The organism is Halorhabdus sp. CBA1104, assembly GCF_009690625.1.
Taxonomy (GTDB): Archaea; Halobacteriota; Halobacteria; order Halobacteriales; family Haloarculaceae; genus Halorhabdus.
Map to the genome: position 1 here is coordinate 2,529,375 of NZ_CP033878.1, position 55,118 is coordinate 2,584,492.

At 63.6% G+C, this 55,118-nt stretch carries 57 protein-coding genes, 2 tRNA genes, 1 other RNA gene and 1 pseudogene (2 of these 61 cut by a window edge); 30 read left to right on the top strand and 31 right to left on the bottom strand.

Annotated elements, in window-relative coordinates; all coding sequences use genetic code 11:
- Positions 1 to 264: the 3' portion of a PAS domain-containing protein gene (locus Hrd1104_RS12505; RefSeq protein ID WP_154553074.1), read on the top strand. 1,422 nt of this gene lie to the left of the window's left edge; the window shows 264 of its 1,686 coding nt (coding positions 1,423–1,686); its start codon lies beyond the left edge, outside the window; it ends in the stop codon at positions 262 to 264.
- A gap of 5 nt (positions 265 to 269) precedes the next feature.
- Here Hrd1104_RS12505 and ilvA read toward each other — a convergent pair whose 3' ends face one another.
- A complete protein-coding gene (gene ilvA / locus Hrd1104_RS12510) occupies positions 270 to 1,481 on the bottom strand; it encodes a threonine ammonia-lyase (protein WP_154553075.1) in 1,212 nt (403 codons plus the stop codon).
- Between the two features lie 169 nt (positions 1,482 to 1,650).
- On the bottom strand, positions 1,651 to 2,028 hold the full coding sequence (locus Hrd1104_RS13185) for a hypothetical protein (RefSeq protein WP_195837596.1): 378 nt from the start codon (positions 2,026 to 2,028) through the stop codon (positions 1,651 to 1,653).
- A 126-nt stretch (positions 2,029 to 2,154) separates the two neighbouring features.
- Between Hrd1104_RS13185 and Hrd1104_RS12520 the strand changes: the two genes are divergently transcribed.
- Positions 2,155 to 2,871, top strand: a complete 717-nt coding sequence (locus Hrd1104_RS12520; RefSeq protein WP_154553076.1) for a hypothetical protein — start codon at positions 2,155 to 2,157, stop codon at positions 2,869 to 2,871.
- 41 nt (positions 2,872 to 2,912) lie between these two features.
- Here Hrd1104_RS12520 and citZ read toward each other — a convergent pair whose 3' ends face one another.
- The gene (gene citZ, locus Hrd1104_RS12525) at positions 2,913 to 4,052 is read right to left on the bottom strand and encodes a citrate synthase (protein ID WP_154553077.1); all 1,140 of its coding nucleotides are present in this window, start codon (positions 4,050 to 4,052) and stop codon (positions 2,913 to 2,915) included.
- Positions 4,053 to 4,264: 212 nt separating this feature from the next.
- Here citZ and Hrd1104_RS12530 point away from each other — a divergent pair, with 212 nt between their 5' ends.
- Positions 4,265 to 5,482 (top strand): potassium channel family protein, encoded by a 1,218-nt coding sequence (locus tag Hrd1104_RS12530; RefSeq protein ID WP_154553078.1) that lies wholly within the window; start codon positions 4,265 to 4,267, stop codon positions 5,480 to 5,482.
- A 27-nt stretch (positions 5,483 to 5,509) separates the two neighbouring features.
- On the opposite strand, the gene Hrd1104_RS12535 is transcribed toward Hrd1104_RS12530, so the two are convergent.
- On the bottom strand, positions 5,510 to 5,779 hold the full coding sequence (locus tag Hrd1104_RS12535) for a hypothetical protein (RefSeq protein WP_154553079.1): 270 nt from the start codon (positions 5,777 to 5,779) through the stop codon (positions 5,510 to 5,512).
- Between the two features lie 165 nt (positions 5,780 to 5,944).
- Here Hrd1104_RS12535 and Hrd1104_RS12540 point away from each other — a divergent pair, with 165 nt between their 5' ends.
- The 5 genes from Hrd1104_RS12540 (at position 5,945) to Hrd1104_RS12555 (ending at position 10,888) form a co-directional block, all read left to right on the top strand.
- The gene (locus tag Hrd1104_RS12540; protein WP_154553080.1) at positions 5,945 to 6,901 is read left to right on the top strand and encodes a succinylglutamate desuccinylase/aspartoacylase family protein; all 957 of its coding nucleotides are present in this window, start codon (positions 5,945 to 5,947) and stop codon (positions 6,899 to 6,901) included.
- 273 nt (positions 6,902 to 7,174) lie between these two features.
- Entirely contained in the window at positions 7,175 to 7,600 is a 426-nt protein-coding gene (locus Hrd1104_RS13415; protein ID WP_229770490.1) for a hypothetical protein, read from the top strand.
- A gap of 140 nt (positions 7,601 to 7,740) precedes the next feature.
- Positions 7,741 to 8,277, top strand: a complete 537-nt coding sequence (locus Hrd1104_RS13420) for a DoxX family protein (RefSeq protein ID WP_229770579.1) — start codon at positions 7,741 to 7,743, stop codon at positions 8,275 to 8,277.
- Between the two features lie 44 nt (positions 8,278 to 8,321).
- A complete protein-coding gene (locus tag Hrd1104_RS12550) occupies positions 8,322 to 9,395 on the top strand; it encodes a threonine synthase (protein WP_154553081.1) in 1,074 nt (357 codons plus the stop codon).
- 95 nt (positions 9,396 to 9,490) lie between these two features.
- Positions 9,491 to 10,888, top strand: coding sequence for a signal recognition particle protein Srp54 (locus Hrd1104_RS12555; protein ID WP_154553082.1), 1,398 nt, complete (start codon positions 9,491 to 9,493; stop codon positions 10,886 to 10,888).
- 162 nt (positions 10,889 to 11,050) lie between these two features.
- Here Hrd1104_RS12555 and Hrd1104_RS12560 read toward each other — a convergent pair whose 3' ends face one another.
- From Hrd1104_RS12560 to Hrd1104_RS12575, 4 genes are read right to left on the bottom strand one after another with little or no spacing between them, the layout of a single operon-like run.
- A complete protein-coding gene (locus tag Hrd1104_RS12560) occupies positions 11,051 to 11,752 on the bottom strand; it encodes a DUF1641 domain-containing protein (protein ID WP_154553083.1) in 702 nt (233 codons plus the stop codon).
- 10 nt (positions 11,753 to 11,762) lie between these two features.
- The gene (locus Hrd1104_RS12565; RefSeq protein WP_154553084.1) at positions 11,763 to 12,902 is read right to left on the bottom strand and encodes an NAD(P)/FAD-dependent oxidoreductase; all 1,140 of its coding nucleotides are present in this window, start codon (positions 12,900 to 12,902) and stop codon (positions 11,763 to 11,765) included.
- Entirely contained in the window at positions 12,899 to 13,138 is a 240-nt protein-coding gene (locus Hrd1104_RS12570; RefSeq protein ID WP_154553085.1) for a sulfurtransferase TusA family protein, read from the bottom strand. The genes Hrd1104_RS12565 and Hrd1104_RS12570 overlap by 4 nt, the downstream gene beginning before the upstream one ends.
- 10 nt (positions 13,139 to 13,148) lie before the next feature.
- Positions 13,149 to 13,550 (bottom strand): hypothetical protein, encoded by a 402-nt coding sequence (locus tag Hrd1104_RS12575; protein ID WP_154553086.1) that lies wholly within the window; start codon positions 13,548 to 13,550, stop codon positions 13,149 to 13,151.
- Positions 13,551 to 13,714: 164 nt separating this feature from the next.
- Here Hrd1104_RS12575 and Hrd1104_RS12580 point away from each other — a divergent pair.
- A pseudogene (locus tag Hrd1104_RS12580) lies at positions 13,715 to 14,275 on the top strand (magnesium transporter); the annotation flags it as partial.
- A gap of 13 nt (positions 14,276 to 14,288) precedes the next feature.
- Positions 14,289 to 14,849 (top strand): magnesium transporter, encoded by a 561-nt coding sequence (locus Hrd1104_RS12585; protein ID WP_154553087.1) that lies wholly within the window; start codon positions 14,289 to 14,291, stop codon positions 14,847 to 14,849.
- A 4-nt stretch (positions 14,850 to 14,853) separates the two neighbouring features.
- Here the strand turns inward: Hrd1104_RS12585 and Hrd1104_RS12590 are convergent, their stop codons facing one another.
- From Hrd1104_RS12590 to Hrd1104_RS12600, 3 genes are read right to left on the bottom strand one after another with little or no spacing between them, the layout of a single operon-like run.
- Positions 14,854 to 15,468 (bottom strand): HAD family hydrolase, encoded by a 615-nt coding sequence (locus Hrd1104_RS12590; RefSeq protein WP_154553088.1) that lies wholly within the window; start codon positions 15,466 to 15,468, stop codon positions 14,854 to 14,856.
- Positions 15,469 to 15,486: 18 nt separating this feature from the next.
- On the bottom strand, positions 15,487 to 15,906 hold the full coding sequence (locus Hrd1104_RS12595; RefSeq protein ID WP_154553089.1) for an RNA-binding domain-containing protein: 420 nt from the start codon (positions 15,904 to 15,906) through the stop codon (positions 15,487 to 15,489).
- Positions 15,903 to 16,493, bottom strand: coding sequence for an AAA family ATPase (locus tag Hrd1104_RS12600; RefSeq protein WP_154553090.1), 591 nt, complete (start codon positions 16,491 to 16,493; stop codon positions 15,903 to 15,905). Before Hrd1104_RS12600 ends, Hrd1104_RS12595 begins: the two co-directional genes overlap by 4 nt.
- A gap of 469 nt (positions 16,494 to 16,962) precedes the next feature.
- On the opposite strand from Hrd1104_RS12600, the gene Hrd1104_RS12605 reads away from it, so the two are divergent.
- A complete protein-coding gene (locus Hrd1104_RS12605) occupies positions 16,963 to 17,691 on the top strand; it encodes a hypothetical protein (RefSeq protein ID WP_154553091.1) in 729 nt (242 codons plus the stop codon).
- Positions 17,688 to 18,980, top strand: coding sequence for a hypothetical protein (locus Hrd1104_RS12610; protein ID WP_154553092.1), 1,293 nt, complete (start codon positions 17,688 to 17,690; stop codon positions 18,978 to 18,980). Before Hrd1104_RS12605 ends, Hrd1104_RS12610 begins: the two co-directional genes overlap by 4 nt.
- 271 nt (positions 18,981 to 19,251) lie before the next feature.
- Here the strand turns inward: Hrd1104_RS12610 and Hrd1104_RS12615 are convergent, their stop codons facing one another.
- On the bottom strand, positions 19,252 to 20,115 hold the full coding sequence (locus tag Hrd1104_RS12615; RefSeq protein WP_154553093.1) for a sulfurtransferase: 864 nt from the start codon (positions 20,113 to 20,115) through the stop codon (positions 19,252 to 19,254).
- A 263-nt stretch (positions 20,116 to 20,378) separates the two neighbouring features.
- Between Hrd1104_RS12615 and Hrd1104_RS12620 the strand changes: the two genes are divergently transcribed.
- Complete coding sequence (locus tag Hrd1104_RS12620) at positions 20,379 to 21,155, top strand: sulfurtransferase (protein ID WP_154553094.1); 777 nt, start codon at positions 20,379 to 20,381, stop codon at positions 21,153 to 21,155.
- A 29-nt stretch (positions 21,156 to 21,184) separates the two neighbouring features.
- On the opposite strand, the gene Hrd1104_RS12625 is transcribed toward Hrd1104_RS12620, so the two are convergent.
- Positions 21,185 to 22,183, bottom strand: a complete 999-nt coding sequence (locus tag Hrd1104_RS12625; RefSeq protein WP_154553095.1) for an AI-2E family transporter — start codon at positions 22,181 to 22,183, stop codon at positions 21,185 to 21,187.
- A gap of 262 nt (positions 22,184 to 22,445) precedes the next feature.
- Here Hrd1104_RS12625 and Hrd1104_RS12630 point away from each other — a divergent pair, with 262 nt between their 5' ends.
- Genes Hrd1104_RS12630 through Hrd1104_RS12655 form a run of 6 tightly spaced genes read left to right on the top strand, consistent with a single transcriptional unit; the run spans position 22,446 to position 29,278 of the window.
- Positions 22,446 to 23,018, top strand: coding sequence for an NAD(P)H-dependent oxidoreductase subunit E (locus tag Hrd1104_RS12630; protein WP_154553096.1), 573 nt, complete (start codon positions 22,446 to 22,448; stop codon positions 23,016 to 23,018).
- 2 nt (positions 23,019 to 23,020) lie between these two features.
- Positions 23,021 to 24,910 carry an NADH-ubiquinone oxidoreductase-F iron-sulfur binding region domain-containing protein gene (locus tag Hrd1104_RS12635; RefSeq protein WP_154553097.1) on the top strand — a complete coding sequence of 630 codons (1,890 nt, stop codon included), beginning with the start codon at positions 23,021 to 23,023 and terminating at the stop codon, positions 24,908 to 24,910.
- Between the two features lie 4 nt (positions 24,911 to 24,914).
- Positions 24,915 to 26,765, top strand: coding sequence for a 2Fe-2S iron-sulfur cluster-binding protein (locus Hrd1104_RS12640; RefSeq protein WP_154553098.1), 1,851 nt, complete (start codon positions 24,915 to 24,917; stop codon positions 26,763 to 26,765).
- A complete protein-coding gene (locus tag Hrd1104_RS12645) occupies positions 26,762 to 27,334 on the top strand; it encodes an NADH:ubiquinone oxidoreductase (protein WP_154553099.1) in 573 nt (190 codons plus the stop codon). The genes Hrd1104_RS12640 and Hrd1104_RS12645 overlap by 4 nt, the downstream gene beginning before the upstream one ends.
- Before the next feature lie 11 nt (positions 27,335 to 27,345).
- Complete coding sequence (locus Hrd1104_RS12650) at positions 27,346 to 28,764, top strand: Ni/Fe hydrogenase subunit alpha (RefSeq protein ID WP_154553100.1); 1,419 nt, start codon at positions 27,346 to 27,348, stop codon at positions 28,762 to 28,764.
- 28 nt (positions 28,765 to 28,792) lie between these two features.
- On the top strand, positions 28,793 to 29,278 hold the full coding sequence (locus Hrd1104_RS12655; protein ID WP_154553101.1) for a hydrogenase maturation protease: 486 nt from the start codon (positions 28,793 to 28,795) through the stop codon (positions 29,276 to 29,278).
- Positions 29,279 to 29,469: 191 nt separating this feature from the next.
- Here the strand turns inward: Hrd1104_RS12655 and Hrd1104_RS12660 are convergent, their stop codons facing one another.
- The 9 genes from Hrd1104_RS12660 to Hrd1104_RS12700 all read right to left on the bottom strand — a co-directional run bounded on the left by Hrd1104_RS12660 (position 29,470) and on the right by Hrd1104_RS12700 (position 36,003).
- Positions 29,470 to 30,006 (bottom strand): Rrf2 family transcriptional regulator, encoded by a 537-nt coding sequence (locus Hrd1104_RS12660; RefSeq protein WP_154553102.1) that lies wholly within the window; start codon positions 30,004 to 30,006, stop codon positions 29,470 to 29,472.
- A 60-nt stretch (positions 30,007 to 30,066) separates the two neighbouring features.
- The gene (locus Hrd1104_RS12665) at positions 30,067 to 31,077 is read right to left on the bottom strand and encodes an NAD-dependent epimerase/dehydratase family protein (RefSeq protein ID WP_154553103.1); all 1,011 of its coding nucleotides are present in this window, start codon (positions 31,075 to 31,077) and stop codon (positions 30,067 to 30,069) included.
- A 131-nt stretch (positions 31,078 to 31,208) separates the two neighbouring features.
- An RNA gene (gene rnpB, locus Hrd1104_RS12670) (RNase P RNA component) lies at positions 31,209 to 31,632 on the bottom strand.
- Positions 31,633 to 31,698: 66 nt separating this feature from the next.
- The gene (locus Hrd1104_RS12675; RefSeq protein WP_154553104.1) at positions 31,699 to 32,340 is read right to left on the bottom strand and encodes a thioredoxin family protein; all 642 of its coding nucleotides are present in this window, start codon (positions 32,338 to 32,340) and stop codon (positions 31,699 to 31,701) included.
- A gap of 1,010 nt (positions 32,341 to 33,350) precedes the next feature.
- Positions 33,351 to 33,635, bottom strand: a complete 285-nt coding sequence (locus tag Hrd1104_RS12680; protein WP_154553105.1) for a type II toxin-antitoxin system RelE/ParE family toxin — start codon at positions 33,633 to 33,635, stop codon at positions 33,351 to 33,353.
- Positions 33,628 to 33,909 carry a ribbon-helix-helix domain-containing protein gene (locus Hrd1104_RS12685; protein ID WP_154553106.1) on the bottom strand — a complete coding sequence of 94 codons (282 nt, stop codon included), beginning with the start codon at positions 33,907 to 33,909 and terminating at the stop codon, positions 33,628 to 33,630. Before Hrd1104_RS12685 ends, Hrd1104_RS12680 begins: the two co-directional genes overlap by 8 nt.
- A gap of 356 nt (positions 33,910 to 34,265) precedes the next feature.
- Positions 34,266 to 34,337, bottom strand: a tRNA-Thr gene (locus Hrd1104_RS12690).
- A gap of 45 nt (positions 34,338 to 34,382) precedes the next feature.
- A complete protein-coding gene (locus tag Hrd1104_RS12695; protein WP_154553107.1) occupies positions 34,383 to 35,072 on the bottom strand; it encodes a hypothetical protein in 690 nt (229 codons plus the stop codon).
- A 103-nt stretch (positions 35,073 to 35,175) separates the two neighbouring features.
- Positions 35,176 to 36,003 (bottom strand): NAD+ synthase, encoded by an 828-nt coding sequence (locus Hrd1104_RS12700; protein WP_154553108.1) that lies wholly within the window; start codon positions 36,001 to 36,003, stop codon positions 35,176 to 35,178.
- 237 nt (positions 36,004 to 36,240) lie between these two features.
- Between Hrd1104_RS12700 and Hrd1104_RS12705 the strand changes: the two genes are divergently transcribed.
- Positions 36,241 to 36,311: transfer RNA gene (locus Hrd1104_RS12705), tRNA-Gly, on the top strand.
- 569 nt (positions 36,312 to 36,880) lie between these two features.
- Here the strand turns inward: Hrd1104_RS12705 and Hrd1104_RS12710 are convergent.
- From Hrd1104_RS12710 to Hrd1104_RS12720, 3 genes are all read right to left on the bottom strand, one after another.
- Complete coding sequence (locus tag Hrd1104_RS12710) at positions 36,881 to 37,648, bottom strand: helical backbone metal receptor (protein WP_154553109.1); 768 nt, start codon at positions 37,646 to 37,648, stop codon at positions 36,881 to 36,883.
- A gap of 100 nt (positions 37,649 to 37,748) precedes the next feature.
- Positions 37,749 to 38,204 carry a universal stress protein gene (locus Hrd1104_RS12715; RefSeq protein ID WP_154553110.1) on the bottom strand — a complete coding sequence of 152 codons (456 nt, stop codon included), beginning with the start codon at positions 38,202 to 38,204 and terminating at the stop codon, positions 37,749 to 37,751.
- An 84-nt stretch (positions 38,205 to 38,288) separates the two neighbouring features.
- Positions 38,289 to 39,611, bottom strand: a complete 1,323-nt coding sequence (locus Hrd1104_RS12720) for a hypothetical protein (RefSeq protein WP_154553111.1) — start codon at positions 39,609 to 39,611, stop codon at positions 38,289 to 38,291.
- 96 nt (positions 39,612 to 39,707) lie between these two features.
- Between Hrd1104_RS12720 and Hrd1104_RS12725 the strand changes: the two genes are divergently transcribed.
- From Hrd1104_RS12725 to rdgB, 9 genes are all read left to right on the top strand, one after another.
- Complete coding sequence (locus Hrd1104_RS12725; protein WP_154553112.1) at positions 39,708 to 40,418, top strand: ABC transporter ATP-binding protein; 711 nt, start codon at positions 39,708 to 39,710, stop codon at positions 40,416 to 40,418.
- Positions 40,418 to 41,659: an ABC transporter permease gene (locus Hrd1104_RS12730; protein WP_154553113.1), complete on the top strand. Its 1,242-nt coding sequence runs from the start codon at positions 40,418 to 40,420 to the stop codon at positions 41,657 to 41,659. The genes Hrd1104_RS12725 and Hrd1104_RS12730 overlap by 1 nt, the downstream gene beginning before the upstream one ends.
- 62 nt (positions 41,660 to 41,721) lie before the next feature.
- Positions 41,722 to 42,732, top strand: a complete 1,011-nt coding sequence (locus Hrd1104_RS12735; protein WP_154553114.1) for an AAA family ATPase — start codon at positions 41,722 to 41,724, stop codon at positions 42,730 to 42,732.
- A gap of 137 nt (positions 42,733 to 42,869) precedes the next feature.
- Complete coding sequence (locus Hrd1104_RS12740; protein WP_154553115.1) at positions 42,870 to 43,181, top strand: 30S ribosomal protein S24e; 312 nt, start codon at positions 42,870 to 42,872, stop codon at positions 43,179 to 43,181.
- A 1-nt stretch (position 43,182) separates the two neighbouring features.
- Positions 43,183 to 43,317, top strand: coding sequence for a 30S ribosomal protein S27ae (locus tag Hrd1104_RS12745; protein ID WP_154553116.1), 135 nt, complete (start codon positions 43,183 to 43,185; stop codon positions 43,315 to 43,317).
- Positions 43,318 to 43,440: 123 nt separating this feature from the next.
- A complete protein-coding gene (locus tag Hrd1104_RS12750; protein ID WP_154553117.1) occupies positions 43,441 to 45,150 on the top strand; it encodes a bifunctional N(6)-L-threonylcarbamoyladenine synthase/serine/threonine protein kinase in 1,710 nt (569 codons plus the stop codon).
- Between the two features lie 97 nt (positions 45,151 to 45,247).
- Complete coding sequence (locus Hrd1104_RS12755) at positions 45,248 to 45,496, top strand: hypothetical protein (RefSeq protein ID WP_154553118.1); 249 nt, start codon at positions 45,248 to 45,250, stop codon at positions 45,494 to 45,496.
- A 52-nt stretch (positions 45,497 to 45,548) separates the two neighbouring features.
- The gene (locus tag Hrd1104_RS12760) at positions 45,549 to 45,833 is read left to right on the top strand and encodes a DUF5808 domain-containing protein (protein ID WP_154553119.1); all 285 of its coding nucleotides are present in this window, start codon (positions 45,549 to 45,551) and stop codon (positions 45,831 to 45,833) included.
- Between the two features lie 41 nt (positions 45,834 to 45,874).
- Entirely contained in the window at positions 45,875 to 46,438 is a 564-nt protein-coding gene (rdgB, locus tag Hrd1104_RS12765) for an RdgB/HAM1 family non-canonical purine NTP pyrophosphatase (protein WP_154553120.1), read from the top strand.
- 118 nt (positions 46,439 to 46,556) lie between these two features.
- On the opposite strand, the gene Hrd1104_RS12770 is transcribed toward rdgB, so the two are convergent.
- The 6 genes from Hrd1104_RS12770 to Hrd1104_RS12795 form a co-directional block, all read right to left on the bottom strand.
- Entirely contained in the window at positions 46,557 to 47,834 is a 1,278-nt protein-coding gene (locus Hrd1104_RS12770; RefSeq protein WP_154553121.1) for an adenosylhomocysteinase, read from the bottom strand.
- Positions 47,835 to 47,906: 72 nt separating this feature from the next.
- Positions 47,907 to 48,815, bottom strand: coding sequence for a hypothetical protein (locus Hrd1104_RS12775; RefSeq protein WP_154553122.1), 909 nt, complete (start codon positions 48,813 to 48,815; stop codon positions 47,907 to 47,909).
- A gap of 169 nt (positions 48,816 to 48,984) precedes the next feature.
- A complete protein-coding gene (locus Hrd1104_RS12780; RefSeq protein WP_154553123.1) occupies positions 48,985 to 50,274 on the bottom strand; it encodes an amidohydrolase in 1,290 nt (429 codons plus the stop codon).
- Between the two features lie 118 nt (positions 50,275 to 50,392).
- Positions 50,393 to 50,551, bottom strand: a complete 159-nt coding sequence (locus Hrd1104_RS12785; protein WP_154553124.1) for a ribbon-helix-helix protein, CopG family — start codon at positions 50,549 to 50,551, stop codon at positions 50,393 to 50,395.
- Positions 50,552 to 50,616: 65 nt separating this feature from the next.
- Positions 50,617 to 52,263, bottom strand: a complete 1,647-nt coding sequence (locus Hrd1104_RS12790; protein WP_154553125.1) for an ATP-binding protein — start codon at positions 52,261 to 52,263, stop codon at positions 50,617 to 50,619.
- A gap of 212 nt (positions 52,264 to 52,475) precedes the next feature.
- The gene (locus tag Hrd1104_RS12795; protein ID WP_154553126.1) at positions 52,476 to 53,510 is read right to left on the bottom strand and encodes a radical SAM protein; all 1,035 of its coding nucleotides are present in this window, start codon (positions 53,508 to 53,510) and stop codon (positions 52,476 to 52,478) included.
- A 154-nt stretch (positions 53,511 to 53,664) separates the two neighbouring features.
- Between Hrd1104_RS12795 and Hrd1104_RS12800 the strand changes: the two genes are divergently transcribed.
- Positions 53,665 to 55,118, top strand: partial view of a VWA domain-containing protein gene (locus Hrd1104_RS12800; RefSeq protein ID WP_154553127.1) — the 5' portion only. The gene runs 235 nt beyond the window's last position; only the first 1,454 of its 1,689 coding nucleotides appear in the window; its start codon is at positions 53,665 to 53,667; the stop codon falls past the right edge of the window.

A 55,118-nucleotide genomic window follows, 5' to 3' on the forward strand; every position in this document is an offset into this window, starting at 1 on the left:
GGGTATTCGATAGCGGAGATCGACAACACCATCGACGCCTGGGAACAGCGTGTCAATCCGGAAGATCTCCCCGACGTCGCGGCCGCCTTGGACGCTCATCTGGCCGGTGAGACCGACCGCTACGAGAGTGAACATCGCATGCGAACGGCCGGCGGGGCCTGGAAGTGGGTCCAGGACATCGGTCGGGTGACTCGCCGCGACGAGGACGGCGACCCGCTCCGTGCTGTCGGGGTGCACATCGACGTCGACGATCGCGTCGGGTGAGCCTCTCAGACCAACACGTCGACCGCGTACCCGTTCTCGCGAAGTGTCCCGAGCAGCGTTTCGACGTGCTCCGGGCCGCGCGTTTCGATGTCGAGATCGACGACCGTATCGTCCATCGCGATGTCACGCGAGGCGCGGTCGTGCTCGATGGCGTAGATGTTGCCTTGCTGGGCGGAGATGATTTCGACGAGATCCTCCAAGGCCCCGGGGTGATCCTCGAGGACGGTCCGGATCCGGAGGTACCGGCCCGTCTCGATCAACCCGCGCATGATCATCGTCGTCAGGACGTTCAGGTCGACGTTCCCACCGGACAACACCGGGACGATCGTCTCGCCGGCCTCGTATTCGAAGGCGTTCTCGAACAGGGCAGCGACGGGCACCGCCCCGCCGCCTTCGACGAGTGTCTTCGTTCGCTCTAGCAGCTTCGTCACCGCGACGGCGATCGCCGAGTCCGGGACGGTGACCACCTCGTCGACCCGCCGTTGGATCACCTCGAACGTTCGCTCGCCGACCTTCCGGGTCGCGATGCCGTCCGCGATCGTGTCGACGCCCTCGCGCTCGACGATCTCGCCCGCTGCCAGCGACTGCGGGAGGCTGGCCGCACCCTCGGCCTGGACGCCGATGACGCGGACGTCCTCTGAGAGGCCTTTCAGCGCGGTCGCGACGCCGCTGATCAGTCCCCCGCCGCCGACCGCGACGACCACCGTGTCCACCTCGGGACAGTCTTCTTCGATCTCCAGGCCGAGAGTTCCCTGGCCGGCCATCACCATCTCGTCGTCGAAGGCAGGGACGTACGTTCGATCTTCTGCGTCGGCGATCTCGTGGGCGTGTTCGGCTGCCGCGTCGTAGTCCTCGCCGTGGAGGACGACGTTGCCCCCGTAGCTGCGGGTGGCTTTGACTTTCGCGACGGGTGCACGCTCGGGCATGACGATCGTCGAATCGACCCCCATCTGGCTGGCTGCGAGTGCAACACCTTGGGCGTGGTTGCCGGCGCTGGCCGCGACGACACCGGCGTCTTGCTGGGCTTCGGTGAGTGTCGCGATCCGGTTGGTCGCGCCACGGATCTTGAACGAGCCGGTCCGCTGGACGGTCTCGTATTTCAAGTGTACGTCCGCGCCCGTCATCTCGGAAAACGAGTACGACCGCTCTAGGGGCGTGTGTCTGGCTGTCCGGGTGACCCGATCGCGGGCCGCCAGGACGTCCTCGCGGGTGAGCATATCTGCACTTCCGACTGGACGCCAGTAAGGGTAGGGGAAGAGAGCGTGTGACTGCACTCGAAGCGGGTGGTGGAGAGTACTTAAATCTCGTGGTAGCGTGATGGGCGTAAAATCGCAGGACTCAAAGCGGTTAGAGGAGCAGTCTGACGGGTGACCGACGGACGTCCGGTTACTTAAATAGAATCTCCGGCGGTCGTACCGAGACAGCGATCATCCGCTCGGCGTCGGCCTCGACCGTGACTGTCTCGTTGAAGCGGACAGTCGACTCGTTGGTGACAGAAACACGCAGTGTGTGAGACTCGTCGTCGTTGTTGGTGAGGACGACTGGGGCATCGTCACCATCCAGGATCGTCGTGGGTTCGCTCGTCGTCGTTGCCGTCTCCGTTGTAGCTGGGGTCGCTGTCGGGGCTGCTGTCGTCGGCGTCGCGGTCGGCGTTGCGGTTGTAGTGGCGGTTGGCGTTTGGGTCGTCGGCGCACTCGTCGTCGCACAGCCTGCTATCGCGACGATACCGACGACCACAAGCAGGGGGACAAGGCGGCTCGACATACCGATCACTGGCCATCAATGTGGTATATGTTTTTGGGCGAACGGGAATCGTCGAGCGCATCGATAACACAAACCGGCCTTTGAGTCTTCTGAAAGCACTTTTCGGTGGCCGCGGTACGGACGCCCATGAACCGACGAACGTTCCTGGCACTGTGTGGAACGGGGGGCCTCGGCACTGCCGGCTGCTTGTCCACGGCGCGCGACGACGGTCACTCGCCAAGCGAGACCCGACAGCAGCCTGGAACGACAGCGGCGTCCCCGACCGGCACCGACTCCAATGGCCCCGACGAAACCGCGACACCGACGAAGGAAGACATCGAGACGAGCACCCGGACTGGGACCGAAACGACGCAGACGTCACCCGTCACCGTCGAGTACGACGTTCGAGCCGGCGACGTTCCCGATACCGTGCAATCTCTCGACGTGACTCTCCAGGTGGTTTTCCTCAGCGACGCTGGGGAGATGACGGCCTGTTTGCGGGAAACCTACACGGGACCGTACAAGCCGACGCCAACGCCGATTCCGACGCCAACCCAGGACGCCTGCCATCGGTCAGATTCGTTCACGATCGACCTCACCGAGATCGAGTCCGGGTACTCGATCGGTCCACTCAGTGCGCCCGGTTCGTTCGCGGCGGGCCACGCCCTGATCGTCACCAAGGTGACCGTGACGGACCAGGACGGCGAGGCCGTCCCGATCAAAGGGACCGGGGGCCACCGTGCCGCCGTCGTCGAGGAGCGACCAGACGGTCCGTACCAGGTCGAACTCGGCGTCGCGACCGGCCCAGACGAAGCAGGGTACGACTACGAACTCGTTTCGACTCTGCTCGAACCGACGAACTGACGGACTAGAATCCAAACTTGTCGAGCGGTTCGGCGCCGAGCCTACCGCTTGTCGATCCGAACGAATGCCTGATCGTCGGGGCCGACGTAACGGGCTCGCGGGCGGATGAGGCGGTTTTCGTCCTGGTATTCGAGGACGTGGGCGACCCAGCCGCCGACGCGACTCATCGCGAAGATGGGCGTGTAGATGTCGATCGGGATGCCCATCTGGTAGTACATCGACGCCGAGTAGAAGTCGACGTTCGGCGCGATGCCCGTCTCTTTGTCCATGAACTCCTCGATGGCCCGGCTATAGGAGTACCACTTGAACTCGTCTGCGGCCTTGCCCAGGGCCTTGGATTTCGCGCCGAGGATCTTCGCCCGGGGATCCTTGACGCTGTAGACGCGGTGGCCAAAGCCGGGGATGCGCTCGCCGCTCTCGATGGCCTCCCGAGCCCACTCGACGGCCGTCAGCTCGTGCTCGTCGATTTCGAGCAGCGTGTGCATCACGTTCTGGTTGGCACCGCCGTGTAGATCCCCCTTCAGCGCGCCGATGGCGCTGGTGACCGAGCTGTGCAGGTCAGACAGCGTCGAGGCGGTCACCATCGCGGCGAAGGTCGAGGCGTTGATGCCGTGGTCGGCGTGGACGACCAGGGCCATGTCGAAGATGTCCGCGAGCGTCTGGTCGGGTTCCTCACCGTTGAGCATGTACAGGAAGTTCGCCGCGTGGCCCAGGTCCTCTCGGGGCGGGACGTACTCCTCGCCGTCACGGAAGCGCTTGTAGGCGGCGACGATCGTCGGCATCTTGGCCGTAATTCGCCGCCCCTTCCGCTGGGTGATCTCGCCGTTGCCCCCCTCCCCGGTCGAGTCCTCGGGATCGTAGGCCGACAGCATCGAGACGGCCGTCCGGAGAGCGGCCATCGGGTTCTCCTCGGCGGCCGCCAGCTCCCGGATCGTCGAGAGGACGGCCTCGTCGACCTCGCGTTCGTTTGCCATCCGCTCTTGGAAGTCCGCCAGTTCCGATTCGGTCGGCAACTGCCCTTCCCAGAGCAAGTACAGTACCTCCTCGAAACTGGCGTTTCTGGCGAGGTCCTCGATGGCGTACCCCCGGTAGACGAGTCGGCCCGCGTCGCCGTCGATGTCACTCAATGTCGACTCGGCGACCAGCACGCCCTCTAGTCCCTTCCGGAGCTCCTCAGGCATACCCTATACTGCTTTCCGTCAAGGAAAAGCATTATCGTTTCCCGGTCTCGTCTGCCGGCGTCTCCTGTTTTTGGTCCGTTTACTGGTCGAATGGCGCCGTTTCGGGTCTGTCGCTGGACGTTCGTCTCTCTTGGCGAGTGGTATGGTACCAATAACCGATCCCGGTCGACGCCGGGCAATCCTTTTGGCCCGTGGCGCTGAACCGATACTGAATGTCGCCCGACGAGGCTGTCAGCTACGAGCCGGTCAGTGTCAAGGCAGTGCTGGCGGAGATGAAAGACACTGCCGAGCTGTTGATCGATCTGTCGTATTCGGCCGTCCTGTTGGGGAGTGACGATATCGCCGAGGAAGTGCTCGTCTTAGAAGAGCGCATGGACGTCTTGCACCTGCAGGCACGGATGAGTCTCCTCATGGCCGCCCGCAATCCGTCCGATGCCGAGGCGCTCGCCCCGGTGCTTGGGGTCGTCGGGGCTGCCGAGAAGATCAGCGACGCCGCGGGCGACATCGCCAAGGTCGTCCTCGAAGACGTCGGCCTGCCGCCGGCGATGCGAGCGACGCTTCCGGAGGCCGTCGAGACGCTGGTGCGGGCAACCGTCACAGATGGGTCGTCTTACGCCGGCCGGTCCCTCGGTGATCTCAACCTCGAAACCGCCACTGGGGTCCGCGTGATCGCAATTCGTCGCCAGGGCGAGTGGTTGTTGAATCCCGACGCGACGACGGCACTCGAAACCGGGGATGTCCTCCTGGTGCGCGGGCCGGACGACGGGATCGCCGATGTCTACGCGGTCGCGACCGGTGAAGACTACGAGCCGCCGGCCGCCCCCGAACCGGCCATCGAGGACCTCGAACGGGCGGTCGACTCGATCGTCCTCATGAAGAACATGAGCGAACTCGCCGTCGACCTCGCTTATGGGGCCGTGCTGTTCGACAGCGAGGCCGTCGCCGAGGAGGTCCTCGAACTCGAAGCGGAAGTCGACGCCCTCCAGTCCCGGTTTGAAGCCTGGACGCTCCGGGCGGCCGGCCGGGTCGAGGAGCCGATCAGCCTCCGGGGGATGGTCCGCCTCGCCAACGCGACGGAGGTGATCTCGGATGCCGCCCTGGAGATCAGTGAAGGTGTCCTCCGGGGATTGGGGACCCACCCTGTGGTCGCGGCCGCCGTCGAGGAGAGTGACGAAGTGATCGTCCGGGAGGCCGTCGACGCCGACAGCCAACTCGACGGCGTCACGCTCGGTGAGCGGGAACTCAAGACCGAGACGGGGATGCGCGTCATCGCCGTCCGCCGGCCTCGCGACCAGCCGACCGGGAAACACGGGACCGAGTGGGAGCTCTCGCCCGGACCGAAAACGGAACTTACCGCGGGTGACGTCCTCATTGCCAAGGGAACCCGCAGCGGTGCCGAGCGGCTGGCGGCCCTCTTGGACGGTGCTTGAGCGGCGGTGGGTGTCGACTGGGCGCCGTCACCGGCGATCCGGCGGGCCGTCCTCGGCGGCCAGTTTGTACGCTTCAGCCCCGACCAGCACCGTCGTTACGACCGCGCCCACGCTCAGTGCCAGGACGACCAGGAGCGTCACGTACAGCGCTCGCGTCACGAGCGAGCCCGCCCGGAGGACAAACAGCACGTAGAGACCAACGGCGAAGGCCATACCCGCCCCGAAGCCGAGCTTCGCGTGTTCTTGGACCCGGAGTGCACGGACCAGTCGTCTACGGCCGTTCGATGCCTCGGACACGGGTCGACTTGGCGCGGGACCGTCAAGAACTCCCCGGACCAGCGATCCGGCCGGCTGCTGGGAACGGTGCCGGCCGTGGTGCCGCCGCGACACCGCCGTGTGCCTTTCCGGCACGCTTGACCCACATCGAACTGCTAAAGACGGTGGCCCCGTCCAGTACGCACAATGACGAGTCTGGGGACGGCGACCGCCGCGCCCGGCGAGATCGCCACCGGACGAATGCACGTCGGAGAGACCCGCGATGGGAGTGCGGTCGGCCTGCCGGTCGCCGTCGTCAACGGCCGCGAGGACGGCAAGACCTTGTACGTCCAGGCGGTCAGCGACGGCGACGAACTCAACGGCGCAGGCGTCCTCACACGGCTCGTGCCGACACTCGATCCCGACGCGATCAGTGGCACGATCTTGCTCGTCGGGATCGTCAACTACCACGGGTTCCAGGTCGCCGAACATCGCAATCCCATCGACGACACGAAGCTGAACCGGGCCTACCCCGGCGAGGAAGCCGGTACCACCAGCGAGCGCCTCGCCGCGGCGACCTTCGCGGCTGCCTCCCGGGCCGATCTCGTGCTCGACCTGCATCAGGGCTCGACCAGTCGGATGATCGACGAGACCCGGATCCGGTGTGGCACACGCCACCGTCTTCACGAGGCGTGTCTCGAACTCGCGAAAGCCTTCGGCTGTGGGCACGTCCTCGACCAGAAGGGGCCAGACGGCCAGCTCGCCCGGGCCGCGCCCGACGAGGGCATCCCGACGATCGATCCCGAACTCGGCGGGGCCGTCGGCTGGGACGAGGGCTCGATCCAGGTGGGGGTCGAGGGCGTCCGGAACGTGCTCAGACACTACGGCTTCCTCGACGGAACGGCCCCGATGGAGACCCAGACCCGCGCCAGTGGCTTCGACCAGTACGGTGCACCGGCTGGGGGGCTGGTTCATTTCGAACCCGACCTGGGCGAGCGCGTCGCGGCCGGCGATCACCTCTTTTCGGTGACGGACGTCTTCGGGACCGTCAAAGAGCGTGTCAGCGTCGACTCCGACGGTATCTTCTGGCGGACACGCCGGCTCCCGCAGGTCGCGACCGGCGAGTACGTCTGCTCGGTCGGGACCACTATCGATTCGTACTGACCGTCGAGTATCGCCCGATGCCACACCGTCGTATCGACGTCCCGTCACCGACACCACTGGCACTCTGGCGGGTGAGACACGATCGTTCGGGGCTCTATCATCGAACGCACGGTGCTGGCTTCGTCGTCACCCGCTCCCTAGAGCGTTCACTCCGACGCTGAGTCGAGTGTGTTGTTGCGTGTCCATGGGGCGTGATCGGTCGGTGGCACCTTCGATAGCGACACGATCTTCCGGGGAACAAGGGGTATTACGGGACTCTCCCTTACTCCCCCTATGCGAACGTCTTCGAAACGCAGGCTCTCTATCCTCCTGGCTGCCAGTCTCGCGGCGGTCCTCTCGGCTGTGCCGGTCAGTGCCCACGTCGAGTACGTCACCGGCGACGAGGGCACTGGGAACGCCGCTGAACTGTTCACCGCTGTCTTCACCGATCCGGGCAGTCTCGTGTTGCTCACCGGCGGTGCGATCGGTGCGCTCGCGCTGGTCGCGGGGTATCTCCGCTTTGCCAGCGTCGTTCCGGACATCGCCGTCGCCAGCAAGGCCCTCCAGTCCTACCGGCCCTATCTCCCTGGATGCTCCGGCTGTCGGTCGGCCTCCCGCTGGTGGGCGCTGGCTTTGCCGGCTACCTGTTCACGCCGAGTCTCTCCGTCGAAGCCCGACTCTTGCAGGTCGCGATCGGCTTCCTGCTGTTGTTCGGGTTAGCGACCCGCGTGGTCGCGGCGATCGGGCTGGTCGTCTATCTCGGCTTGCTCGCCACCGATGCCACGCTCTTGCTCGCCAGCGAGTACATCGCGGGCTTTCTGGGTATCATGATCGTCGGGGCCGGCCAGCCCAGCGCCGATATGCTCATCCGGCGGCTGGTCGTCACTGATGGCACCCTCGCCAGCCGCGGCCGCGGCCTGCCGACGCCGGCCGAACTCGCCGGCCGGGTCGGGATCGACGAGTGGCCCCTCGCCCCCTTGCTCCGGCTGTTCGTCGGGGCGAACTTCCTGTATCTGGGTGTGACCCAAAAGTGGTTCAACCCTGCAAGCGCCCTCGCGGTCGTCGAGAAGTACGAACTGACCCGGGTCGTCCCCGTGGCGCCCGAACTGTGGGTGTTTGGCGCGGGCTTAGTCGAGGCCGCCGTCGGCGCGGCGTTCATCCTGGGGCTGTTCACCCGCGGGAGTGCCGCCGTCGGCTTCCTGATGTTGACGACGACGCTGTTCGGCCTACCGGACGATCCCGTCCTCGCCCACATCACCCTGTTTGGCCTCCTCTCGGCACTGCTGGTCGTCGGGAGCGGCCGGTACTCGCTTGACTCCTCGCTCGTTCCCGCCATCCGGAAGCGACTCGACCCTCACTGGGAGTCGCCGGCCGATCCGGCATCGGCGGCCGACTGAGCATCGACCGATAGATCCGAGTCTCGGGGCCGAGGAGTGACGGTATGAAACGCGTCTGTACCGACTGTGGACGGACGTCTCCGACTGCGGGTCCCTGGCGGTGTTCGTGTGGGTCGCCACTGGCGCTCCAGGCATTGCCGAGGCTGCCGGCGACGCCACCCGCTCTCGATCGGGACGCTGGGCTGTGGGCCTGTGATGGGTTCGTCCCCGTCGCCCGCCAGGTCACGCTCGGTGAGGGCTGGACCCCGCTGATCGACAGCGAGCGCGGTATCCAGTACAAACTCGAACACCTGTTTCCGACGGGGAGTTTCAAGGATCGCGGTGCGGCCGTCGTCATCTCTCGTGCCGTCGAGCGCGGGGCCGATCGCGTCCTCGAAGACTCTTCTGGTAACGCCGGGCTGGCGATCGCCACCTATGCGGCCCGGGCCGGGATCGACGCCGAGATCTTCGTCCCCAGCGACGCCACGCCCTCGAAGATTCGGGCGATCGAGGGGACGGGAGCCACAGTCCGGCAAATCGACGGCTCCCGAAGGGCCGTGACTGACGCCTGCATCGGGGCCGTCGAGCGAGGGGACGGGTACTATGCGAGTCACGCCTGGGACCCACTCTTCTTGGCCGGGACGGCCACGTTCGCTCTGGAAGTGCTCGCCCAGCGCGACTGGACGGCCCCCGACGCAGTGGTGACGCCGCTGGGTCACGGCACGCTGTTTCTGGGTGCAGAACAGGGCTTTCAGCGCCTTTACCGGGCGGGATGGATCGATTCGCTGCCACGATGCTACGGTGTCCAGGCCAGCGGCGTCGCCCCGATCGCTGCCGCCCGGGGCAACGAGCGCGACGCGGCCCGCAACGACGTGGCTGACGGCATCCAGATCGCTGACCCGGTGCGGCGGCGTCAGATACTCGATGCGATCGAGACGACAGTGGGCGATGCGATCGCAGTCACGGCCGGCGAAACCGAGCGCGCACACGAGCGACTGCGTGGAGAGGGACTGGTCGTCGAACCGACGAGCGCGACAGCGGTGGCGGGCGTGGCGCGACTTCGTGAGCGAGGGGCGATCGCGGATGGTGAGGACGTGGTGGTCCCACTGACGGGGCGAAACGGCACCACGATTCGCTGACTGCCCCTCACAGTGTGAGCGTGCAGAACGCCGGGCTTTCCCGAGTAGGCACCGACGGAAAGCCTTTACCGCTGCCACAGCGTAGCCGCGAGCAAATGGTACTCGACGATTTGGGATCGTCTCTGCGGGGGGCACTCGACAACCTCCGGGGGAAGTCCCGCATCAGCGAGGACGACGTCGCCGATGTCGTCCGGGAGGTCCAGCGGTCGCTCCTCCAGGCCGACGCGGACGTCGACCTGGTGATGGAACTTTCGGACAACATCGAGACGCGGGCCTTAGAGGAGGAGCCACCGGCCGGCACCTCTGCCCGTGACTGGGTGTTGCGCATCGTCTACGAGGAACTGGTCGATCTGGTCGGTGAATCGACGCCGATCCCGCTCGAGCCCCAGACGATCGTGCTGGCCGGCCTCCAGGGGTCGGGGAAAACCACCACGGCATCGAAAATCGCCTGGTGGTTCTCGAAGAAAGGACTGCGCCCGGCGGTCATCCAGACCGACACCTGGCGGCCCGGCGCCTACGAACAGGCCGAGCAGATGGCCGAACGCGCCGAGGTCGACTTCTATGGCGATCCCGATAGCGACGACGCGGTCCAGATCGCCCGTGACGGCCTGGAAGCCACCCAGGACGCCGACGTGCGGATCGTCGACACCGCCGGTCGCCACGCCCTCGAAGACGACCTCATCGACGAGTTAGAGGAGATCGAATCGGTCGTCGAGCCCGACCGGAACCTGCTGGTGCTCGACGCCGCGATCGGCCAGGAGGCCAAAGAGCAGGCCCAGCGCTTCGAAGGGGCTGTCGGGATCGACGGCGTCGTCATCACGAAACTCGACGGGACGGCGAAAGGTGGCGGGGCCCTGGTGGCCGTCAACGAGACCGATTCGACGATCGCGTTCCTCGGTACCGGCGAGACCGTCAAGGACGTCGAACGCTTCGAGCCCTCCGGATTCGTCTCCCGCTTGCTCGGGATGGGCGACCTCGAACAACTGACCGAGCGCGTCGAGCGCGCGATGGAGGAGACGGGCGAGGAAGAAGACTGGGACCCCGAGGACATGCTCCAGGGAGAGTTCACCCTGAAGGACATGCGCAAGCAGATGGAGGCGATGAACAAGATGGGGCCGCTCGATCAGGTGATGGACATGATCCCGGGCCTGGGCGGTGGGATGATGGACCAACTGCCCGACGACGCCATGGACGTCACCGAAGAGCGCATGCGTGACTTCGAGGTCATCATGGACTCGATGACCGAAGACGAGCTAGAGAACCCGCGCCAGATCGGCCGCAGCCGGACTGATCGTATCGCCCGTGGCTCTGGGAAACCAGAGGATCGGATTCGGGAACTGCTCGAACAGCACAAGATGATGGAACGCACGTTGAAGCAGTTCCAGGGCATGGGCGACGCCGACATGGAGCGCATGATGAAACAGATGGACCAGGGTGACATGGGCGATATGGGCGGCGGCATGGGTGGCATGGGCGGCAACCCGTTCGGATAACTACCGTCTGCGAGCAGCGACCGGTCTCGGTCAGACCAACTGCTCGAAACGTCGCTGCAATCGCATTCGACCGACCGATTCAGGGTTCTGACGCCGGTGGACGGACAGGTAGCCGCGGGTGCCTACCGGGGTCTCTCGTCTCACTGCCGACTCGAAAAATAGTTACTCTTCGGCCCGCTCGCGCGTCTGCTGGCCGAGTGCCCGGGCAAGTGCAATCACAAGCCCCAGCCCGGCCTGAACGTCGGGGTCACGAGTGGCCTTCAGCAGTCCGATTGTACCGATTTTCTCGGGATCCTTGCTTGTGGCTTCACCCAGAGCAGCCAGCACCTCCTCGAGGCCGCGTGCAACGTCGTCGTCAGCCGCGGTATCGGCGACTTCGCCAAGCCGCGTCCCGGTCGAGGCAAGCGACATCACCATCTCGTCGTCCATCGCGGCGCTGGCCAGGGAGGCCAGTTCCGCCAGTTCGAGCAGGTCGTCCAGCGTGCCCGTTCGCTGCAATTCGGCGATTTTCTCGACGCCGTCGGCAAGATCGTCGGCGTTCTGCCCGACGGCCTCGCCGAGCTGGACGGTCTCGTCGGTCGCGATCTCGTTGGCTGCGAGTCCGAGATTCGTCCCCGTGCCGGCAAGGGACTGGACCATCTCGTCGTCCATCGCCGACGTGGCGACGTCGGCGCCGTCCAGCAGGTCGTTGACCAGATCGAGACGTTCGAGCAGGCGGGCGACCGCCTCGGGGTTCTCGGCGACCAGTGATTCGAGATCGACGTCGGTCTCACTCTCTCCGTGCCCGTTCTCGGTTGCCTCTTCCGTCTCGACGTGGCCAGCACCGCCGTCAGTACGGAGCCGGTCGGCAGGGTCCTCGGTCATGACTGGCACCTCACAGCAGTCCCCTGGCGGTCAGCCAGTAGGACTCGTTGTAGCCCAGTTTCGCCCAGTGGACGGGTTTGGATGGTTCGCGCATCGCCGGCTCGTCGCCGTACCCGAACTCGACGAACGTCGCCTCGTCCATGCCAGTCTCGATGAAGCAGACCGTCTTCCCGTCGTAGACCGAGGTCGGCGTCTGACCCCGGACGCGGCTGGCGATCCGGTCGGCGACGACGCCGGCCTCGTAGTGGGCGACGCTGCCGGCCTTGCTCGTCGGCACGTCGGCCACGTCGCCGATCGCGTAGACGTCTTCGGCCTGTTCGGCCTCCAGGGTCGCTCGGTCGACGTCGATCCAGGTATCGCCCAGTCCGGCCTCGCTCACGAGGTCACTGGAAGTGTGGGGCGGAATCGCCACGAGCAGGTCGTAGTCGAGTTCGTTGCCTTCCATGGTCTCTAAGACCTGTGCGTCGGGATCGACCCGATCGGCGTTGAAGAACGTCTCCAGGTTGATGTCCCGGGACGCAAGTTTCGGTCTCGCCCAGTCGGCGACCGATTGCAGGCCGTGGGCGCGCTGAATCGGGTACGTGTACGTGATCTCGATGTCCTCACGGATGCCGCGTTTCCGGAACCAATCGTCGGCCATGAAGACGAACTCCAGAGGTGCGGCCGGACACATGTGCGGGACGCCGATGACCGACAGCACGAGGTGCCCCTCATCGAAGTCCGCCAGCTCGTCTCGAAGCGCCTCCGCACCCTCGGGTCCGTAGAAGTGATGGCCGCTCTCGGTGAGGCCGGGGACTTCCTCGGGGTCGAGACTCGCGCCTGTTGCTATCACGAGGTGATCGTAGGCGAGTTCGTCGCCGTCTTCGAGCGTGACGGACTTGCCGTCGGTATCGATCCCCGTGACGCGATCGATACGTAACTCGACGCGGCGATCCAACAGATCGGTCAGTGGCCGTTTGGCCTCCTCGACGGTCTTCTTGCCGAAGGGGACGTAGAGGTAGGCGGGTTTGTAGTGCTGGTGCTCGCCGTCGTTGATCACGGTCACGCGGGCCTCGCCGGCGTCGATCGCCGACCCGAGGCGCTCGGCGAGCCGGTTCGCCAGGACAGTGCCGCCGGTGCCGCCACCGACGACGACGATCTCGTCGGTCATGTAGTCTCGACGTAGATGGCCCAGTGGTCGTCGATCTCTTCGACCGTCAGTAGTTCGTGGCCGGCCTCATCGAGCCACTCGGGCACGTCGTTTTTCGAGCCCTCGTCGCTCGTCAGCAGCTCGATCGTCGTCCCTGCCTCGACCTCTTTGACCTTGCCGATCAGGTCCATCAGCGGGCCGGGACAGGTTGCACCGCGCGAATCGACCTCGATGTCGGGAGTTGGTGTGTCACTCATTGGAATCACTTCAGACGAAGAGTACCTGTTTGTCCGACGCACGGTTCAGGAACCCGGCGACACCCAGCGTGTCGTCGAAGACGTCGACGTAATCGTCGAGATCCGTGTCCATGATGTCCATGACCATCTCGCAGGCGTAGACCTCAAGCGGGCCGATCCCTTTGGCCCGCTCCAGTTGCTCGAAGAACAGCGGCACCTCGTCGCCGCCCGACTGCAACATCGCTTCGCCGGCCGGGCCGGCCACCTGGAAGTCACCGCTCTCGATGCGGTCTTTCTCGAAGGCCGAAAGGCCGTTCATCGTCACGAACACCTGGACGGGCGTGTCCGAGGAGGCCGCGATCGAGCTGATCATGCTGACTGCCTGTACACGCTCTAGATCGCCGGATGCCAGCACAACTGCGTAGCCTGTCATCGATCTCTCACACTCGTATCTATGGCTCGGCCGTTTATAGTATTTCGCAATGTTTCCAAGATAGTGAGAACAATGTGTACTGGTGTTGAGTGCCGCGTTACTGTGTATCACTATTCGGTCGGGGACGCGGGCGTTTTTTGAGTCGGCCGGCCGTCGGTCCGGTAATGACCGTCCGCGAGGTGGCGCTTAGGGCCTACAGGGAAGGGCTTCCGGCTCTCTCTGCCAGCCTCGTCGGTGGCCTGCTCGCCGGCGTCGTCCTCGGCGGGATGCGGGCCGAACTCACCGCGATCGATGGCTTGCTCGTGCTCGTGCCGGCGTTGCTCGCCACGCGAGGCAACGTCTATGGCTCGCTCGGGGCGCGGATCGCGACCGCACTCCACCAGGGTCTGCTCGAACCTCGTGTGAGTGAGGCCGACGACCGACTGCTCAAAGCGGTCGCCGCGGCGATCGCCAACGGCCTGCTCGCCAGCGTCTTCGCGGCGGTCGTGGCGACGGCGGCACTCGTCTGGCTCGGCCGCCCGGGTGCGAGCCTCCCGGTACTAGTCGCTGTCGCGTTCATCTCGGGCATTCTCTCGGGTATTGCCCTGGCCACCACGGTCGTGCTGGTCGTCTTCGCCGGCTTCCGTCGCGGCTACAACCCGGATACGCTGGTCGGGCCGCTGGTCACGACTGCCGGCGACGTCTTCGGGATGGCCGCGCTGTTGCTCGCTGCCAGACTCGTCATCTGGGGGTGGGATGATGGCCCGGACCGACTGGACGATGCGGGCGATCACGCGAGCGATGTTGCCAGTCTTGCTCGTGTTGACCACGATCGAGATCGGGAGCGGCCTCGTCCTGGAAAGTTTCGAGTCACAGCTGCTGACCCATCCCTCGTTGCTGATCCTCGTGCCAGTGACGATCGGCACGGCCGGGAACCTCGGGTCGATTCTCGCGGCCCGGTTCTCGACGGCGTTTCATCTCGGGACCCTCTCGTTTTCCCCGACGGACGATCGCCTGCTCGGGAACGTACTCGCGACGGTCGCACTCGCGCTGACGGTCTTTCCCGTGATCGGCGTCGGTGCCTGGGGACTGGGTGTCCTCACTGGCGGCCCCGACCTCGCTATTGCAACCGTTCTCGCGGTTGCGGTGACCAGCGGGGCGGTTCTGTCAGTGCTCGCCGTCGTCGTGACGATCGTCGCGACGTACGTCGCCTATCGACTGGAATTGGATCCCGATGACGTCGTGATTCCTGTTGTCACCAACGTCTGTGACGTGCTTGGTGTCGTGGTACTGTTCGTCGTCGTGCAGGTCGTCGTGTGAACGGTCACACTAGCGCCCGGACGGTCGCCCAGAAATCCGGCACGTCTTCGCCGTGTTCGACACGGACGGGCGTGAACCCGGCTGCTCTGGCCCCCTCGATGTCGGCGTCACTGTCTCCGACCATGACGTACTCGTCGGCGTCGATCGCATCGCGCGCTCGATCGAAGATCGCCTGGTCGGGTTTGTGTGCGCCGACCTCGTAGGAGACGATCACGCTCTCGAAGTACTGGTCCAGGTCGTGGTGGGCGAGTTTCGCTCGCTGGAACTCGCCGACACCATCCGTCAGGACGCCGAGTGGGGTGTCCTCGCCCAGCGCCGCGAGACTCTCACGGGCCGCATCGCTCACTCGCGAGTGCGTCCACTCTGCCTCCCGGAGGGCCGCGACCAACTCGTCGGGATCGGCGTCGACGCCAGCGCGCTCGCAGACGGCGACCATCCCCTGCCGGTATGGCCGTGGTTCGAGTGCCTCGAAGTGGGTGTCGAAAGTGTCCAAGAACGTCTCGGCGGCGGCCGCCGGGTCCTCGACGTGGCCGGCCAAGACGTCTGCCACCAGCGAGCCATAGCCTTGCTCGAAGGTCAACAACGTCCCGTCGAGATCGAAGTAGATCGCTGTCGTCATCGTACGTGTTCGGTGTGCTCAGGTGTCCGGGTCGATCGGTCGGCCGTCCTGCGTCCGTGGCGCGATGTGGTCGATGAACGATTCGACGTCGGGTTCTTCGACGCGGACGCTGACGTGAATCTCCCCGAGTTCGTCCGGTTCTCCCACCGAGAACGTCACGACGCCTTCGAAGGCCGCCTGTTTCTTCAGCGTGAAACTGAAGCGATCTCCTTGGCGGTTGTCGAAGAATACGCCCCTGGCGGTATCGAGAATCTCTCGGCGGTGCAGCAGCTCAGAGAAGTGTTCGAGCTCGTGGGCCTCGGCTTGCAGTTCGCCCGGTCGCTGCTGGACGGTCGCCGACGGGAAGACGTTCGTGATCGCGTCGGCAACTCGGTCGGTCACCTCGGTGTCGTAGACGGGGGCGGTGATCTGGACGTCGACGCGGTAGGCTTCGCTCATCGGTTCACCCCCTCGACGCGTTCGTCGCCGTCGAGTGCGGTCGGGCCGTCGACCAACAGCGTTTCGACGCGCTCCTGGAAGGCCCCGAGACTGTCGACGTTCTCGATGGTCAGGTCGGCAATCTCCATCGCTTTGCCCATGCCGAAGCCGAGTTCGCGCTGGTCGCGGTCGTCGAGGCGCTCGCCGCCGTCGTCGGCGCTGGCGTCTCGCCCCCGGAGATCGAGTCGCTCGGCGCGTGTCTCGAAGGGCGCTTCGACGCTGACCAGCAGGAAGTCCTCCCCGAAAGCATCCCGAAAGCGTTCGACTTCGACGTCCGAGCGGATCCCGTCGACGACGACGGACTCGCTTCCTTCGAGTCCGTCCTCGATGTGCGGGAGTGAGGCTTCGGCGATCGCGGCCGGGCCGTTCTCCTCACGAAGCGCTTTCGCTACCTCGCCGTGGTCGGTCGCCGGATCGAGTCCGCGATCGCGACAGGCCTGCCGGATCACATCGCCCATCGTGACCACCGGCACGTCTAGATCGCTGGCCACCGCGGCGGCCTCGCTTTTGCCGCTGCCGGGCAACCCCACGAGTCCGATAACAGTCATTGGCGAATCTTTGGCTGACTCCGGGTATAAGGACTGTGACTCCCGATCCGACGACGTTTCGGCCCTCTCTCCGGGCGGCCGTGTTTCGACGGCTCCGCGGTCGCTGGAATACTAATCGGACGATTGGCCAGTAATACGGAAAACAGTCCGCGATAATTGTGGTAATTGCGTACTTGCGCACTCCGCACTCAGTTTGTGGTCTGGTAGCACGACAACTGTGGTATGTTACCAAATAGTAATAAACAATTATTATGGTATGGCTCGATGGTAGGGATATGGCGACAAGCCAGCAACCCACGACGGGGTATCACACCTGCAGCTGTGGTGAGTCCTTCGAGTCGACGGAGGCACTCATCGAACACGCACAGGACGCACACGGACTCAGTGTATACTGAGTGGGTACTGGCACGGCGGCTTTTGTGTCGACCGATCAGCCACCACAGGCTAGTCGCTCTCGACGGCGATCGAGGTGTCCACAAGACGTTTCATGGTCGTGGTCGAACAGCGAGCGATGCTCGAGTTGACCCGCCGCCGCGCCCTCCTCGCGGTCGCGTCGGGAGCCGCCACCATCGCCGGCTGTAGCGGTTCCGGAAACGATCGCGTGACGATCGACGATCGCTCAAGTGGCGAGCCGATCGACGATCGCTCAAGTGGCGAGCCGATCGACGACTACGAGGTCGTCGCTGCCAGAAACGACGACGGTGCCGTGTTGTTCACTGAAGGCGCGCTACCGACAGTTACAGACAGCGATCGATCGAACCGATACGCCCGCCGGGATCGAGCGATTGTCGTCTCCAGTGAGGGCCTCGACGCGATCACGTTCGGTGACGCCCCCGAGGCCGATCGCCTCCGGACGTTCGTGACGGAGACCGACTTCGAGCGGTCCACGCTGTACATGCTGTCACACTCGGTCGACGCTTGCCACGAGATTCGCTTGCGGTCTGTAACCGTCCAGTGGGACGATACCGACGATATCCGTCCACACGCACAGTTCTGCCAGACGACCCGGCCGGCTGACGTCGAGTGCAGTACGGAGACGATACACACACGTGGATTCGTCATCCGGCTCCCCGTTGTGGCCGACCACTCCTCCGGCAGTAGCAGCGGCATGTCCTACGAGTGTGGCTCGGCCCCCGACCCGTCTGGCGAGTACTTCGAGGGCAACGTGACGCCTGCAAGCGGCGGTGACGACACATGAGATCGCGCCGTACATTCCTCGCCGGGCTGGGGACGGTCGGCATCGCTGGGCTGGCTGGCTGTTCGGGACTGCCGTTCCTTGGCCAAAACCAGCGGGATCGCCCCGACTTCGATGTTCCGACTGACGCGATCTCACCGATCGAGTGGCCGGCGTCGCCGTTCCCGGTCGCCGTCCCGGACGCACTTGCTGACACTCATCGTGAGCGCGCGAACGCGTTGCTCGATGGCGTCCCGGTCGACCCTTCGGTCCCGAATCGCGCCGTCGCGACGAAAATTCAGTCCCGTCGAGAACGCGTCGCAGCGCAACTCGACAGAGTGGCGGACGAACCGGTGGCTCTCGACCGACTCTCGTGGTGGCGGCGATGGCGCGGTTCGGCAGCCGACGTCGCCGGTGCCTACCGGGCGGCAACCGGCCAGAACGATGGCGCGACACTTTCGGATCGACGACGAACTGTCCGGGACCGGCTCGGATCTTTCGAATCCGACCACGAGTATCGGGCCGAGACGGTCCGGGAGGCGGTTCTCGTCCATGCGCCGCTCGAACGGCTGATCTCGCGTACCCGTCGCCGAGCCGGCCCCGATCCCGGCTATCCTGACGATCCGCTCGCCGACCCGTTCCGGGCCGGTGATGCGATCAAGCAAGTTGAGGTCGCCGCCGCGACGCTCAACGATGCCCGTCGACTCAAAGACACATATCTGAACGATCGCTCCGCTGTCACTACACAGTGGAGTGCGCTCATCGATGCGACCGACCGGCTTCGATTCGCCGTCAGCGAAACTATCGAGCCAGTACGTAGATTCCTCGATGCCGGGCCCGACGCGTTCGATCACAACCTGGATCTGACGCCCGCACACGAACTGTTCACCACCGCCGCAAGCCAGGCCCGCGCCGCCGAGAACGCGTTCCACGAACGGCGCGACGAAGGCTCTCATGCGACCGCCGTCATCGAGGCCGGCGAGACTCTCGCCGCCGTAGAGGCACTCCGAACGGCGATCGAGGGGATTCAGGACGGCGGCTACCAGGACGAGGTGACGCGAGAGTCCATCGAGCAGACGGCCCGCCGAGCCAACGATGCCATCGACGCGATCCGAACGGCCGAGGCCGACGGACTCGCGGTGCGAATCGCCAGGCCGGCACTGTCGTGGTACGAAAGTATCTCCGCTTGGATCGAAGAGGGGCACGCCGGACCACTCCGCCAGCAGGGTGCACTCGCTTGGACCGAACTCTACGCCCGTGCCGTTCTCCCCGCCGCCGAGTTCGTCAACGAGCGACTGGCCAAGGGGATCTAACGCGGCCCGGCAATTGCGGCGAGCGACGGCTGGAACTGTCGATCGGTGTCTGGCCGCAAAAATTCCCCTCTTACTTACGCGCGGATCACTACGTTCTCACGGCTCGTTTCACTCACCGTTCGAGCAACCGAGGGCTCGCTTTGGTCGCCCTCGCCCTCACCGCTCGTGCATACCGAGGCCTCACTTTGTTCGGCGGGTCACTCGGCCTCGCCCTGCTTCGCGGCTCCCTATCGGTCGCCGTTCCACATCGAAGCGGACTCCTGCGCTTCGCTTAGTCGTCCGCTTCGCCCTTCTCTATCGGGGCACCAACCAAGTTACCCCATTCGGTCCAGGACCCGTCGTAGTTGATGGCGTCCTCATAGCCCAGTAGCTCGTGCAGGGCGAACCAGGCGACCGAGGAGCGCTCGCCGATTCGGCAGTAGGCGACGGTCGTGGAGTCGCCGTCGATACCGTACTCGCCGTACAGCTCCTGCAGTTCGTCGAAGTCCTTGAACGTCCCGTCGTCGTTCGTGACGGCGGCCCAAGAGATGTTCTGGGCACCCGGGATGTGACCGCCGCGCTGGGCAGTCTCCTGGAGGCCTGGCGGCGCGAGAATATCGCCGGTGAACTCTTCGGGGCTGCGCACGTCGACGAGCGGAACGCCGCGCTCGATCGCATTCTCGACGTCTTCGCGGTAGGCACGGATGGATTCCCGCGGGCCACTGGCCTCGTACTCGACAGCCGAGAAGTCGGGGGCCTCACTCGTGGTCGGATAGTCGTTCTCGACCCAGTACTCGCGGCCGCCGTCGAGTAGCTTCACGTCGTCGTGGCCGTAGTATTTGAACTGCCAGTAGGTGTAGGCGGCAAACCAGTTGGAGTTGTCCCCATAGAGGACGACCGTCGAGTCCTCGCTGATGCCGTGACTGCCCAGCAGGTCTTCGAAGTCCGCTTTCGTGAGGATGTCGCGGGTGGTCTGGTCCTGCAGTTGGGTCTCCCAGTTGAACCCGATCGCGCCGGGAGCGTGGGCCTCCTCGTAGGCCTCGGTGTCGACGTCTACTTCCACGAGTCGATGCTCGGGATCGTCGCTCTCGAATGCGTCCAGGTTGTTCTCGACCCACTCGGCCGAGACCAGGACGTCGTTTGCGTACTCAGTCATTGTACACACATCCGTAACACCCCCACTCATAAAGCCGCTGACGTATCGGCAGGTACGGCCACTCGTTGCCCCTAGGGGCAGGTCTTGCCGTCTGGCGGCCGCCAGTCAGGGGGCGGCGACCACGACCGCCTGCCGACTCAGCCCTGTCGGTCTGACTGGGTGTCCGCCACGCCCGAACCTGCAAGTACTGTCGCTATCTCGGAGATCTGGCAGCCAGCGGTGACGCCCACACGTTCAAACCTCGGGATGGCCAAGTCTTGCCGATGACAGATATCGTCTCTGCGTCCTGGCTGGCCGACCGACGGGATGCCGTCACGATCGTCGACGTCCGGGACGCCTGGGAGTACGAGGGTATCGGACACCTCCCGGGAGCCGTCTCGATCCCCTTCGAGACGTTCCGCGCGACAGACGGCGACGAGGGTATGCTGCCCGGCGAGGACGTCTTTGCTGACCTGCTCTCGAATGCAGGCATCGCGCCTGGCGACGACATCATTGCCTACGACGACACCCATGGCGTCTTCGCGGCGCGATTTCTCGTGACTGCGGAACTGTACGGCCACGATCCGGCCCACCTCCACCTCCTCGACGGGGACTTCAGCGCCTGGCAGCGGGCACGACCGACGACCGACGATGTGCCAGATGTCCCGGCGACCGACTACACGATCGACCGGCCCTCCGAGACACCGCTGGTCGATCGAGAGGCCGTCGCGGCGGCGATCGACACCGAGGCAGCTATCGTCGACACGCGGGAACGCCAGGAGTACGAGGACGGCCACATCCCGGGGGCCGTCCAACTCGACTGGCGTGATTTCGTCGACGACGATACCCGGGGCATCAAGTCACGCGAGGTCATCGAGTCGCTTCTCGCAGCCAACGGCATCTCCCCCGACACGCGGGTCGTCCTCTACTGTAACACCGCCCGCCGGATCAGCCACACCTACGTCGTTCTCCGCCACCTTGGCTATCGGAATCTCGCGTTCTACGAGGGGAGCCTCACCGAGTGGGAAGCCGCGGGTGAACCGATCGAGACCGTCGACTAAGCCGATCCTTTCAGCCTCGGCAGCCGTGCTTAGGCCCCGTCTTCGGCGCGTTGTTCACTAGCCAGTAGTTCGACCGATTCGGCGAACAGCGCGATCACGACCGGTCCGGCGATAATTCCGATCGCCCCCATCGTGAGAATACCACCCGTAAACCCGATGAAATAGAGGCTCCCAGGGAGATCAGCAGCGATTGCCGAGAGGCGTGGGCGAACGATGAGGTCCGGCAGGCCCGCAATGAACACCATGCCGACCGCGCCGACCAGCAGTCCCTGTGCGATGTTCTCGGCGAGGACTTCGACGACGACGAGCACACCGATCAGGACGCTTGGCCCGATGATCGGGACGAATTGCAAGACACCGCTCAGGACAGCCAGCGTGAGAGTCGCGTCGTAGCCGAGCAAGAAGAACACGGGGAGGGCAATGAGAAAGGTCCCGACCCCTGTTGCCCCCTGGAGGATGTACAGCCCGTAGAGGGTATCTCGTAGCCGCTCGTGTAGCGCTTCGAAGATACCGTGATAGGCTGGCGGGACCGTCTGGTAGACGGCCTTGGCCGGCAGTGTCGGCTTCAGTAGTAACGCGTACACCAGCAGGACGAACAGGAAGAACTTCAACGCGAGTACGGGCGTGGCACTCGCCGCATCGAGTGCCATCGTCGTCGCCGTCTCCTGTACGGCGTCGATGATCGACGTCAGCGTGAACGTATGGGTCATCTCCAGGACGGTGATCGAAACCTCCTGTGGGAGGTCCCCGACGAGCCCGAAAAACGCAGATCTGCGGACGTATACGGCATATCCCAGGGGCGTGAGCACGCCCAATGCCACGACGAAGGCCACCACCGTGCTGAGTCCTGCAGCGACGCGTGGCCGGAGACCGCTGGCGGCGAGTCGGCGACGGACCGGGTACAGAACGTACGCGACCGTAATAGCGAAAAAGACTGTCCCGAAGACACTCCACAACGTGATCATCGCGAGCGAACCCAACGCGAGGAACAACCCAGTCAGCGCGAGAACGCGGCGAGACGGCGACATGGCCTCCCTTCTCGCGGAACCCGTTTAATGCTTTTTCCGTCTCGACGCCCGCTTTGGAGTCGCAAATCGTTCAAAAACAGTCTTCGATACTTTGTTTTGATTTTCGAACACCTTCGAAATTGGGGTTTTGACAGCCAACATTGTGTTTCGCACTCGATGGATCTCGAATCACGACCAGTCCATCACATTCTAATATATATGTTTTCATGGAGTGAGAATACGGTACATTCCTTTACAGGACGTACCGGTAATTCTCTCCTATATGGCAACGCTAGAACGCGTCAAGCAATCGTTACGGTCGGAGGAGTCCGAATCCGGGACCGATTCGGACATCATTCCGGCCGACGCCGGGGTCGAAGACGTCTGTGACGAGGAAATCGAGACGGTCGAGGAGATTCTCACTGACGTCCGCCCGGAGAAACGCGGTGTCATTCCGGCACTCCAGGGCGTCCAAGACGAGTACGGCTACTTACCGAAGTTCGCGTTCGAACTGATCGCTCATCACTGCGAGAAGTCCCTCGCCGACATTTACAGCACGGCCTCCTTTTACTCGCAGTTCCACCTCGAGCCACGGGGCGACTATAGCGTCAGAGTGTGTACTGGTACGGCCTGTCACGTGGCAGGGGCCGACGAGGTATCGGAGGAACTGCAGGACGAACTCGACGTGGGTCTGGACGAGGTTACCGACGACGGGAAGTTCACGATCGAGCACGTCCGGTGTGTCGGTGCGTGTGGGCTCGCGCCGGTCGTCACCGTCGACGACGACGTTCACGGGCCGATCGAACCCGAGGATGCCGAGACGATTATCGATGAATACGAGGAGGGAGGTGACTAAGCATGGCTGAAGTCCTTCAGCGACCGACCGACATCGATACCGTCGACGGACAGATCCGCGTCGTCGTCTGCCAGGGGACTGGGTGTATGTCCTCGGGCTCCGACGAAGTGTACGAGGCGCTCCGTGAGCAGATCAGTGCTCTCGAAGGAGCCGAGAACGTCGCCCTCTCCTGGAGCGAGGGCGACATCGACCACGACGAACTCGGTGTCGAGCCGAAAAAGAGTGGGTGTCACGGCTTCTGTGAACTCGGCCCACTCGTCCGGATCGACCCGATGAACGTCCTCTACACGCAGGTCGATACCGACGACGTCGAGGATATCGTCGAGAAGACGATCCAGGACGGCGAGGTCATCGAGGACCTCTGTTTCGAGGACGAGACCGGCCAGCGGCAGTCCCGGACTGACGACATCCCCTTCTACGCCGAACAGCGCCGTCTCGCGCTGGGTAACTGTGGCCGCATCGATCCCGAGAGCGTCCAAGAGTACGAGGAAACTGGTGGCTACGAGGCCATGCAGACTGTCCTCTCCGAGTTGGATCCCGAAGACGTCTACGGGGAGGTCCAGGATGCGGGTCTCAGAGGCCGTGGTGGTGGCGGATTCCCGGCCGGCAACAAGTGGATGTTCGCCCATCAGGAGGACGCGAGTGAGAAGTACGTCATCGCCAACTGTGACGAGGGCGACCCTGGGGCGTTCATGGACCGCTGTCTGGTCGAGGGCGACCCCCACCGCGTCATCGAGGGCATGGTCATCGCCGGGTACGCCACGGGTGCCAACGAGGGGATCATCTATCTCCGTGCGGAGTACCCGCTCGCTGTCAACCGGATCCAGCAGGCTATCGAGGACGCCTACGAGGCGGGGTACCTCGGCAAGAATATCATGGGGACCGGCTTCGACTTCGACTTCGAGGTCGAGAAGGGGGCCGGCGCGTTCGTCTGTGGTGAGGAGACGGCCCTGATGGCCTCCATCGAGGGTGGGGCCGGCCGGCCGTCCCCGCGTCCGCCCTATCCGGCCCAGTCCGGTCTCGAGGACAAGCCGACGACGATCAACAACGTCGAGACGCTGGCGAACGTCCCGCTGATCATCAACAACGGGGCCGAGTGGTTCAAACAGTACGGTAGTGAGGACAGTCCCGGAACCAAGACCTTCGCGGTCTCCGGGGACTGTTCGGCGACGGGCCTGATGGAGATTCCGATGGGGCTGACCCTCCAGGAGATCATCGACGTCGCCGGCGGTATCGAGGGCGACAAGGAGTTCAAGGCGGTCCAGATCGGCGGTCCCTCTGGGGGATGTCTCGCCGAGAAACACCTCGACATGCCGGTCACCTTCGACTCTCTTCAGGAGGAAGGCGCGATGCTTGGCTCGGGTGGGCTGGTCGTCATGGACGACGAGACCTGTATGGTCGACGTCGCACGGTTCTTCCTCGATTTCACCCAGGACGAGTCCTGTGGGAAGTGTCCGCCCTGTCGGATCGGGACCCACAAGATGTTGCGGATCCTCGAGCGCATCACCAACGGCGAAGGTGAACCTGGCGACATCGAGCGCCTCGAGGAACTCGGCGAGACGATCGCCGAGGGCTCTCTCTGTGGGCTGGGACAGACGGCACCCAACCCGGTGTTGAGTACGCTCGAACACTTCCGCGATGAGTACGAGGCCCACATCTACGAAGACGAGTGTCCCGCTGGGGAGTGTGAGATCGGCGGTGGTGATCACGCGGGCACGTACAAGATCGCTGCCCAGGATTGTGTCGGCTGTGGACAGTGTGTCGACGTCTGTCCGGTCGACGCCATCTCCGGAGAAACCGGCGAGGCACACACGATCGACCCCGAGACCTGTATCGGCTGTGGACAGTGCGTCGAGGCGTGTCCGACCGACGCCATCGACATGAGGACGTGATAGCATGAGCAAGGCAACTCAGGGGGAGGCCGAATCCGGCGTCACCCTCGAAATCGACGGCCAGGAGGTACAGGCACGCGACGGACAGACGATTCTGGATGCAGCCAGGGAAGCCGGCATCGACATCCCCACGCTGTGTGAACACGCGAACCTTTCGAACGTCGGGGCGTGTCGGATGTGTCTCGTCGAGGTCGACGGCGAGCGCACCGAGACCGCCTGCACGACGGCTGCCCAGGACGGCATGGAGATCTCCGTCGAGACTGACGAACTCTGGGATCATCGGCGGACGATGCTCGAGATGATGTTCGCCGACCAGAACCACTACTGCATGTACTGCGAGATGGAGGGCGACTGCGAACTCGAGGACATGTTCAACCGGGCCGGTCTCGATAGCAGTCGCGTTCCGCTGGAGTACGCCGATATCGAGCCGGACGCTTCGAACGACTATATTACGATGGATCTCGACCGCTGTATCAGCTGCGGTCGCTGCGTCCGGACGTGCGACGAGATCGTCGGCAACGGGACGCTGAACTTCGGGAACCGTGGTCGAGAGACGACGATCGTCGCCGACGACGACGTTTCCCTCGGGGAGTCGTCCTGTGTCTCCTGTGGGTCCTGTGTGCAAGCGTGTCCGACCGGTGCGCTGTACAGCCCGCTGTCGGCTTATAAGGGTCGTGAGCGCAACTGCGAGGTCGAGACGACCACCTGTAGTGAGTGTTCGCTCGGCTGTGAGCTCGAAGTCTACACCAACTCCGGGCGGATCGTCAAGATCGAAGGCAACGAGGACGGCCCCGCCGGCGGCCAGCTGTGTGAGATGGGCCGATTCGAACTGCTCGCCGACGGCCGCGAGCGGCTCGCAGAGCCACAGATCGACGGCGAGACGGTCGCCCTCGAAGAGGCGATCGATCGCGTCAGCGAGACCTTAGCCGAGGCAAACGCGGTCAACGCCTTCGCCTCCGACCGCCTGCCATCCGAGACGCTTGCTGCCCTCTCGGAGGCACTTTCGGCCTACGATGCCAATCTGGAAGTGCCCGGAGCCGACCGTGCCAAGCGTGAAGCCGACGTCCTCGAAGCCCTCGAAGCGGAACTCGACATCGAGACGGACGATCTGTTCGTCGAGTCGCTGCACGACATCGAGGACAGTGACACGTTGGTCGTCTACGATACGGGCATCGTCGACAGTCATCCGGTCGCTGCCTCTTACGTCCGCCGGGCGGCAAACGACGGGACGACGGTGGTCACGATCGACGACGGCGAGGATCGTCTCGAACGGTTTGCCGATCACTCGATCGAACTTACGGCCCCGGCTGCGACGGTCACCGAGCAAGTCTCCGACGTCTTCGAGGAGGGGACCGAGGCACTCGCCGATGCGACCGTCGAGGATGCCGTCGATGTCTCGCTGCAGTTGTCCGGGGACGCGACGTTCGTCCTCGGTCCCGCGGTCGAGGACACCGAGACGATGGTCGATATCTTCGGTCTCGCGGCGACCAGCGACAACAAAGTTCTCAGCCTCGGGGCGGGAGCCAACAGCGCGGTTGCGGACGTCGAGACCGACGATCTCGACGAGCGCGCAGACGTGGCGTACCTGTGTTCGGCTGACGACCGCGGCGATGACCTCGATCGGGCGATCAAACTCGCCCGTGAGGCCGACACCGTGATCGCCCAGGCGACTCGCGCGTCGGCCCTGACGGAGCTCGCCGACATCGTGATTCCGGCCCTGGACTGGTTCGAGCGCGACGGGACAATCGTCGACGTCGACGGCGAGGACCGCGCGATCGAACGCGTCCTCGACCCCCGTGGAGAGATCGATTCGGACCGTGAGTTGCTCGCGGACCTACAGGAGGTGGCCGCATGAGCGCCCAAGCTGAACCCGACACGCAGGACGACCGGACCACCGTCGCGACGGTGTGTCTGGGCGGCTGTTCGGGCTGTCACATGGAATTCCTGAACGTCGATCACGGCCTGATCGACCTCGTCGAAGAGGTCGATATCGTTGCCAGCCACATGATCGTCGACGAGAAGGGCGTCCCCGAAGCCGACGTCGGCATCGCCGAGGGCGTCGTCACCAACGAGGAGAACGTCGAAGTCGCCGAGGAACTCCGGGAGAACTGCGATACTGTCGTGGCCTGGGGCGACTGTGCCGCGTTGCGCGGGATTATGAGCCTGCGCAACTACCAGGATCGCGATGAAATGCTAGAAGCGACCTTCGAGGAGGAGGCCGACGACGAGAGCGAGGTGCCCTTCGGTGACGACGAGGGCGTCCCGCAATTGCTCGAAGACGCCCGGCCGCTGGACGAGTACATCGACGTCGACGTCTACGTACCTGGGTGTCCGCCCGACGCCGAGGTCATGAAAGAGAGCCTCGAAGCGCTGGCTCGTGGGGAGACCCCCGAGATCGAAGGCGACAAACTGCAGTACGACTAAGGAGGATCACAATGAGCAAGAAGGAAGTCATCGATCCGGTCACGCGCGTCGAGGGGCACGGCAAGATCACCATCCACTTAGACGACGAGGGGAGTGTCGACGATGCACAGTTCCACGTCACGGAGTTCCGTGGCTTCGAGGAGTTCGTCGAGGGCCGTCCGATCTGGGAGATGCCCGAGATCACCGCCCGCATCTGTGGCATCTGTCCGGTCAGCCACCAGCTGGCGGCGGCCAAAGCTGCCGACGACGTCATGGACGCCGACGTTCCCGAAAGTGCCCACAAGCTCCGGGAGTTACTCCACATGGGGCAGGTGCTCCAGAGTCACGCCCTGAGTTTCTTCTACCTCTCGAGTCCCGATCTGGTGTTGGGCTACGATGCCGACCCCGCCGATCGGAACATCGAGGGTGTCTTAGAGGAGAACCCGCAGTTGGCCGAACGCGGGATCGACCTGCGCAGTTTCGGCCAGAACGTCATCGCTGCCTTAGGCGAGAAGAAGGTCCACCCGGACTTCGCGGTCGCGGGCGGTGTCTCGAACACGCTCGATCGCGAGGACGGCCAACAACTCCTCGAAGAGAGCGAGCCCCTGCCGACCTATCTCCGGGAGACGATCGATCTCTTGAAGGATATCTTCGCGGACATGGACCCGGATACCCTGGATTATGCCACCTATCCGACCGGGTACATGGGGCTGGTGACTGACGAAGGTGGCCTCGAACACTACGACGGGGATATTCGACTCGTCGACGAGGACGGCGACGGCCTCGAAGAGATCGACGACGGCGACTATCGGGACATCATCGCCGAGCGTTCCAAAGAGTGGAGCTATCTCAAATTCCCCTACTACAAAGAGCAGGGCTTCGAGGACGGCCAGTACCGCGTCGGCCCGCTGGCCCGCCTGAACGCCGTCGACGATATCTCGACCCCGCAAGCCCGCGAGGAGTGGGTCGAGTTCATGGACGCCGCCGACGGCGCGGTCCACGAGCGATCCACCTACTACCACTGGGCGCGTCTCATCGAGATGTTGCATTGTGTCGAGCGCATCCAGGAACTGCTCGAGGACGACGACGTCTACGAGGGCATGACGAACGTTCAGACGACGCCCACAGCCGGGACGGGCGTCGGCGTCATCGAGGCGCCCCGTGGGACCCTCATCCACGAGTTCACGATCGACGACGGCGGGATCGTCGAGGATGCCAACTTCATCGTCGCCACGACGCACAACAACGGCGCGATGAATCAAGGCGTCACCTCGGCCGCCGAGACGTTCATCGACGGCCCGGAGATCCCGGAAGGCATCCTCAACAAGATGGAGAGTGTCATCCGGTGTTACGATCCGTGTCTCTCGTGTTCGACCCACTCGATCGGCGAGATGCCCCTAGAACTGGAACTCGAACAGGACGGCGAGACGGTCGCCGAGACGAGCCGGTGAACACGGCGAAGCCAGCCAACCATTCATCATGAACGCACTGCTACTCGGCCTCGGCAACGACATCAAGCGCGACGACGTGGTCGGTCTGGAAGTGACCGAGGCGCTTGCAGAGCGCTTTGGTGACGATCTCGACGTCGAAACCTACACGTCCGGGCGTCTGATGCTCATCCAGGAGCTCAGCGGCTACGATCACGTCTTCCTCGTCGACGCGATCAAGACCGACGATGGGACACCCGGCGACTACTACGAGTTCTCCCCCAGCGAGGTCGAACCCGGCGACGAGTCGGGTGGCTTGGCGACTCACAACGTCGGCCTGGGGACCCTACAGACACTCGGCGAGGCGATGGGCCAATCCATGCCGTCGATCACGATCTTCGCCATCGAGGTCGAGAACCCCTTCGAGTACGGCGAGGGGATGACCGATGCCGTCAGCGAGGCCGTGCCGACGCTGATCGAGGAAATCGGTGACGATATCGAGACGGCTCTGGGTGCTGCCGTAGTTGCTTCTGCTTGACGCTGCCTCCCAAGGCCTCGGTTTTGTACCCCTACCGTCTCACCCGCAAGTCCGTTTCCCGAGGACTCCACGAGTGGTCGCTGTCGGGGAGCACTCCGTGTTCCTGGCGGTTGCGACAACGTACGTTTCACCGGGTTAGCGCCGGACGTGGCCCTGTCGCCGGATGTGGCGCTAGTTGCCGTCCGCTGGAATTATCGACTGGAGCCTTCGAAGGGTGCTTCCATCCGAACGACATCTATCAGTAACGCTTCACCGCTGCCGAGCACGTCAGTCACTTCGCCCAGGATCACGAGATCGAACTCGGGGGTCGGGCCGAGAACGATTGGATCTCCGACGCCGACGTCATCGAGCAGTTGCTGTAACTGCACGCGTGCCCGACACTCGGTCGGGTGATGGACGTTCGAGAGCGTAATCGACTCGATCGTGACGTCGACCCGATCGTAGTTGCCCGCGAGGATGACCTCCTCGGTCTCCTTTTCGGGATCGCGGCCGAGAATGTGAAACGCCAGGTCGGTCGGTTCGTACCCGCCTTTCGGCCCCGTGATGCTTTCGACGAGGCCCAACGAGGCCAGCCCTCGCATCTGGTTTTTGATCGACCCCTCGGACCGATCGAGGACGTCGGCGAGTTGACTACTCTTTACGGGTCCGTCCGATTCCGCATACTCGTTGACCAGGACTTTCAGCGCATCCCTGTCTGGTGCTGAGAGGTCAACCTCATGGTCGGCCATGTAATTACTGTTGCTACCGGCCCGATTCACTTATTTCCCCTGTCCGCTTGGTTGCCCGTTTCACGCGAACTGCTCACGGAGGTCGGCGCTCGACTCCCGCCAAGCGTCGATCAACGTGTCTTCGAAGGCGTCACCTTCGCCGCTCTCGATCTGGTTGTGGGCCTCGAGCCACGCCACCGTCCGCTTGACGCCAGCCTCGAAGTCGATCGTGTACTCGAAGTCCAGGTCACGCTTGGCTTTGCTGTTGTCGAAAATCGTGCTAAACTGGAAGTGGTCTCGGAGCATCTCCGTCCGCTCTGGGGCGACGTCTCCCAAGACGTCAGTCGGAATGTGTACCAGCTCGGGTTCGGGCGCATCCAGGGCCGAGGCGACCCGCTGGTGGTACTGGTTCCAGGAGATGACCTCCTCGCTGGTGACGTGATAGGTTTCGCCGTAGGCCTTGGCGTTGCCGACGGCGTTGACGAAGGCCCGGGCGACGTCGTCGCGGTGGCAGGGGCCCCACAGCGCGGTCCCATCGCCGTGGACGACGATCGGTTTTCCCTGGCGGAGCCGCTCGATGTAGTAGGTATCGATGCCGAAGGTGTGCAAGACTGGGCCGCCCTCACCGTAGGTACTCCACGGACGGATGATCGTCACGTCGAAAGCCCCTTCGCGTTCGGCCGCGCGAAAACGATCCTCGGCGGCGGCTTTTTCGGCCCCGTACTCGCTGACAGCCGGTTCGCGGGCGGCGTCTTCGGTGATCGGATTGCGCTCGGGCGGCCGGGCATAGACATCGATCGTACTCGTGAAGATCAATTGCTCGATCTCGTTCCCGAAGGCCCGAATGTCACTTTCGACATCCGCGGGCGAGAAACACAGCATGTCGATGACGACATCCACGTCGACGTCCCCAACTGCGTCTTCGAAAGCATCGTAATCGAAGCGATCGCCGTGGATCTGCTCGACGCTTTCGGGAATCTCGACGTCGGTTTCCCCACGGTTGTACAGCGTCACCTCGTGGCCCGACTCAACGAGCTGTCGCGTAATTCCAGTCGAGATGACGCCCGTGCCGCCGATGATGAGTACGTCCATACGTTGTCGGCTCCACACGGCTACCACATTACGTTTGCCCTTCGTGAATTAATTCCTCACAAATGCAGCCCGAACAGTCGAGACCGATGCCAGACTCTGGGTGTGAGCGTTGTGACTCTCGAAGTGTGAATGGCTGCGGGGAGTGAGCCCCCTTCTGTTCGAGCCGGCATTCGGCTGTGCGTCCGTGCCGTGTCCGGACTACCAGTCGCACGGACTTGCACCGGCGAGGATTCGCCGTTCCATCCGTTCTCGTCCGTCAGCGTGTCGGCGGTGCCGACACGAGTACCCTCGGTGGGTTCACTCCCCGTCGCTTTGTCGCCCGCGGAGCGGCCGCCTTACGGCGATCGATCCGACGACCTTTCTCGCTCGGGGTTCGCACACCTCATCGGTCGTGACGAGGGGTCTCGTTGCTGTTCCAGTGCCGACGGTCTCCCGCCCCGGGTTTGCACCCGGTCGCCTGCCCGGACGGTGGGGGGACTTTCCTCATGCCCGTTGGCCACATTCGGTCACGATCGGACCGGGCGTCTCGGGCACGGGGACCGGCCTCCCGCTGCCGGTCGCAGCTACTCGGCGTGGCGGATTAAGGGATTCGATCGGACGGGCGGACGCCGTAGGGCCTCCTTAGAGGGCCTGTTTGACCTGCTGGAGGAACTGCTGTGGGGGCAGGGCACCCGTGAATTCCCCGTCCGTCCCGTTGACGTTGATCTGCGGGACGCCACGAACGCCGAACTCCTGGGAGAGTTCCATGAACTCCTGTGATTCGACGGAGTTGGCCTCGACGTGTTCGTTCTCGATGGCCAGGCTGTGGGCTGTCTGGACTGCGCGTGGACAGTGCGGACAAGTCGGCGTCACGAACACCGTGATTTCGACGGGTTCGTCGATCGCTGTGAGTTCCTCTCGGACGCTCTCGTCGAGTCCTGTCTCACCGGTCGACACGGCAACGAGATCCTGGAGGAACGAACTGAACTCCTGGCCCGACGGGATCCCGAAGTAGCGGACCCCGGAGATATCCTCACGGGTAATGACCGTTACCGGTCCGCCATCGTACTGATCGGCACCGAGTTCGCCAGCCAGTGGGTCGTCCATCTCGTGGACGGCCAGATCGATTTCCTCGGCCAGCGATTCTACGTCTTCGATTAGTGATACAGCTTCGTCACAATACTGGCAGTCGTCGTCGGTGAACACGTGGACGTCAATCGGATCGGCCAAGTCTTCGAGCACTTCTTTGACGTCGGATTTGTCGTCTTCGTCGAGTATTGCCATCGGTACTACGTGGTAGTGGCTACTGCGCAATTATATTTTGCGATATACACAATACTAGGCACGACCATCTCCGATCCACGTCGATATCTCTCTGTCGCTGTTGGCCGTCCCGGAGAGACAGTGCTGTCGGTCAGACCGGCTACAGTAGGTCGTCGACGTAGGGTCTCCCGGACGGAGAGGACACACAACTCGCGAGCAAACGCCTCGGAAGGGGCTTTGGCCGGAATATGAACCAGGAGAAGACGGTTGACCTCCCGATGGTCGGCCGCTGTGTCTTCCAGGGATTCAAATCCCGCTTAGCTTTTCACTCGCTTAGGACCCCATCGCTGGCGCTCCGGGGTCAGTCGCTGGGAAAAAGCCTAGGCCGGAATTTGAATCCGGGGTCTCGTCCTTACCAAGGACGCGCTTTACCGAGGAGGCCTTCGGCCCTGAAAGCGGCTACCGTTGCTGCAAACGCCCACTTTGCGTGCTTCTTATCTCTCTATTAGCAACGCTACTTATAAAAGAATTGGGTATTCGGCCCCGTATGCCGTCTGTAGACACCGGAAAACGACAAACGTATTCGGGTGAGCGTTGCCCTACTCGACACACCATATTTGTGAGGGGTGTTGTGCGGTTCATACGTGCGGCCCCACTTCATTGAGTGGGGAGTACCCCGTTCGTTTCAGAAATACAGAGGTAAACCAGCTGGAAAGGAGAGCGTGTATATGTATCAGCGTCTGATTTTTATACACCCCTGTTCAAGCAACATCACGGCGATGGTGTTGGAATCATACTACCGTTTGGAGGCGTGGGCCGAAGACCTCCCACGACTGAAGTTCGCCATCGCAGTGGGTATTTCGAGCTTCATCGGTGTATTTGCTGCGAGTCTGTTTTTCCAAGGAGTGAACACTGTCCACGCAGTGATGATGGGAGTTACGACGGTGGTCGTCTATTATGCGTTTGACCCACGATAGACTCTCCCGCTGTACTTACCGAAGGTACTCCCCACATCGAGGGCGTTTCGTCGTTTAGTCGTCGTCAGCGGTGTACGCGCCGCCCCGACGCTTGATACGTGCGACGACGAGTCGCTCGTCGTCCTGCCGGAAGCTCACGGAGAGCCGGAACTCCCCGACGCGTATCTTCTTGTACGGGCTGTTCTGGAGCGGCTCACCGTAGTCCGGCGGGTCGCGCCACGGCGAGGAGACGATTTCATCGAGCTTGTCGAGTATCCGGTCTTGGTCGGCAGGGGACAGTCCGTCGAGGTCGTCTTCGGCCGTCGAGGAGAGTTCCCACGTCCACCCGTCGTCACTCATCGCTCGTGCCGAACCGCTCGCGTGCTTCCTCGGCGCTCGTCGTTCGTCCCTCGCGGATGTCCTCCTCGGCTTCGAGCAGGGCGACGAGTTCGTCGCGGTCGAACGTCGGGAACTCAACGGCGTCTCGAAGCGTGTACCGGATGAACTCACTTCGGCTGTTGAACCCGCGTCCCTGCCATGTGTCCTCTATCCGTTCGAGGAACGACTCGGTGACTTTGAAGTTGACCGTGGCGATGTCATCCCCACCGTCGTCATTCGTAGCTGCTTCAGACATATAGACGTAATACGCTGGTCTTACCAATAGTCGTTTCGGCGGAGGCTCACTTACCGCGTAACCGACGTGGATAGCCGCATCGAGGAGCAGTTCTATCACATTCCTGACTACGGTTCATCGTCCGTCCTGTGAGTGTGGATTAGCGAAATCCGGGGTGTCGCTTGAGGGGACGCGCACCCGGTCGATTTCGGGTCTAATCCGCCGCTGTCTGTGAATTAGTTTGTGTGTCCTGATAATTTGGCGAATCGTATTACGGCGAGGGATGCCCTGTTTGGCGAGAGAAGCGAATCTTGAACGGGTTTCGTTCAGACGAGCGTAGCCGGAAAAGTGTGCGTACAAGGCGGTACGGCGGAAAGAGCCTAGGCCGGAATTTGAATCCGGGGTCTCGTCCTTACCAAGGACGCGCTTTACCGCTAAGCTACCCAGGCACGCATACGCAAGTTACCGCGAGTTGTCTTTAGGCGTTTCGATTTTCAATGATCGGCCGAGGTCCGGACGCCGTCGCCGCCGGTCGAATCGATCGAGACGAGTCCGGACAGCCGATCGGCCGAGAACTCGGGCCGACCGCCATTGGCGAGTGCCCCGTCGGCTAGGGAATTCGCGTACTCTCGAAGCCCTGGCGACGGTTGGCCACCGACTGCGGTCGTCCCGGCGACGGTGGCCAACTCGAAGACGTCCGCTTCGAGATTCCGATCGAGTGATGGATCGTCAGTCTCGCGTCGGACCGTCTGGTCGCGACCGAACGCTCTGACTGTCGCGACTGCTTCGTCGGAGGCTTCGGTATGAGACAGCAGATAGAACCCACGGGCCACGAGGATATCGGCGATGAGAACGTCCAGGTCCCCCTCGGCTTTTTCGTCGGCGAGCCACGGTGGGTCTTGGGCGAGCGTTCGCGTCAGGCCGAGTCCTTCGTAGATCAGTTGCACGCCGACTGCTCGCTTGGCAACGGCGTCGGTCAGTGGATCGTCGGGGTGATCGATAACAGTCTGGGCCGTTCCGGCAGCTCGCCGTTCGAGGACAGCCCGAGCACAGTGGACCGTCAGCGCTCCTGCGGTCATGGCACTGCCTTCGAGGCGGGAGACAATCCGATCGTGCAATTGTTCGGGCCCGACATCTTCGATAGCGTCCGTGGCGGCCCGACGAACCACCGCGGCTTCCTGCATTACCCAAACATAGCAGTGGGAAAGTCAAAGACCTTTGGAAAGGCCCCCTCTGATCCGCCAGTCAGTCTCCCGATTTGCGGACAATATCGCCGTAAGAACCGCGTTACAGGGGTGTTGGCGTTGGCGGCATGGCCCGTTTGTGGGCACTCTGTTCGTACAGTTCTTGGACGTGTTCGACTACCGACTGCTCGACGCCGACGATCTTTGCGGTCGCGCTCGTGCTGACTCCGCCTTCGACCTGAAGCGCCAGAATCGAATCGATGGTGTCGTACTCGACGCCCAATTCTCCTTCGTCAGTCTGATCGACCCACATTCCGGCGGTGGGGGTCCGGGAGGCGATGTCTGCAGGCACGCCGAGGTGCCGGGCCAACTGGCGGACCTGCTGTTTGTAGAGGTTCGCGATCGGGTGGCAATCGACGGCCCCGTCGCCGTACTTCGTGAAATAACCCGTCAGTGATTCGGTCCGGTTGCCCGTCCCCAAGACGAGCCCGTCCTCGGTGTTTGCGACCAGATAGTTCAGCACGGCTCGCGCCCGGACGCGAACGTTACCGACTGCCATTCGATCGGCCTCGGCCTCTGGATACGCTTCGAGGAACGTCTCGACGATCGGCTCGATCTCGATGACGTCGTATTCGATCCCGAGGTCCTCGGCGACGCGCTCTGCGTCGCTCATCGTCTCCGGGTCGTTGACTTCGCTTGGCATGACAAGCCCGTGTAGGTTCTCGGCGCCCAACGCTTCGACGGCGAGGTACGCGACGGCGGCACTGTCGACGCCGCCCGACAACCCCAAGACCGCCCCGTCGACACCAGCCTCGTCGATTTGCTCGGCGATGAAATCGGTGACATGCTCGCGCTGTGCGAGCAGTTCGTCGTCGGACAGTCGCAGGTCCAGCGGCGAATCCCCCTGTGCTATCGAATCGCTTTCTGTCATGTAGCGGCAGATTGGAGTTCAACAGACAAATAGGCACCCTTCGACGCGATATTGCTGGACGCGCGTCGAGCCAGTGAGACCGTCACCGAATAATCTATTGGGTGGTTGCGTCGCTTAGTCGCCGCTGAAGCGCTACGTTCAAGTGCGAGCACGTCGCAGTCTTCAGGTGCGAACGAGCGCTGGTGTTGAGACGGACGCAGTCCGTCGATGCTCGGCGCGAGTGAACGCAGTGAACGAGCGCTGGTGGTCTAGTGGTAGGACATGAGCTTCCCAAGCTCATAGCCCGGGTTCAATTCCCGGCCAGCGCACTCCCTGCGGTCGTGCGCCGCCCGTAGCTCGCCTCACTCTGTTCGGCGAACTCCCGGCCAGCGCATTTCATCTGCGAACGACAGTGAGCAGTGAAATCGCAAAAGGGAATTGCGCCCTGGGAGTCACAGCCCGCGCAGGGCCGACGGCCCGAGCAGGAATGTCTCCCTCCGGTTCAATTCCCGGCCAGCGCACTCCCTGCGGTCGTGCGCCGCCCGTAGCTCGCAAACGCACAGCGTTTGCTCACTCCCGGCCGGCGCATCTTCTTCTGCCCTGTTGTCGTCGTTCGATGTACCAAGTATGACGCTCCAGAGTCTCGCCTCGCGGGTTTGGTGGGACGTCGCCCGTCGATCTCGAATCTGGACGTTTCGCTCACTCTCAGCCAGCTCATTGTACCGCCAGCACCTGTGGGCGCAGGATCACCGTGTCGTGATTGCACTGACCGGGACAACGCTTGCGATGGGGGTTGTGTCTTCGGCGCCGTGTTCTCGATCGCCTGGCTCCTGTTGGGCCTGTCTGGGAGCAACACACCCCAGGAAGCGCTCACCGGCGACAGAAGCGAGGACGAAGCTCAGCCGTCGACTGTGCGGGGCTTGCGGGGCAACTCGCCGGGAGCCACCCCGCCAATCACCCTCGCCAATCGCTCGATTCCCGCAAGCAGGGTCGGGCTGGGCTGATTCAGCAGTGAGTCGTCGATCGCCTGCAGCGTCGCGTCGATCTCCCAGTCGCGCGCTTCCAGCGGAGCGACCGTCGGTTCGGCGGCTCCACAGTGGTGGACGATCGCGTGATCGGGATCGACGTCTTCGACTGTCGTCCCGGTGATCTCCCGGGAGCGCTCGCCCGACTCGACGAACGGATAGCGACCGCCGGCGACGCGGACGGCCTCTGGCACCCAGTTGCCGGCGGCCATCGGTGGCTCTCCCCATTCTTCACAGTAGACGACCGGCCGATCCTCGCCGTCGGGCGTCGCCGCGTCGACTGCCGCGACGTACTCCCTGGCGCGCTGTTCGAGACGTGCCCCGCGGTCCGGCCGGCCGATCGCGTCACCAATCGTCCGAAACGAGGTCAAGACGTCATCGAGAGTGGTCGGCTCCTCGTGAGCGACATCGAACCCGCGGTCGCGCAGCTCGTCTCGCAACTCTGCCTGTAATGAGTCGTTCGTGAGGAGCAGGTCTGGATCCAGCTCGGCGATGGCTCCAACGTCCGGGTTCAGCCACCCGCCGATCTGAGATACCTCTTCGAGCCCGCAATGGGCTGTGACGCCGACCAGTTGCTCGTCGCGACCCAGCGCCCGGACGATTGCCGTGGCACTCGGGGCCAGCGAGACGATCCGCTGCATACACGCTTGTGGGCTCCGATCGCATAAAAACCGTCAGGGCAAGCTTCCGAACTGGCGGCTCGATCACACTAGCTTGCTCGATTCAGCCGGCAATCTGCATTCACTCCATCGAGAGCGTGATCGAGCCATCGAAATCCAGGATGATTTCCTGGGTCAGGTCGCCAAAGAGCGCTTTTCCGGTCGGCGAGCGTCGTTTGCCTACGAGGAACACGTGGTCGCAGTCGTGATCCGCCGCCGCATCGAGGATGGCCCTCGCCCGATCGCCTTCGGATCCGATCCGGATATCGACCTCGTGGGTCGGCTCGGCCCCGTCGAGTGAGTCCTCCACGAAGGCCGTTGTCTCCTCCTCGAACTGGTGGTCGACCGGATCCTCGAATTGGGCCCGGTCGATGTCACTCGTCAGCTCCGTCGACTCGACCGCTTCGACGTCTTCAGAGGTCAGCAGTCGCAGTACGACGAGTGGTGAGTCTTCACACTCGCTGAAGGCGGCGGCCTCTGCTAACAATTCCTGTTCCGCATCGCTCCTCTCGATGACGACGAATAACCCTTGCTCCATGTCGATTTATATATACTCCATCCTTATAAAAGCGGAGGACGACCGACGGGCAGTGACGCCGGGGCTGACTCTGTTCGGTCGGCGCTATCGGGCCGCGTCGACCTCGACTCCTTCGACGACATTGAGGAGTGCTTCCTGCGTGAGGTCGCCGGCCACGACGACCGTCTGGCCGTCGCTCGTCCACTGTGTGACCGTGCCTCCGTCCAGTTCGAGCCACGTCTCTTCTGCTTGCTCGTCCGGGACTGTAGTGACGGTCACTGTCCGCTCGTCGACTTCGAGCGTTCGGCTCTCTGTCGTGTTCGTGGCGGGGAGCGCTGATTCGGATTGGAGAATCGTGATCGAGTCACCGTCGGCCGTGTACTGGCCGGCGACCACGGACACTGGACTCTGGAGGGCGGCCCCTTCGGCCAGGTCCCATCGGTCGCCAGGGACAGCGACCGGCACGTCAGCTATCGCTCGTAGATCTGCGACCGAGTCCACAGCTCTCTCGCTGGCCCCCGCAGTTGGCGGTTGGAACGTACTGGTGGCCGGTGAGATGTCGAACGTCGTTTCCATATCGACCGTCACCGTCACGTGTGGCGTCGTCACTTCTTGTTTCACGACTGTCGCGTCGTCAGTCTGGACCCATACCGTGAGTTTCCCGTCGTGTTCTGGGGCTGTGATCGTGACGACGTGGACGTCGTGGCCGTCTACAGTCGTCGTTTCGACCCGTTTGGCAGTCAGATTCGTCTCGGCCAAGAGCGTCGAAATAGAGCGCTTCGACTCGGCAAGTCGCCGTGCCGTCTCACTCCAGTTGCCGTCTTTCGGACCGTGGCTCCAGTTCCGCTCCCCGAGCGCACTGTCGTTCCATTCGGCTGGGATCACGCTCCGGGCCCCGTTCTCGTGTAAGGCACTCCAGTTGACGGCGGTCTGCACCGACTCTCCGGAGGCGGTCTCGATACCGTCACTCCAGGTGCTCGATTCGGTGCCGTCTCCAAGAGCGACCGTCTCGAGTATCGGGAGCGTGGCGTCCGTGCCGATCCCCGAGACAGTGCCCGCCGAGAGATCACCTGACAGCACGATCGGGGCATCCATCCGGGAACTCTCTAGCCACGCCGTCGTGCCGTCGTAGCCGGTGCGGACGTATCGTGGTCCGTCTGAGACGTTCGCACGGACCAGGCCGTCCGCTGTCGCGATCGAGGTGATAGACACGTCTTCGACTGTGTCGTTGTGTTCGACAGTCACGGTCGCTTCGACGAGGATCGACTCCGCCGACTGGTACTGTTCCTCGGCGTTCGAGAGGACAGCCTCGCCGGTTGGCGTGTCGTCGGCGATGGCGAACCCGGCGACGGCCGCCATACCGAGGATTCCGACCACGAGTGCGCTGAAGGCAACGAGGCGGATTCCCCCTCTGGATCGAATGGCCATTACCCAAATCACGGGCTTGAGACACTTAAGCGGTGGTACGGCGGCACTACGCGGCTTCGATCAAAGATACATACGCTTCCCTCACCTATCGGCTGTATGGACACTACCACGGACCCCGAGTCGGTCGTCTCCCTTACCGGGGTTCGCAAGGAGTACGAACTCGGTGGGACGGTGACGGCCTTAGACGGCCTCGACCTGACGCTGGCGCCCGGCTCGTATACGGCAGTTATGGGGCCAAGCGGCTCCGGGAAGAGCACGTTGTTGAATCTCGTTGGCGCTCTCGATACGCCCACGGCTGGGACCGTTCGCGTCGACGGGGTGGACGTCGCGGAGCTGTCGGAACGTGGGCGAGCACAGCTTCGTGGTACCGAGATCGGCTTCATCTTCCAGACGTTCAACCTCATGCCCCGACTGACAGCCACGGAGAACGTGGCACTCCCACTCGTGTTCGCCGAGTGGGCGCGATCCGAGCGCACCGAGCGTGCCGAGACGCTACTCAAACAGGTCGGCCTCGGCGATCGACTCGATCACATGCCACAGGAACTCAGTGGGGGACAACGCCAGCGTGTCGCCATCGCGAGGGCGCTTGCGGCCGAGCCAGCCCTCGTCTTAGCCGACGAACCGACCGGGAACGTCGACACTGAGACTGGCGAGGAGATCATGTCGCTGTTCGCAGACGCCCACGCGTCGGGCAACACGATTCTGCTGGTGACCCACGAACGCCGGATCGCCGAACATGCCGACCGGATCGTCCACGTCCGGGACGGCGTCCGTGAGCGAACCGAGTCCCTCGGAGGTGCGGATTGATGGACTGGCGGGAGGGCATTCGGATGGCCGTCCGGGCGATCACCGGGCATCGACTCAGATCGGCACTCACCGTCGTCGGGATCGTCATCGGTATCGCGACGGTCGTCGCGTTCGCGAGCTTCGGGGCCAGTGTCCAGACCGATGTCGTCGGGGAGTTTCAGTCAACGTCGGCCAGCGAAGTCTACATCGCCTCCGGGGGCGGGTTCCTCTCTGGCTCTGGCCCACCTGGGGCAGGGACTGGGTTTACACGCCCAGTTGTCACGACACACGACCTCGAACAGATCGAGGCCATCGATGGCACCAGAGCTGTGATCCCCCGTGGCTCTGTCAGTGTGTCTGCGCTCAGGTACGCAAACGACACAGTGTCGATCGACGGTCTGACGGCGACGACTGCCAACGCCTTCGCGGAGTCGATCGTCGAGGGGCGGGCGTTCGAATCGGGTGACAACGAGATCGTCCTCAACGAGATCGCAGCCGAGCAATTCGAGCCCAACGTGACTGTCGGCAGCACGATCGAGCGCGTCGGCGAGGAACCGACGTCGTTCACCGTCGTCGGGATTACCACTGGGGCACGCGGTGGCCTGACCGCTTTCGGGCCGCCAGGGCCGGAATTTTACGTCCCAGTCGATCCCCACTACCGAACCGTCCAGGAGTCTCCGACGCTTGGCATCGATCAGCGGGCGTACTCGCAGGTGACAATCGTCGTCGACGCGGGTCGTGTCTCTGCGGTCCGGGACGCCATCGAGACCTACATGCAAACAGAATCAGACGCGATCCAACTTCTCGGCACCGACGGCGAAGTGACCGTCCAGTCGACGGAGGACGTCGTCGGTGGGATCGAGGCGGTACTGCAGGATATCACCCGGTTGATCACGGGCATCGGGGTACTGGCGCTGGTCGTCGGCGCGTTCGGGATCGCCAACATCATGCTCGTTAGCGTCACCGAACGGACCAACGAGATCGGGATTATGAAGTCGATGGGGGCGACCAACCGGGAGATCATCGGACTGTTCCTGGCCGAATCCGTGCTGCTCGGATCGGCCGGGGCCGCGATCGGGATTCCGCTCGGACTCGGTGTTGGATACGTGGGGGCCACCTACGCAGCGGTCGGATTCACGATCCCTCTCGACTGGGTTACAATCGCTATCGTCATGGGTATCTCGATCGGGATCGTTGCCGGCCTGTACCCTGCCTGGCGGGCGGCGCGTGTCGATCCGATCGAAGCACTACGATACGAGTGACGGCCCGTACTCTCCTGGGTCGATCGCGGAATACTTGTCGGGGGGGCACCTACTGAGAGCCGATGGACGGGCCGCTGTGGACCGAGCGACACGCGCCGACGATCGCGGAGTTGCCCCAGCCGGCGGTGCGCGAACAGTTGCGCGGGGCACTCGACGAGCCGATGAACCTGCTGGTCCACGGCCCGGCTGGTGCGGGCAAAACCGCGGCTGTCCGGGCCTTTGCCAGGGAGGCCCACGAAGATCACGACGCCGACCTCATCGAGATCAACGTCGCCGACTTCTTCGATCTGACCAAGAGTGAACTGTCCGACGACCCTCGGTTCGAACGATTCATCACGCCAAAACGCAGGCGGGAGTCCTCGAAGGCCGACCTGATCAATCACGTCCTCAAGGAATCGGCGAGTTACGCGCCGGTTTCGGGGTCCTACAAGACGATCTTGCTCGACAACGCCGAGCGGATGCGTGCGGACTTCCAGCAGGCCCTCCGGCGGGTCATGGAGCAGTACTACGAGGCGACGCAGTTCGTCATCGCGACCCGCCAGTCTTCGACGCTGATCCCGCCGATCCGCTCGCGATGTTTTCCCGTCACGGTCCGGGAACCGACCCACGACGAAATCGAGACCGTCCTCGGGCGGATCGCTGAGCGTGAAGGGGCGACATACGACGACGAAGGGCTCGAATACGTCGCGGGGTACGCCGACGGCGACCTCCGGCAGGCGATCCTGGGTGCACAGACGACCTACGAAAACGAGGGTGAAATCACGATGGCGGCCGCCTACGAGGCCCTCGGCGATGTCCAGACCGACGATCGCGTCGAACGCATGTTGACTGCTGCCGAGGAGGGACAGTTCCGTGACGCCCGCTCAGAACTCGACGAGCTACTGATCGACGAGGGCCACAGCGGCGTCGAGGTCCTGGCGGCGATCCTCCGGGTCGGGCGGTCGCGATACACTGGCCAGCGACTCGCCAGGCTGCACACACTCGCCGGCGACGTCGACCTGGCTCTTGGGACGGGTACCGACGATCGGATCCACTTATCGCGATTGCTGGCCGAGTTCGCGACGACAGCGTGAGCGGACTGATCGCCGACCTCGCCGCTCCGATCGGGTGACTGCACGGGGGCCGGTAGTGTGGTGGCCATTCGCCGGGCGGAAACCGGACGCTTCGAAATCCTTATACACGCTTGTGGGGGAATAATGAGTAACGAACCATGGACATCGAGATCATCGAAGAAGAGGACAATCCGATGCTGCATCGGACCGACGTCCGTTTCGAAGTCGTTCACGAGGAGGCGACGCCGTCGCGGCTCTCCGTGCGGGACTCCCTGGCGGCGATGTTGAACAAAGACGCCGAAGAAGTCGTCGTCCACGAGCTGAACACGAAGTACGGCATGCGCAAGACCGTCGGGTACGCGAAAGTCTACGACGACCCGGAGTTCGCCCGTGAGGTCGAACAAGAGCACATGCTCGAACGGAACAAGATCCTCCTCGAAGACGGCGACACCGAGGCGGAGGAGGCCTGAGATGGCGCGATACGACTTCTACAACGAAGACGGCACGACCGATCAAGAGACCTGTCCGCGGTGTGGCGACGCGTTCCTCGCCGAGCACAGCGACCGCACACACTGTGGCCGCTGTGGCTACACCGAGTGGCACTAACGGGCCGTTAGTCGCCCGTATTCGCTGTTTTTTCACTTCCCGTAGCCCCGGTAGTGCTGATCGAGTGCGTCGAGACGGATCGAAGTCGTCTTTTCCGTCGGTCACGGAGCCTCGACAGATCGAATGGTCTCGACCGACGGCGAAGACGCCCCGACGCGGATACTCGGCATCGAGGGAACGGCCTGGGCCGCGAGCGCGGCCGTCTACGACGTCACCAGTAACGACGTCACTATCCAGACTGATGCCTACGAGCCGGATAGCGGCGGCATTCACCCCCGAGAGGCCGCCGAGCATATGCAGTCGGCAATCCCGCAGGTCGTCGAGCAGGCACTCGAGCACGCCCGCAAGCAGGCCGTGGCCGCGGACAACGATCCCGAGGCCCCTATCGACGCCGTTGCGTTTTCCCGTGGGCCAGGGCTCGGCCCGTGTCTGCGGATCGTCGCGACGGCCGCCCGGGCGGTGGCCCAGCGTCTGGACGTGCCATTGGTCGGGGTCAATCACATGGTTGCCCATCTCGAAATCGGTCGCCACCAGTCTGGCTTCGAGTCGCCGGTCTGTCTGAACGCCTCGGGGGCCAACGCCCACGTCCTGGGGTATCGAAACGGCCGGTATCGCGTGCTGGGTGAGACGATGGACACCGGCGTCGGCAACGCCATCGACAAGTTCACCCGGCACCTGGGCTGGTCACACCCTGGTGGCCCGAAAGTCGAGGCCCACGCCAAGTCGGGGTCGTACGTCGATCTCCCCTACGTCGTCAAGGGGATGGACTTCTCGTTTTCGGGGATCATGAGTGCCGCCAAACAAGCCGTCGATGGTGGCGCGGCGGTCGAAGACGTCTGCTATTCCCTGCAGGAGAATATCTTCGCGATGTTGACGGAAGTCAGCGAGCGCGCTCTCTCGTTGACAGACGCCGACGAACTCGTACTCGGCGGTGGCGTCGGCCAGAACGATCGCCTCCGGGAGATGCTCGGCGCAATGTGTGAGCAACGCGGCGCGGACTTTTATGCGCCCGAGCCCCGATTTCTCCGGGACAACGCGGGTATGATCGCCGTCCTCGGTGCGAAGATGTACGCCGCGGGCGACACGTTGTCGATCGAGTCCTCGACGGTCCGGCCGGACTTTCGCCCGGATGACGTCTCTGTCAGTTGGCGGTCCGGCGAGACCGTTGGCTCCTGGGGTGGAGCGATAGCTAGCCAAACGGTCCAGGGTGCCGAAGCGACCGTCACCGTCGAGGACGGGCGCGTGCACAAGCAGCGCCACCCCCGGAGCTACCGCCACTCGACGCTCGATGGCCGGTTGCGTACCCAGCGGACTCGCGAGGAGGCGCGACTGACCAGCGAGGCCCGGCGTGTGGGCGTGCCGACGCCGGTCGTCTACGACGTCGATCCGCAGGCGGGAACGCTGGTGCTCGAGTACGTCGGGGAGCGGGACCTGCGTGCGGAACTGACTGCCAAGCGCGTGCGTGACGTTGGCCGCCATCTGGCGACGATCCACGATGCGGGGTTCGTCCACGGCGACCCGACGACGCGCAACGTCAGGGTCGCGGGCAGCGCGAGCGAACAGAGTGCCGCCGGATGGGCGAGCGGTGACAACCGGCGCCACGAGCAGGACGAACGGACCTACCTGATCGACTTCGGGCTGGGATACTACACCGATCACGCGGAAGATTACGCGATGGACCTCCACGTCTTCTCTCAGTCACTGTCGGGGACGGTCGACGACGCCGAGCAGTTGCGAGTCGCCGCCGAAGACGCGTATCGTGAGACCGGCGAGCGAGCACAGACTGTCATCGATCGTCTCCGAGAGATCGAAGGCCGCGGCCGGTATCAGTGAGTCCCCTCGCGGTGTTGCACTGACGACGGCAGCGTCTCCCCCGTGGCGACGGCGTACGGTCCCCGATGTTTTTACTCCGTCCGGACGGACAGTCACTATGGACGAGTTACTGGCAACACTCAAGGCGGCTTTCGAGGAGCAGGACTACACGGTCGAAGACGTGAGTACGAACCGACAGCAGGTCCGCGTCGCCCTCCGTGAGGCCGACGCGGCGGCGACCGAACTCCGATCGATCCCGGCCGACGTGGCCGGCGAGGACGCCGTCATGGGTGTCGACGTGACGACCGAATCCATCGAGGGTGGCGAGGAGGTCCGGACTGTCGTCACGTTCCGCCACCGCCCTTGAGCGACGCCCAGAGGGGACAAACGACTTAACGACGCCAATCGTAGCGACGCCTATGGCAGATAGACCGCAGTCCGGGGAACTGTTCGGCATTCCGTACAACTTCGAGCGACCGAGCATGAAGCGGTTGCTGTCCGCCTACTGGCAACCCGGCGAGGGGATGCTCGTCGAGAAACCCTTCGGTATCGGCTACACGCTCAACCTGGCGAACTGGCGTTCGTGGCTCGTCGTTGGCCTCGCCGGCCTGTTGTTCTACCAGCAGTCCGGCGAGGACGACGCGGAATCGACCGACGAGGACGCACACGACGCCGACGAACCCGTCGAAGTGATGGTCGAGTAGGGACCGACGCACCTTTTGTGGGTGGGCCCAATCGCCCAGCCATGCTTCGGTTCGTCACGGGTAACGAGGGGAAAGTCCGGGAGGCCCGGGACTATCTCGACGAGGAGGTCAAACAGTTCGCCTACGACTACACTGAAATCCAGAGTGCCGATCTCGGTGCGATCGCGGCCCACGGCGCTCGTGCCGCCTATCGCGAGGTCGACGCGCCGGTCGTTGTCGAGGACGCCGGCCTGTTCGTCGACGTGTTCGATGGGTTCCCGGGGCCGTACTCGGCGTACGTCGAGGACACCCTCGGTATCGAGCGCGTCTGGGATCTGGTCGAACCGGAAGACGACCACCGTGCTGCGTTCCGATCAGTGGTCGCTTACTGCGACGGCTCCGATTTAGAGGCCCCCACCGTCCGCGAGGGTGATCTCCCGGTTGCACTCTTTGCGGGCCGTATCGAGGGACGGATCGTCCCGCCGCGGGGTGGGGGTGGCTTTGGCTACGATCCGATCTTCGAGGTCGACGGGCGAACCTTCGCCGAACGGACACCCGCCGAGAAGAACGAACTGTCCCATCGTGGTCGGGCGCTCGACGCGTTCGCCACCTGGCGAGACGCCTGACGCCCAGCACTCAGCCGCTGTTGTACCGACTCTGTGGGCTCTTTCGGAGAGAGACGTACTGTGGTTTCTTTCGTTCTGGTGTCGATGCTTCCACGTCCGAAAGACGGACTCTCGCCGATCAGGTGCCGTGCTGCCAGGACTCCATGTACTCACGCTGTGCGTCGGTCAACTCGTCGAAGCGGACACCTTCGGCGTCGAGTTTGACCTCCGCGACTTCCCGGTCGAGGCGATCGGGGACGTTGTGGACGCCGGCCCCGTATTCGTCGCCGTTTTGTACCATCTCACGGGCGCTGACGGCTTGGATCGCGAAGCTCTGGTCCATGACTTCGACGGGGTGGCCCTCGGCGACTGGTGAGGCGAGATTGACGAGGCGTCCCTCGGCGAGGACGTTCAACTGCCGGCCGTCGGGCAGGACGTACCCACGAACGCCGTCCCGTGCGTCGACGACCTCCTCGGCCATGTCTTTCAGGTCTTCGAGGTTGATCTCGACGTCGAAGTGGCCGGCGTTGGACAGAATGACGCCGTCGTCCATCTGCTCGAAGTCTTCGCGGGTGATCACGTCCCGGTTGCCCGTCGTCGTCACGAAGATATCGCCTTCTTTTGCGGCCTCGGCCATCGGCATGACGCGAAAGCCCTCCATGTGTGCTTTCAGGGCCTGCCGGGGCTCGATCTCGGTGACGATCACGTCGGCGTTCATCCCGCGGGCCTTCGTGGCGACGCCTTTCCCACACTGACCGTATCCGCCGACGACGACCGTCTTGCCGGCGATCGAGAGGTTCGTCGTCAGTTCGATCGAGACGAGGCTCGACTCGCCGGTCCCGTGGACGTTGTCGAACAGCCGCTTCATCGGCGTGTCGTTGACGGCGAACATCGGGTATTCCAAGGCCCCGTCGTCGTCCATCGACCGCAAGCGGTGGACGCCCGTGGTCGTCTCCTCACACCCGCCGACGATCGAGTCGATGAGCTCCGGGTACTCCTCGTGAACGCGGAACACAAGGTCCGCGCCGTCGTCGACCGTGATCGTCGGTTCGTGTTCGAGGACGGCGTCGATCGCGCCGTAGTAGGCTTCGTCCTCGACGCCACGCTCGGCATAAGAGGTAATCGATTCCTGGGCGTCGAGGGCGACGCTGACGTCGTCGTGGGTCGAGAGCGGATTACAGCCCGTGATGGCGACCTCGGCCCCACCGGCGGCGATCGTCTCGGCCAGGACTGCGGTGGTCGCTTCGACGTGCATCGCCATCCCGACCGTCTCGCCGGCAAGGGGCTGTTCGGCCTCGAATTCCTCGCGGAGGGTCGCACAGATCGGCATGTGCTCGCGTGCCCACTCGATTTTCCGGCGGCCAGCTTCGCGCTTGGCATTTGGGTCGTCGACTCGCTCGCTGATCGGTTGACTCATGTTCGAGTTATCGATCCAAACTGGGAAAACGCTACCGAAGCGGTCGCGGAGAGTGGCCGCAAGTAGTGTGCGTCAGTTCGGGGGGCCGGCGTGTTCGGGCGGGCCACGCTGGTCGCTCTCATCGTCTTCGTCCTCGTCGTCATCGTTCTCTGGTTCGGCAGCCTCCCGTTCGTCCGCTACAGCTTCGTCTGCTTCTGCTTCGTTCTCGTCTGCTTCGTTCTCGTCTGCTTTTGCTTCTTCCCCCTCTCGTTCGTCTCCGTCATCGCCAGCCCTATCGTCGCTGCTCTCACCGTCGGGGCCGGCGTGTTCGGGCGGGCCACGACGGTCGTCATCGTCGGCGTCGTCGGCCGTCTCGTTGTCAGGGCCGGCGTGGGCTGGCGGGCCAGCGTGGTCGGGTCGGTTGTCCGCGCCGGGATTGTTCTCGGTGACAAATTCAGCCACTGCCTGGCCCACACCGGGGCCGTTCTCGCCGTCTGCTAGCAGTCCGTGGACGAACGCCTGGACGCGTTGCCCGAACGCGTCGGCCTCATCGTCGCCGGCCGCATAGAGCGTGCTCGTCGTCGACACCGTTCGGTTGTCGACGGTCGCGGTCACGCTGACGCGGACGTCACCCGAGGGCGTGCCCAGGGAAACGGTCCCGTTTGCGTCCGTTTCGTACGTGCCGCCGATACTCACGTTCGTCTCGGTGTCAACGGGCTCAGTTTCGTTCGTCTCGTCGACGGTCTCGTTGTCACCCGTGGCGGTCTCGTTTGTGGTTTCGTTCCCGTCAGTCTCCGCCCTGTCCTCGATCACGTCGCGCACCGTCACGTCGACAGTCGCGTTCGCGACTGCCGTGCCGTTGTCGGTCACGTCGATTGTCACTGTCCGATCCGTCTGTGTCACGTCGACTGCGAGGCCGTCCTCGGTGGCAGCCAATGCAGGGCCAGCCATCGAGAGCACGACTAACACAGCCGCGGTGATGGCAAAGGTCTGAGTTCGCATTACAGATTGAACTGGCCGCTCCGGGGCCATATACCCCGAATGCCGTTCAGATCGTTCGACCTGTGTACAGAAGAATTCAAACCAGCTGAGAACGTCCAAAAGAGTTTAGTATAGTTTTTACAGGATTATTTCTTTATCTTGTCGTAGATACAAATATGGCCGTCCGGCCTCACGTGGCCCGCTCGACCAACTTCTCGGCCCGGTCTGTGGCTTCTCGGCGTACTGCCTCCTCGTCGAAGACCGTGACCTCGCGGTCGCGCATGAGGACCTGGCCGTCGGCAACGGTGTGACGAACGTCGCTGCCCCGCACGGCGTAGGCGAGGTGGCTGAGGAGGTCGTGGGCAGGCGTCAGGTGGGGTGCGTCGAGGTCGATGACGGCGAGATCGGCGTTCGCGCCGGCTTCGAGGCGGCCCGAGTCGAATCCGAGCAACTCGGCCCCGTTTGCGGTCGCCATCTCGACGACGCTCGCGGCATCGACGGCACTGGCGTCATCGGCGGCTAGTTTCCCGAGCATGGCCGCATCGCGCATCTCGTCGAACATGTCCAGATCGTTGTTCGAGGCCGCGCCGTCGGTGCCGAGGCCGACGGTGACGCCAGCGTCGAGCATGTCCTGGACGGGGGCCATGCCGCTGGCGAGTTTCATGTTCGAGGCCGGACAGTGGGCCACGCCGGTATCTGTCTCGACCAGCAACTCGATCTCGCTGTCGTCGACGTGGACGCCGTGGGCGACGTAGGTGTCCCTCGCGAGCAATCCGATGTCTTGGGCGTAGGCCAGCGGCCGCATCCCGTGTGCCTCGACGATCGGGCCAACTTCGTCGGGCGTCTCGTTGGCGTGGAGGTGTGTCGCCAGGCCCGCCTCGTTGACAGCCGGGACGAACTCCCGGAGAGAGGCTTCGTCGACGGTCGTCAGCGAGTGGGGCTGGAAGGTCGTCCGAATCCGCCCTTCGGCCGCGCCGTCGAACTCCTGGGCGACTTCGAGACTCCGCTCGACGTCGGCTCGGGCTGCCTCGTCGTCCTTGCCGACAGTGACGGCCGTGTAGCCGAGTCGCGCACGGACGCCGGCCTGTTCGACGGCCGCGGCGATCTCTTCGATGTCGAAGTACATGTCCGACAGCGCCGTGGTCCCGGATTTGATCATCTCGATCAGTCCGAGTTCCGCGCCGACGCGAACGTCTGCTTCGGTCAGTTCGGCCTCGACCGGCCAGATGTCTTCTCGCAACCAGGCGTCTAAGGGCTTGTCGTCGGCCACCCCTCGGAGCAACGTCATCGCGACGTGGGTGTGGGCGTTGACGAGCCCGGGGATGACTAGCCCGCCCGCGGCGTCGAGTTCGTCGTCGGCGGGCCCGACGTCACCGATCGCGTCGATCCGACCGGTCGATTGATCGAGGAGTACATCAGCGCGTTCGATCGTCATGTCCGGGCGGAGTATCTGCCCGCCCGTGACGAGGAGGTCGCTCATTATGGGGCCTTACCGCGGGTGCGATAAGACTGTGACGACTAGCCGCCAACGGGCTGTCGCTGCGACTCGGTGGTTCTTAGCGAGGCGTGATCGAAACGGACGACGGATGCGTTCTCGCTCACTCCTCGCGCTGTTTGAGCCACTGGTCGAGACACTCCCGGATCGCAGCTTCGCGGTTGTCTCGATGGTCCTGGAATGCCTTCTCTTCGATAGCCTCGATCGTCTCCTCGTCGAACTCGACGGTCACTTCCGCCATGTCCGCGAAGATGTCTTCCATTACCGTCAACCGGGGGACGGCACCGACTAATAGGTTCGTCAGCTACTCGTCTGACGGCCCCGTTTTCAGGTCTGGATCTCGAAGCGCGTTCCCGTCTGGCTGTCCGCTAGCGCGACCGTCCAGCCGTGGGCATCGACGATCTGCTCGACGATCGCTAGCCCGAAGCCCGTCCCGTCCTCGGCGGTCGTGTAGCCCGATTCGAAGATCGCGTCGTGATCTTCGGGTGCAATGCCGCTCCCGTCGTCGGCGAGGAAGAACCCGTCCGACGCTTCGAGTGGGCCGACGGTGACTGTCACGTCCTCTCCGCCGTGTTCGACTGCATTGCGGACGAGGTTCTCTAGCAGCTGCTGTAGGCGGTCGGGATCAGCCTCGACAGTGGTGCCCTCGCTCACGTGGAGGTCGGCTTGCCGGGTGTCGACCATCTCCCAGGCCTGGCGGGCGATCCGTCCTACATCGACGGGTTCTCTCTCATCGACCGGTTGACCCTGCCTGGCGATCGCCAACACGTCTTCGATGAGTGTTTCCATCCGATCGAGGGCCTCGGCGACTGATTCGAGGTGGTCGTCGTCGCGGTCTTCCCGGGCGAGTTCGAGCCGGCCCTGGGCGACGTTGAGCGGATTGCGCAGGTCGTGTGAGAGCATGCTGGCGAACTCTTCGAGACGATCGTTTTGGCGTTCGAGCTCTTTGCGATAGCGCTCTCGGTGGGTCACGTCGCTGAACACGATTCCTCGCCCAAGCGTCGTTCGACCGGCCGAGAACGGATGCTCGGTGACACGGTAGTACCGCGTCTCACTGTCGTTTTGCAGTTCGATGATCGGTGATTCGACAGCCAGTAGATCAGCGATCCCGGGAACGATCTCCTCGAACGGCACCTCGCCGCCACTGGCTTCTGTTTCAGTCAACGCCGGCAAGAGCCGTGCTGCCGCGCGATTGAAGTCTTGGACGCGATCGCGCTCGTCGAGGACCACAACCGGGTCGTCACCTTCGCCGGCCAGTCGAATCGTCTCGAACCGGGCGACGTAGACGAACATGAGCCCGACCGCGAAGATAGCGACGCCGAGCGGTTCGTAGGTGATATCGAGCAACGCCGGCGAAATCAAGCCGAGAATATCCAGTCCGATCGGCAGTCCCGTCAGCGCGACCAGGATGGCCAGTGGCGCTGCGTTGTGGCTGACCTGTCGGAAGCGCTCGAACAGCATGAAGTACCCGACCGACGCCAGCGCGTAGGCCCCGCCCATGACCGTCCAGTGGAGGATCCCGTTCGAAATTGCGATGTGTGGAAACGGCGCTGTGGTCGCCGTTGCGGAGAAGTACAACCCGTGCCAGTGATTCGTGAGTTTGATCGCGGCGATCGTCAGGAACATCGCGATCGCCACCTGGCGGATCCGCGGATTGTGGTGTAACGACCGCCCAGTGTAGGCCGAACAGAAGTACAACCAGGCCCCGACCGTTGCGATACCCATCAACAGGCCGACTTCGTGAAACGCCACGGCCGTCCAGTAGTCCGTCGTCGACAGATAGCCGACGTGTGACAGCGCCCAGACGGCACTCATCGCCAGGAGCGCCGACAATCCCTGTCGTGTTCCGGTGTGCTCGATTTTGCGAACCCGGAGCAGACTCACCAGACAGGCGACGGCCGCGAGACCGAACACGAGGACGTACCACACCTGAATGTCGATCGGCAGGACCGCCTGGGCTATCGATTCGTACATTCGGCTCTATCCACGTTCCACTGCGTCTCGAACTGTTAAGAAGCTATCCCGTTCACAACCCCGGGGTTCGTCACTTCGTTCGAACCTCGCTACTCACGCTTCCACCGCTCGCCTAGTCCGAGGCCTCGCTCTCGCTGATCGCTTGAGCCTCGCTGCTGGTCGCGGATCACTGTGTTCCCCGCTCGCAATCCCGAGGTCGCTACGCGCCCTCGCTACGCTCGCCCCGAGCTGACGACATCGCTCTCGGCGGCCATCTCGGATATCGGCGTCCGTTCGACGACCCGTCCGTCCACGGTCGGGTACTGCTCGACGACCTCTCCCTCATTGATCTCGCCTTCGTCGATCATCTCCTCTAAGAGCCACCAGGCGACCTCGACGTGCTCGGATTTGACGACGTAGTAGTCTTCGGGGACGCCCAACTCCTCGAAGCGGTCCGGATCGGCCCACGTCTTCCCGTAGACGAGCGTCCCGTCGTCGGTGATCTCATCGAAGGGCCGCCGGACGTTTTTGGCCATCCGTTTCAGGCGATTGCGGTGCTGGGCAGCGTCTTTGAACACCGACGTACAGAAGTAGACTTTCGGGTGTTTCGCCATCGAGTCAAGGACGTCGTGGCTGCCCTCGACCGCGCTCATGTGGTCCTCTTTGAGGTCGTAACCTTTCTCTTGCATCCGCCGGAAGTTGCCCTGGCTCATCTCGAACTCGTTGACGTTGACGAACTCGGCGGCCCCTTCCTCGACGAACGTGACGAACTCGTCTTCCGGCCGGATGCCCGGAATCTCGAAGGCCGGGGTGAGTCCCTCCTCACGGGCGATATAGAGGATGTCCTCCCACTCGGTGCCGTGGAGGTCTCCCCACATGTCCAGGGGCGGGTGGAATCGTATCTCGTCGAGTCCGGCCTCGGCGAGCCGGCGCATGTTCTCTCGACCGCCGGTGATCCCCGTATAGAGGTGGATGTGGTGGTCCTCGCCGAACTCCTCCTTCAGCAGGGAGATGTACCGGCAGGTACGGTCCATGACCTCTTGGGGTTCGCCGCCAGTCAGCGACGAACCCAGTGCATCCATGCGCTTTGCTTCCTCGATGAGATCTTGGTCTTTCTCGACTTTCCGCTCGTTCGCGTAGACGTCGGTGACGTTCTTGCGGTTCTCGCCGAGCGGACAGTAGAAACAATCCCGCTGGTCACAGTAGCCATAGACGAAGATGACCATTTTGCCGCCCTTGGCACACTGTTCGCAGCCTTCCGAAATCATTCGCGTACCGATAGAACGCCCGCAGCGGGTATAAGGCGTGCGACTTCCACAAGATCGACCGGTTGCGGCCTGGTCACACGGGGAACGGGCCGTCACTCAAATGCGCACTTGACCTTTCAGTTGCATTATCCACTTGGCTGTCGTATCGACGTCCATGGATCAGGAGCGACGACGATTTCTTCGACTGAGCGCGATCGGTGCTGGCGTGGCGCTTGCAGGCTGTGGCGGTCACCTCAACGGGGACGAGGAGACCGACGCGCCGATCGACGACTGGCAGTACGACCCACAACCGCTGACGGAGGGCGGCGCGAGCGGGAGCAGTTTCCAGACGAATGCCGCCGAGAGTGCCGATCTCGGCTTCGCGGCTGGTGGCGCGAAAAACGTCGCTGACTTCCGGCGAAACATCGAGGCAGGCTATCTTCCCATTCCCGAGAGTCTCCCCTACGAGGGCCTGTTTTACAACTACTACTTCGATACCGGCGACTCTGGCGAGTGCTCGTCGCTGTTCTGTCCGTCCTACGCAACCGCCATTACCGAGGACCCGATCGCCGGGACCACGGACCAGTATTTCACGGTCGGGTTGCAGTCGACGCTGGACACGGATTCCTTCGAGCGCAAACAGCTCAACGTCGTCATCGTCCTGGACATCTCGGGATCGATGGAGGCCGAATTCGACCAGTACTACTACGACCGCTTTGGTAACAAACACACCGTCGAGGATAGGGACACCCGCTCGAAGCTAGCCGTCGCCAAAGACGCCCTCCTCGCGCTGACCGAGCATCTTGAGCCGGACGATCGGCTGGGAATCGTTTTGTTCAACAACGAGGCCAGCGTCGCCAAACCGCTTCGGGACGTCGAGTCGACCGCCATGGACGCGATCCGGGGGCACATCCGCGCGGACATTCGGGCCGGCGGCGGGACGAATATCGCCGACGGGATGGGCGAGGCTGCGGCCATGCTCGGCGAGTACAGCGACGCCGACCCGACCGAAGTCGAGACCAGACAGATCGTCGTCACCGACGCGATGCCCAACCGCGGCCAGACTGGCGACCAGGCCCTGCAAGACCGTCTCGCCGGCTACGCTGCCGACGGTATCCACACGAGTTTCGTCGGCGTCGGGGTCGACTTCAACCCCGAACTCGTCGATAAAATCACGGCCGTCCGCGGCGCGAACTACCGGTCGGTCCACTCCGCGGACGCCTTCGAATCCTACCTCGGCGAGGAGTTCGAGTACATGATGACGCCACTGGTGTACGATCTCACGGTGGAACTGGACGCTCCCGGTGCCGTGATCGACACTGTCTATGGCTCGACGGCGGCCGAGGACGCGACCGCGGACCTTCTGGAAGTCACCACGCTGTTCCCGTCGCCGACCGAGGACGGCAACACGCGTGGCGGCGTCGTCCTCGTCAAACTCGCCGGTGAGGCTCGCGGTACGGACCTGACGCTGCGGGCCTCCTGGGAGGATCGCTCGGGATCGACCGACGCCACGACGACGGCAATCGAGTTCCCCGACGAGGCCCCGGAGTCCTTCGGAAACACCGGTATCCGGAAGGCTGTCTTCCTGGCCCGGTATGCCGACCTCCTGAAAAACTGGCTGATCCACGA

Coding starts and splice junctions, on each gene's coding strand:
- Hrd1104_RS12540 (WP_154553080.1), top strand. CDS start 5,945: ATGACGAGTCTGGGGACGGCGACCGCCGCGCCCGGCGAGATCGCCACC.
- Hrd1104_RS12620 (WP_154553094.1), top strand. CDS start 20,379: ATGACAGATATCGTCTCTGCGTCCTGGCTGGCCGACCGACGGGATGCC.
- Hrd1104_RS12775 (WP_154553122.1), bottom strand. CDS start 48,815: ATGCGAACTCAGACCTTTGCCATCACCGCGGCTGTGTTAGTCGTGCTC.
- Hrd1104_RS12750 (WP_154553117.1), top strand. CDS start 43,441: ATGGTCTCGACCGACGGCGAAGACGCCCCGACGCGGATACTCGGCATC.
- Hrd1104_RS12665 (WP_154553103.1), bottom strand. CDS start 31,077: ATGGACGTACTCATCATCGGCGGCACGGGCGTCATCTCGACTGGAATT.
- Hrd1104_RS12725 (WP_154553112.1), top strand. CDS start 39,708: ATGGACACTACCACGGACCCCGAGTCGGTCGTCTCCCTTACCGGGGTT.
- Hrd1104_RS12780 (WP_154553123.1), bottom strand. CDS start 50,274: ATGAGCGACCTCCTCGTCACGGGCGGGCAGATACTCCGCCCGGACATG.
- Hrd1104_RS12520 (WP_154553076.1), top strand. CDS start 2,155: ATGAACCGACGAACGTTCCTGGCACTGTGTGGAACGGGGGGCCTCGGC.
- ilvA (WP_154553075.1), bottom strand. CDS start 1,481: ATGCTCACCCGCGAGGACGTCCTGGCGGCCCGCGATCGGGTCACCCGG.
- Hrd1104_RS13185 (WP_195837596.1), bottom strand. CDS start 2,028: ATGTCGAGCCGCCTTGTCCCCCTGCTTGTGGTCGTCGGTATCGTCGCG.
- Hrd1104_RS12530 (WP_154553078.1), top strand. CDS start 4,265: ATGTCGCCCGACGAGGCTGTCAGCTACGAGCCGGTCAGTGTCAAGGCA.
- Hrd1104_RS12735 (WP_154553114.1), top strand. CDS start 41,722: ATGGACGGGCCGCTGTGGACCGAGCGACACGCGCCGACGATCGCGGAG.
- Hrd1104_RS12790 (WP_154553125.1), bottom strand. CDS start 52,263: ATGTACGAATCGATAGCCCAGGCGGTCCTGCCGATCGACATTCAGGTG.
- Hrd1104_RS12650 (WP_154553100.1), top strand. CDS start 27,346: ATGAGCAAGAAGGAAGTCATCGATCCGGTCACGCGCGTCGAGGGGCAC.
- Hrd1104_RS13415 (WP_229770490.1), top strand. CDS start 7,175: ATGCGAACGTCTTCGAAACGCAGGCTCTCTATCCTCCTGGCTGCCAGT.
- Hrd1104_RS12585 (WP_154553087.1), top strand. CDS start 14,289: ATGGCCCGGACCGACTGGACGATGCGGGCGATCACGCGAGCGATGTTG.
- Hrd1104_RS12795 (WP_154553126.1), bottom strand. CDS start 53,510: ATGATTTCGGAAGGCTGCGAACAGTGTGCCAAGGGCGGCAAAATGGTC.
- Hrd1104_RS12635 (WP_154553097.1), top strand. CDS start 23,021: ATGGCTGAAGTCCTTCAGCGACCGACCGACATCGATACCGTCGACGGA.
- Hrd1104_RS12785 (WP_154553124.1), bottom strand. CDS start 50,551: ATGGAAGACATCTTCGCGGACATGGCGGAAGTGACCGTCGAGTTCGAC.
- Hrd1104_RS12770 (WP_154553121.1), bottom strand. CDS start 47,834: ATGAGTCAACCGATCAGCGAGCGAGTCGACGACCCAAATGCCAAGCGC.
- Hrd1104_RS12685 (WP_154553106.1), bottom strand. CDS start 33,909: ATGTCTGAAGCAGCTACGAATGACGACGGTGGGGATGACATCGCCACG.
- Hrd1104_RS12570 (WP_154553085.1), bottom strand. CDS start 13,138: ATGAGTGACACACCAACTCCCGACATCGAGGTCGATTCGCGCGGTGCA.
- Hrd1104_RS12560 (WP_154553083.1), bottom strand. CDS start 11,752: ATGACCGAGGACCCTGCCGACCGGCTCCGTACTGACGGCGGTGCTGGC.
- Hrd1104_RS12655 (WP_154553101.1), top strand. CDS start 28,793: ATGAACGCACTGCTACTCGGCCTCGGCAACGACATCAAGCGCGACGAC.
- Hrd1104_RS12575 (WP_154553086.1), bottom strand. CDS start 13,550: ATGACAGGCTACGCAGTTGTGCTGGCATCCGGCGATCTAGAGCGTGTA.
- citZ (WP_154553077.1), bottom strand. CDS start 4,052: ATGCCTGAGGAGCTCCGGAAGGGACTAGAGGGCGTGCTGGTCGCCGAG.
- Hrd1104_RS12595 (WP_154553089.1), bottom strand. CDS start 15,906: ATGAGCGAAGCCTACCGCGTCGACGTCCAGATCACCGCCCCCGTCTAC.
- Hrd1104_RS12565 (WP_154553084.1), bottom strand. CDS start 12,902: ATGACCGACGAGATCGTCGTCGTCGGTGGCGGCACCGGCGGCACTGTC.
- Hrd1104_RS12680 (WP_154553105.1), bottom strand. CDS start 33,635: ATGAGTGACGACGGGTGGACGTGGGAACTCTCCTCGACGGCCGAAGAC.
- Hrd1104_RS12745 (WP_154553116.1), top strand. CDS start 43,183: ATGGCGCGATACGACTTCTACAACGAAGACGGCACGACCGATCAAGAG.
- Hrd1104_RS12630 (WP_154553096.1), top strand. CDS start 22,446: ATGGCAACGCTAGAACGCGTCAAGCAATCGTTACGGTCGGAGGAGTCC.
- rdgB (WP_154553120.1), top strand. CDS start 45,875: ATGCTTCGGTTCGTCACGGGTAACGAGGGGAAAGTCCGGGAGGCCCGG.
- Hrd1104_RS13420 (WP_229770579.1), top strand. CDS start 7,741: ATGCTCATCCGGCGGCTGGTCGTCACTGATGGCACCCTCGCCAGCCGC.
- Hrd1104_RS12640 (WP_154553098.1), top strand. CDS start 24,915: ATGAGCAAGGCAACTCAGGGGGAGGCCGAATCCGGCGTCACCCTCGAA.
- Hrd1104_RS12740 (WP_154553115.1), top strand. CDS start 42,870: ATGGACATCGAGATCATCGAAGAAGAGGACAATCCGATGCTGCATCGG.
- Hrd1104_RS12720 (WP_154553111.1), bottom strand. CDS start 39,611: ATGGCCATTCGATCCAGAGGGGGAATCCGCCTCGTTGCCTTCAGCGCA.
- Hrd1104_RS12555 (WP_154553082.1), top strand. CDS start 9,491: ATGGTACTCGACGATTTGGGATCGTCTCTGCGGGGGGCACTCGACAAC.
- Hrd1104_RS12755 (WP_154553118.1), top strand. CDS start 45,248: ATGGACGAGTTACTGGCAACACTCAAGGCGGCTTTCGAGGAGCAGGAC.
- Hrd1104_RS12710 (WP_154553109.1), bottom strand. CDS start 37,648: ATGCAGCGGATCGTCTCGCTGGCCCCGAGTGCCACGGCAATCGTCCGG.
- Hrd1104_RS12760 (WP_154553119.1), top strand. CDS start 45,549: ATGGCAGATAGACCGCAGTCCGGGGAACTGTTCGGCATTCCGTACAAC.
- Hrd1104_RS12610 (WP_154553092.1), top strand. CDS start 17,688: ATGAGATCGCGCCGTACATTCCTCGCCGGGCTGGGGACGGTCGGCATC.
- Hrd1104_RS12615 (WP_154553093.1), bottom strand. CDS start 20,115: ATGACTGAGTACGCAAACGACGTCCTGGTCTCGGCCGAGTGGGTCGAG.
- Hrd1104_RS12625 (WP_154553095.1), bottom strand. CDS start 22,183: ATGTCGCCGTCTCGCCGCGTTCTCGCGCTGACTGGGTTGTTCCTCGCG.
- Hrd1104_RS12600 (WP_154553090.1), bottom strand. CDS start 16,493: ATGACTGTTATCGGACTCGTGGGGTTGCCCGGCAGCGGCAAAAGCGAG.
- Hrd1104_RS12590 (WP_154553088.1), bottom strand. CDS start 15,468: ATGACGACAGCGATCTACTTCGATCTCGACGGGACGTTGTTGACCTTC.
- Hrd1104_RS12700 (WP_154553108.1), bottom strand. CDS start 36,003: ATGACAGAAAGCGATTCGATAGCACAGGGGGATTCGCCGCTGGACCTG.
- Hrd1104_RS12695 (WP_154553107.1), bottom strand. CDS start 35,072: ATGCAGGAAGCCGCGGTGGTTCGTCGGGCCGCCACGGACGCTATCGAA.
- Hrd1104_RS12715 (WP_154553110.1), bottom strand. CDS start 38,204: ATGGAGCAAGGGTTATTCGTCGTCATCGAGAGGAGCGATGCGGAACAG.
- Hrd1104_RS12550 (WP_154553081.1), top strand. CDS start 8,322: ATGAAACGCGTCTGTACCGACTGTGGACGGACGTCTCCGACTGCGGGT.
- Hrd1104_RS12660 (WP_154553102.1), bottom strand. CDS start 30,006: ATGGCCGACCATGAGGTTGACCTCTCAGCACCAGACAGGGATGCGCTG.
- Hrd1104_RS12730 (WP_154553113.1), top strand. CDS start 40,418: ATGGACTGGCGGGAGGGCATTCGGATGGCCGTCCGGGCGATCACCGGG.
- Hrd1104_RS12645 (WP_154553099.1), top strand. CDS start 26,762: ATGAGCGCCCAAGCTGAACCCGACACGCAGGACGACCGGACCACCGTC.
- Hrd1104_RS12675 (WP_154553104.1), bottom strand. CDS start 32,340: ATGGCAATACTCGACGAAGACGACAAATCCGACGTCAAAGAAGTGCTC.